The 55,787-nt window shown below is 64.5% G+C and carries 57 protein-coding genes, 1 tRNA gene and 1 riboswitch (1 of these 59 running past the window's edge); of the genes, 32 read left to right on the forward strand and 26 right to left on the reverse strand.

Features of this window, described 5'->3' with window-relative positions:
* Positions 1-1,489: 1,489 nt before the first annotated feature.
* Positions 1,490-1,774 (reverse strand): GNAT family N-acetyltransferase, encoded by a 285-nt coding sequence (locus tag ABZ677_RS21750; RefSeq protein WP_037193455.1) that lies wholly within the window; start codon positions 1,772-1,774, stop codon positions 1,490-1,492.
* A gap of 186 nt (positions 1,775-1,960) precedes the next feature.
* On the opposite strand from ABZ677_RS21750, the gene ABZ677_RS21755 reads away from it, so the two are divergent.
* Together ABZ677_RS21755 and ABZ677_RS21760 are read left to right on the forward strand one after the other, a co-directional pair.
* The gene (locus ABZ677_RS21755; protein ID WP_358373169.1) at positions 1,961-2,731 is read left to right on the forward strand and encodes a hypothetical protein; all 771 of its coding nucleotides are present in this window, start codon (positions 1,961-1,963) and stop codon (positions 2,729-2,731) included.
* Positions 2,732-2,961: 230 nt separating this feature from the next.
* Complete coding sequence (locus tag ABZ677_RS21760) at positions 2,962-3,282, forward strand: hypothetical protein (protein ID WP_037193733.1); 321 nt, start codon at positions 2,962-2,964, stop codon at positions 3,280-3,282.
* A 15-nt stretch (positions 3,283-3,297) separates the two neighbouring features.
* Here ABZ677_RS21760 and ABZ677_RS21765 read toward each other — a convergent pair whose 3' ends face one another.
* The gene (locus ABZ677_RS21765; protein WP_094633265.1) at positions 3,298-3,660 is read right to left on the reverse strand and encodes a helix-turn-helix domain-containing protein; all 363 of its coding nucleotides are present in this window, start codon (positions 3,658-3,660) and stop codon (positions 3,298-3,300) included.
* Between the two features lie 73 nt (positions 3,661-3,733).
* Here ABZ677_RS21765 and ABZ677_RS21770 point away from each other — a divergent pair, with 73 nt between their 5' ends.
* Positions 3,734-4,390 carry an NAD(P)H-dependent oxidoreductase gene (locus tag ABZ677_RS21770; RefSeq protein WP_082323750.1) on the forward strand — a complete coding sequence of 219 codons (657 nt, stop codon included), beginning with the start codon at positions 3,734-3,736 and terminating at the stop codon, positions 4,388-4,390.
* Positions 4,391-4,410: 20 nt separating this feature from the next.
* The gene (locus ABZ677_RS21775; RefSeq protein ID WP_358373174.1) at positions 4,411-5,688 is read left to right on the forward strand and encodes an LCP family protein; all 1,278 of its coding nucleotides are present in this window, start codon (positions 4,411-4,413) and stop codon (positions 5,686-5,688) included.
* A gap of 30 nt (positions 5,689-5,718) precedes the next feature.
* Here the strand turns inward: ABZ677_RS21775 and ABZ677_RS21780 are convergent, their stop codons facing one another.
* From ABZ677_RS21780 to ABZ677_RS21805, 6 genes are all read right to left on the reverse strand, one after another.
* Positions 5,719-6,456 (reverse strand): ABC transporter ATP-binding protein, encoded by a 738-nt coding sequence (locus ABZ677_RS21780; RefSeq protein ID WP_358373177.1) that lies wholly within the window; start codon positions 6,454-6,456, stop codon positions 5,719-5,721.
* Positions 6,449-7,285 (reverse strand): ABC transporter permease, encoded by an 837-nt coding sequence (locus ABZ677_RS21785; protein WP_358373180.1) that lies wholly within the window; start codon positions 7,283-7,285, stop codon positions 6,449-6,451. Before ABZ677_RS21785 ends, ABZ677_RS21780 begins: the two co-directional genes overlap by 8 nt.
* Positions 7,263-8,276 (reverse strand): ABC transporter substrate-binding protein, encoded by a 1,014-nt coding sequence (locus tag ABZ677_RS21790; protein WP_094741380.1) that lies wholly within the window; start codon positions 8,274-8,276, stop codon positions 7,263-7,265. Before ABZ677_RS21790 ends, ABZ677_RS21785 begins: the two co-directional genes overlap by 23 nt.
* Positions 8,273-8,995 (reverse strand): TenA family protein, encoded by a 723-nt coding sequence (locus tag ABZ677_RS21795; RefSeq protein ID WP_358373182.1) that lies wholly within the window; start codon positions 8,993-8,995, stop codon positions 8,273-8,275. The genes ABZ677_RS21790 and ABZ677_RS21795 overlap by 4 nt, the downstream gene beginning before the upstream one ends.
* Positions 8,989-9,088: riboswitch (TPP riboswitch) on the reverse strand. It overlaps the preceding gene by 7 nt.
* Positions 9,089-9,151: 63 nt before the next feature.
* Positions 9,152-10,549, reverse strand: coding sequence for a sugar porter family MFS transporter (locus ABZ677_RS21800; RefSeq protein ID WP_037193447.1), 1,398 nt, complete (start codon positions 10,547-10,549; stop codon positions 9,152-9,154).
* A 118-nt stretch (positions 10,550-10,667) separates the two neighbouring features.
* Positions 10,668-11,330, reverse strand: a complete 663-nt coding sequence (locus ABZ677_RS21805; protein WP_358373184.1) for a hypothetical protein — start codon at positions 11,328-11,330, stop codon at positions 10,668-10,670.
* Between the two features lie 98 nt (positions 11,331-11,428).
* Between ABZ677_RS21805 and ABZ677_RS21810 the strand changes: the two genes are divergently transcribed.
* From ABZ677_RS21810 to ABZ677_RS21855, 10 genes are all read left to right on the forward strand, one after another.
* On the forward strand, positions 11,429-13,021 hold the full coding sequence (locus ABZ677_RS21810) for a carboxylesterase/lipase family protein (protein ID WP_358373186.1): 1,593 nt from the start codon (positions 11,429-11,431) through the stop codon (positions 13,019-13,021).
* 137 nt (positions 13,022-13,158) lie between these two features.
* A complete protein-coding gene (locus ABZ677_RS21815) occupies positions 13,159-14,673 on the forward strand; it encodes an ATP-dependent DNA ligase (protein WP_358373188.1) in 1,515 nt (504 codons plus the stop codon).
* Positions 14,674-14,776: 103 nt separating this feature from the next.
* On the forward strand, positions 14,777-15,616 hold the full coding sequence (locus ABZ677_RS21820; protein WP_212556183.1) for a nitrilase-related carbon-nitrogen hydrolase: 840 nt from the start codon (positions 14,777-14,779) through the stop codon (positions 15,614-15,616).
* Complete coding sequence (hydA, locus tag ABZ677_RS21825) at positions 15,616-17,037, forward strand: dihydropyrimidinase (protein ID WP_037193440.1); 1,422 nt, start codon at positions 15,616-15,618, stop codon at positions 17,035-17,037. The genes ABZ677_RS21820 and hydA overlap by 1 nt, the downstream gene beginning before the upstream one ends.
* 3 nt (positions 17,038-17,040) lie before the next feature.
* Entirely contained in the window at positions 17,041-18,072 is a 1,032-nt protein-coding gene (locus tag ABZ677_RS21830; RefSeq protein ID WP_037193437.1) for a TIGR03842 family LLM class F420-dependent oxidoreductase, read from the forward strand.
* 26 nt (positions 18,073-18,098) lie between these two features.
* On the forward strand, positions 18,099-19,004 hold the full coding sequence (locus ABZ677_RS21835) for an ABC transporter permease subunit (RefSeq protein WP_358373193.1): 906 nt from the start codon (positions 18,099-18,101) through the stop codon (positions 19,002-19,004).
* Complete coding sequence (locus tag ABZ677_RS21840; protein ID WP_037193432.1) at positions 19,001-19,780, forward strand: ABC transporter ATP-binding protein; 780 nt, start codon at positions 19,001-19,003, stop codon at positions 19,778-19,780. Before ABZ677_RS21835 ends, ABZ677_RS21840 begins: the two co-directional genes overlap by 4 nt.
* Positions 19,777-20,535 carry an ABC transporter permease subunit gene (locus tag ABZ677_RS21845; RefSeq protein ID WP_358373196.1) on the forward strand — a complete coding sequence of 253 codons (759 nt, stop codon included), beginning with the start codon at positions 19,777-19,779 and terminating at the stop codon, positions 20,533-20,535. Before ABZ677_RS21840 ends, ABZ677_RS21845 begins: the two co-directional genes overlap by 4 nt.
* Positions 20,532-21,668: an ABC transporter substrate-binding protein gene (locus ABZ677_RS21850; protein ID WP_037193429.1), complete on the forward strand. Its 1,137-nt coding sequence runs from the start codon at positions 20,532-20,534 to the stop codon at positions 21,666-21,668. The genes ABZ677_RS21845 and ABZ677_RS21850 overlap by 4 nt, the downstream gene beginning before the upstream one ends.
* Positions 21,669-22,979: an aspartate aminotransferase family protein gene (locus ABZ677_RS21855; protein WP_094633247.1), complete on the forward strand. Its 1,311-nt coding sequence runs from the start codon at positions 21,669-21,671 to the stop codon at positions 22,977-22,979.
* Here ABZ677_RS21855 and ABZ677_RS21860 read toward each other — a convergent pair whose 3' ends face one another.
* From ABZ677_RS21860 to ABZ677_RS21870, 3 genes are all read right to left on the reverse strand, one after another.
* A complete protein-coding gene (locus ABZ677_RS21860; protein ID WP_358373199.1) occupies positions 22,980-24,362 on the reverse strand; it encodes an FAD-linked oxidase C-terminal domain-containing protein in 1,383 nt (460 codons plus the stop codon).
* Between the two features lie 90 nt (positions 24,363-24,452).
* Positions 24,453-24,989: a DUF3558 domain-containing protein gene (locus tag ABZ677_RS21865; protein WP_037193426.1), complete on the reverse strand. Its 537-nt coding sequence runs from the start codon at positions 24,987-24,989 to the stop codon at positions 24,453-24,455.
* 4 nt (positions 24,990-24,993) lie between these two features.
* A complete protein-coding gene (locus tag ABZ677_RS21870; RefSeq protein ID WP_358373202.1) occupies positions 24,994-25,509 on the reverse strand; it encodes a DUF3558 domain-containing protein in 516 nt (171 codons plus the stop codon).
* A gap of 192 nt (positions 25,510-25,701) precedes the next feature.
* Here ABZ677_RS21870 and ABZ677_RS21875 point away from each other — a divergent pair, with 192 nt between their 5' ends.
* Positions 25,702-26,013: a hypothetical protein gene (locus tag ABZ677_RS21875; protein WP_037193424.1), complete on the forward strand. Its 312-nt coding sequence runs from the start codon at positions 25,702-25,704 to the stop codon at positions 26,011-26,013.
* Positions 26,014-26,021: 8 nt separating this feature from the next.
* Here the strand turns inward: ABZ677_RS21875 and ABZ677_RS21880 are convergent, their stop codons facing one another.
* The gene (locus tag ABZ677_RS21880; protein WP_358373206.1) at positions 26,022-26,666 is read right to left on the reverse strand and encodes a Type 1 glutamine amidotransferase-like domain-containing protein; all 645 of its coding nucleotides are present in this window, start codon (positions 26,664-26,666) and stop codon (positions 26,022-26,024) included.
* Positions 26,663-27,103, reverse strand: coding sequence for an HIT family protein (locus ABZ677_RS21885; protein WP_037193422.1), 441 nt, complete (start codon positions 27,101-27,103; stop codon positions 26,663-26,665). Before ABZ677_RS21885 ends, ABZ677_RS21880 begins: the two co-directional genes overlap by 4 nt.
* Positions 27,104-27,357: 254 nt before the next feature.
* Between ABZ677_RS21885 and ABZ677_RS21890 the strand changes: the two genes are divergently transcribed.
* Genes ABZ677_RS21890 through ABZ677_RS21900 form a run of 3 tightly spaced genes read left to right on the forward strand, consistent with a single transcriptional unit; the run spans position 27,358 to position 30,220 of the window.
* Positions 27,358-28,476, forward strand: coding sequence for a Re/Si-specific NAD(P)(+) transhydrogenase subunit alpha (locus tag ABZ677_RS21890; protein WP_037193420.1), 1,119 nt, complete (start codon positions 27,358-27,360; stop codon positions 28,474-28,476).
* Positions 28,476-28,799 carry an NAD(P) transhydrogenase subunit alpha gene (locus tag ABZ677_RS21895; RefSeq protein WP_037193419.1) on the forward strand — a complete coding sequence of 108 codons (324 nt, stop codon included), beginning with the start codon at positions 28,476-28,478 and terminating at the stop codon, positions 28,797-28,799. The genes ABZ677_RS21890 and ABZ677_RS21895 overlap by 1 nt, the downstream gene beginning before the upstream one ends.
* Positions 28,799-30,220 carry an NAD(P)(+) transhydrogenase (Re/Si-specific) subunit beta gene (locus tag ABZ677_RS21900; protein WP_037193418.1) on the forward strand — a complete coding sequence of 474 codons (1,422 nt, stop codon included), beginning with the start codon at positions 28,799-28,801 and terminating at the stop codon, positions 30,218-30,220. The genes ABZ677_RS21895 and ABZ677_RS21900 overlap by 1 nt, the downstream gene beginning before the upstream one ends.
* A 43-nt stretch (positions 30,221-30,263) precedes the next feature.
* On the opposite strand, the gene ABZ677_RS21905 is transcribed toward ABZ677_RS21900, so the two are convergent.
* On the reverse strand, positions 30,264-30,977 hold the full coding sequence (locus ABZ677_RS21905; protein ID WP_358373211.1) for a hypothetical protein: 714 nt from the start codon (positions 30,975-30,977) through the stop codon (positions 30,264-30,266).
* Between the two features lie 591 nt (positions 30,978-31,568).
* On the opposite strand from ABZ677_RS21905, the gene ABZ677_RS21910 reads away from it, so the two are divergent.
* Positions 31,569-31,895 carry a hypothetical protein gene (locus ABZ677_RS21910; protein WP_358373214.1) on the forward strand — a complete coding sequence of 109 codons (327 nt, stop codon included), beginning with the start codon at positions 31,569-31,571 and terminating at the stop codon, positions 31,893-31,895.
* A gap of 114 nt (positions 31,896-32,009) precedes the next feature.
* Positions 32,010-33,035: a phosphotransferase family protein gene (locus ABZ677_RS21915; RefSeq protein ID WP_358373216.1), complete on the forward strand. Its 1,026-nt coding sequence runs from the start codon at positions 32,010-32,012 to the stop codon at positions 33,033-33,035.
* Between the two features lie 4 nt (positions 33,036-33,039).
* Here ABZ677_RS21915 and ABZ677_RS21920 read toward each other — a convergent pair whose 3' ends face one another.
* A complete protein-coding gene (locus ABZ677_RS21920) occupies positions 33,040-33,513 on the reverse strand; it encodes a thioesterase family protein (RefSeq protein ID WP_094633239.1) in 474 nt (157 codons plus the stop codon).
* Positions 33,514-33,523: 10 nt separating this feature from the next.
* Positions 33,524-34,741: a benzoate/H(+) symporter BenE family transporter gene (locus ABZ677_RS21925; RefSeq protein ID WP_358373219.1), complete on the reverse strand. Its 1,218-nt coding sequence runs from the start codon at positions 34,739-34,741 to the stop codon at positions 33,524-33,526.
* 179 nt (positions 34,742-34,920) lie between these two features.
* Here ABZ677_RS21925 and ABZ677_RS21930 point away from each other — a divergent pair, with 179 nt between their 5' ends.
* A complete protein-coding gene (locus ABZ677_RS21930; protein ID WP_037193713.1) occupies positions 34,921-35,667 on the forward strand; it encodes a GntR family transcriptional regulator in 747 nt (248 codons plus the stop codon).
* A gap of 2 nt (positions 35,668-35,669) precedes the next feature.
* Here ABZ677_RS21930 and ABZ677_RS21935 read toward each other — a convergent pair whose 3' ends face one another.
* Both ABZ677_RS21935 and ABZ677_RS21940 read right to left on the reverse strand, forming a co-directional pair.
* Complete coding sequence (locus tag ABZ677_RS21935; protein ID WP_358373222.1) at positions 35,670-36,131, reverse strand: PTS glucose transporter subunit IIA; 462 nt, start codon at positions 36,129-36,131, stop codon at positions 35,670-35,672.
* Complete coding sequence (locus ABZ677_RS21940; protein WP_032393491.1) at positions 36,128-36,358, reverse strand: PTS glucose/sucrose transporter subunit IIB; 231 nt, start codon at positions 36,356-36,358, stop codon at positions 36,128-36,130. The genes ABZ677_RS21935 and ABZ677_RS21940 overlap by 4 nt, the downstream gene beginning before the upstream one ends.
* A gap of 175 nt (positions 36,359-36,533) precedes the next feature.
* Between ABZ677_RS21940 and ABZ677_RS21945 the strand changes: the two genes are divergently transcribed.
* Genes ABZ677_RS21945 through nagB form a run of 3 tightly spaced genes read left to right on the forward strand, consistent with a single transcriptional unit; the run spans position 36,534 to position 39,742 of the window.
* Positions 36,534-37,781: a PTS transporter subunit EIIC gene (locus tag ABZ677_RS21945; RefSeq protein ID WP_052047888.1), complete on the forward strand. Its 1,248-nt coding sequence runs from the start codon at positions 36,534-36,536 to the stop codon at positions 37,779-37,781.
* The gene (locus ABZ677_RS21950) at positions 37,778-38,962 is read left to right on the forward strand and encodes an amidohydrolase family protein (protein ID WP_358373227.1); all 1,185 of its coding nucleotides are present in this window, start codon (positions 37,778-37,780) and stop codon (positions 38,960-38,962) included. Before ABZ677_RS21945 ends, ABZ677_RS21950 begins: the two co-directional genes overlap by 4 nt.
* Positions 38,963-39,742, forward strand: a complete 780-nt coding sequence (gene nagB, locus ABZ677_RS21955) for a glucosamine-6-phosphate deaminase (protein ID WP_094633236.1) — start codon at positions 38,963-38,965, stop codon at positions 39,740-39,742.
* Position 39,743: 1 nt separating this feature from the next.
* Here the strand turns inward: nagB and ABZ677_RS21960 are convergent, their stop codons facing one another.
* The 3 genes from ABZ677_RS21960 to ABZ677_RS21970 all read right to left on the reverse strand — a co-directional run bounded on the left by ABZ677_RS21960 (position 39,744) and on the right by ABZ677_RS21970 (position 42,307).
* Positions 39,744-40,571: a shikimate 5-dehydrogenase gene (locus tag ABZ677_RS21960; protein WP_358373230.1), complete on the reverse strand. Its 828-nt coding sequence runs from the start codon at positions 40,569-40,571 to the stop codon at positions 39,744-39,746.
* A gap of 10 nt (positions 40,572-40,581) precedes the next feature.
* Complete coding sequence (locus ABZ677_RS21965; RefSeq protein ID WP_082323766.1) at positions 40,582-41,256, reverse strand: HNH endonuclease family protein; 675 nt, start codon at positions 41,254-41,256, stop codon at positions 40,582-40,584.
* 145 nt (positions 41,257-41,401) lie between these two features.
* On the reverse strand, positions 41,402-42,307 hold the full coding sequence (locus ABZ677_RS21970) for an NADP-dependent oxidoreductase (protein ID WP_358373233.1): 906 nt from the start codon (positions 42,305-42,307) through the stop codon (positions 41,402-41,404).
* Between the two features lie 81 nt (positions 42,308-42,388).
* Between ABZ677_RS21970 and ABZ677_RS21975 the strand changes: the two genes are divergently transcribed.
* From ABZ677_RS21975 to ABZ677_RS22005, 7 genes are all read left to right on the forward strand, one after another.
* Positions 42,389-45,220 carry a DEAD/DEAH box helicase gene (locus tag ABZ677_RS21975; protein ID WP_358373236.1) on the forward strand — a complete coding sequence of 944 codons (2,832 nt, stop codon included), beginning with the start codon at positions 42,389-42,391 and terminating at the stop codon, positions 45,218-45,220.
* Complete coding sequence (locus ABZ677_RS21980; RefSeq protein ID WP_037193406.1) at positions 45,220-45,972, forward strand: SWIM zinc finger family protein; 753 nt, start codon at positions 45,220-45,222, stop codon at positions 45,970-45,972. The genes ABZ677_RS21975 and ABZ677_RS21980 overlap by 1 nt, the downstream gene beginning before the upstream one ends.
* A gap of 76 nt (positions 45,973-46,048) precedes the next feature.
* Positions 46,049-47,557: a CoA-acylating methylmalonate-semialdehyde dehydrogenase gene (locus ABZ677_RS21985; RefSeq protein WP_037193405.1), complete on the forward strand. Its 1,509-nt coding sequence runs from the start codon at positions 46,049-46,051 to the stop codon at positions 47,555-47,557.
* A 7-nt stretch (positions 47,558-47,564) separates the two neighbouring features.
* Positions 47,565-48,704, forward strand: a complete 1,140-nt coding sequence (locus ABZ677_RS21990; protein WP_094633232.1) for an isobutyryl-CoA dehydrogenase — start codon at positions 47,565-47,567, stop codon at positions 48,702-48,704.
* Positions 48,701-49,759 (forward strand): enoyl-CoA hydratase/isomerase family protein, encoded by a 1,059-nt coding sequence (locus tag ABZ677_RS21995; RefSeq protein ID WP_358373239.1) that lies wholly within the window; start codon positions 48,701-48,703, stop codon positions 49,757-49,759. The genes ABZ677_RS21990 and ABZ677_RS21995 overlap by 4 nt, the downstream gene beginning before the upstream one ends.
* The gene (gene mmsB, locus ABZ677_RS22000; protein ID WP_358373242.1) at positions 49,756-50,664 is read left to right on the forward strand and encodes a 3-hydroxyisobutyrate dehydrogenase; all 909 of its coding nucleotides are present in this window, start codon (positions 49,756-49,758) and stop codon (positions 50,662-50,664) included. The genes ABZ677_RS21995 and mmsB overlap by 4 nt, the downstream gene beginning before the upstream one ends.
* Positions 50,661-51,437, forward strand: coding sequence for an enoyl-CoA hydratase (locus ABZ677_RS22005; protein ID WP_037193401.1), 777 nt, complete (start codon positions 50,661-50,663; stop codon positions 51,435-51,437). The genes mmsB and ABZ677_RS22005 overlap by 4 nt, the downstream gene beginning before the upstream one ends.
* A gap of 143 nt (positions 51,438-51,580) precedes the next feature.
* On the opposite strand, the gene ABZ677_RS22010 is transcribed toward ABZ677_RS22005, so the two are convergent.
* The 3 genes from ABZ677_RS22010 to ABZ677_RS22020 form a co-directional block, all read right to left on the reverse strand.
* Entirely contained in the window at positions 51,581-52,405 is an 825-nt protein-coding gene (locus ABZ677_RS22010; RefSeq protein ID WP_358373245.1) for a hypothetical protein, read from the reverse strand.
* 102 nt (positions 52,406-52,507) lie between these two features.
* The gene (locus tag ABZ677_RS22015; protein WP_037193707.1) at positions 52,508-53,041 is read right to left on the reverse strand and encodes a MarR family transcriptional regulator; all 534 of its coding nucleotides are present in this window, start codon (positions 53,039-53,041) and stop codon (positions 52,508-52,510) included.
* 35 nt (positions 53,042-53,076) lie between these two features.
* The gene (locus ABZ677_RS22020; RefSeq protein ID WP_358373248.1) at positions 53,077-54,420 is read right to left on the reverse strand and encodes a DUF2254 domain-containing protein; all 1,344 of its coding nucleotides are present in this window, start codon (positions 54,418-54,420) and stop codon (positions 53,077-53,079) included.
* Positions 54,421-54,525: 105 nt separating this feature from the next.
* On the opposite strand from ABZ677_RS22020, the gene ABZ677_RS22025 reads away from it, so the two are divergent.
* Positions 54,526-54,596: transfer RNA gene (locus ABZ677_RS22025), tRNA-Cys, on the forward strand.
* Positions 54,597-54,643: 47 nt separating this feature from the next.
* Here the strand turns inward: ABZ677_RS22025 and ABZ677_RS22030 are convergent.
* The gene (locus ABZ677_RS22030) at positions 54,644-55,231 is read right to left on the reverse strand and encodes a class I SAM-dependent methyltransferase (protein WP_358373251.1); all 588 of its coding nucleotides are present in this window, start codon (positions 55,229-55,231) and stop codon (positions 54,644-54,646) included.
* A gap of 14 nt (positions 55,232-55,245) precedes the next feature.
* A protein-coding gene (locus tag ABZ677_RS22035) for a hypothetical protein (RefSeq protein ID WP_358373253.1) crosses the window boundary here: on the reverse strand, positions 55,246-55,787 show its 3' portion. The gene runs 346 nt beyond the window's last position; only the last 542 of its 888 coding nucleotides appear in the window; its start codon lies beyond the right edge, outside the window — the gene reads right to left on this strand; its stop codon occupies positions 55,246-55,248.

A 55,787-nucleotide genomic window follows, 5' to 3' on the forward strand; every position in this document is an offset into this window, starting at 1 on the left:
CCATTCCGAACCCGGAAGCTAAGCCCTCCAGCGCCGATGGTACTGCACTCGACAGGGTGTGGGAGAGTAGGACACCGCCGAACACAATTTGCCAGGACACCCTCAGACCACTGGTCTGGGGGTGTTCTGCATTTCGAAACCACCCACACACCCACACCGACACACGCGCGCGCATCCGCCATCCGCGCGCACACTCGCACCCCGACCAGCCCCTATTTCCCGCGCACCCGACACACGCACGCGCATGTGCGATGAGCGGGGGCTGCCTGAACTCGGGTGCCGGCAGGCCACGCGACTGCGAACCGCGAATACGAGGACAAACGCGCGCGCATTCGCCATCCGCGCGCACAATCGCATCCCAACCTGTACCTATTCCGCGCGCACCTGGCAGACGCGCGCGCATTCGCGACGAGCGGGGGCTGCCTGAACCCGGATGCCGGCAGACGACACGACTGCGGCCCCCCGAGTTGCCCGGCACCCCGACTGCCGCCCCCGAGCCCCCGGGCAAACGCGCGCGCATTCGCCATCCGCGCGCAGAGTCGCATCCCGACCTGTACCTATTCCCCGCGCACCTGACAAACGCGCGCGCATTTGCGGACACGAGGGACACAGGCCGGGCGTTGCCGTCACATCGACGGACCCTGGAGCTGCCGGCACCCCGACTGCCGCTCCAAGCCTCCCGAGCTGCCCGGCACCAATGCCGCCCCTCGGCAAACGCGCGCGCATTCGCGGACGTGAAGGCCAGAACCCGGGCAGGGCATGCGAGTCGACTGCTGAATGCGTACGCGTCGGCAAATGCGCGCGCGCATTCGCGGACTCAAAGTTTCGACTACGACTCAGGCGACGGTAGATATCAGTATCACCGCGCGGCTCACACTGTGCCGGCTCGGTGCGATGTCATCGTCTCCGCATCACGTCGTTCGAGATGCGATGTGGTCGCGAAATGTACTTTGCGACAAATTGATTGGTGGGTGACAGCTGTCGCGTCGTGCTCGCTGAATTAAATCGGTGGAGTTCGTCGCCGCGCCCGTGCATGATCGTGGCACAGGCACATCGCAGAGACCGTGGAGGTGGACAATGGCAGCAGGAACGAATCACGTGGGCCGTCGAGTCGTCTACTCGCGGATTGCCATGCTTGCCGATCATGCTCTCTGAGTGAGCCTTCGGCCGAATCGGTCGGTTCCGGCCGGCGATATGCAGCTGTCGATCCAATACTTCGCCGCACAGCAATGCTCTGTGTTCGGCGTCCATTCTTGTTGTAGGAGAACAGATGTACCAGTACGAACAGATCCTGAACGAACACCGACAACGCGTCGCGCGTGGCGCGCAGAACTACGAACGGCGTCGGGTCGCAGCGGAGAGAGCTGCCGAAACAACTGTCGCAGAATCGGATTCAAGTGAGAGTGATCCGACGGAGACAACAGCCCAGAACGATTGCGAATCGGAATCCGAGATCGAGTTTGCGGTGATGTCGTCCCGGCGCTGACAGTCAGGGCTCCATCAGATGTGAGTAGCGATCGCCCGCGGCGGCAATGAAGTCGCGAACGAACCAGCACGTAGGGACAACGCGCAGTCCCTGCGTGCTGGTGTCGTCGAGGGCGTATTCGGTGAGGGCAGCGGCAAGCCCTCGGCCGCGAAACTGCGGGAGCGTCACGGTGTGATGAAACGTTCGTGCGCCGTCCGATTCGATGTACTCCGAGTAGCCTGCCAGCTCGGAGTCGACATGGATCTCGAACCGTCGGTCGGCACTGTCGTGGGTGATCTTGACCGCCATGGTGGTACCTCCTGGCCGAGTTCGTTGTCACCACGGTAACCGGACCTCGTCCTGTGGGGTGTTCTGCGGTTACTCGAGCAGGCATCGACGCAGTAGGGTGAGGGAAACCGAGTCGTGCGAGCGCCACCCGTCGCAACACCGCTCTTCAGAAGTACGGGGCGCTCTCGAGGCTGAAGGTGGCAATCCGTGGAAGACACATCCGACCGGGGAATCAAGGCATTCATCCGAACCGTCGCTCAGCGCGGTGGACGTGCGGAACGGCTGACGACGTCGCGTCGCAATCCCGTGCAGGTCTGGTCGATGGACGGCACCTCGTCGTGCATCGTTCGCGTGCGATCGAAGGTGACCGGAGATTGGAAGGCCCGCAGGCAGGACGAATCGCTCGAGAGTGACGACACCGGTTCCTCGTATTGGGTGTTCGTCGATCTGGCGAACGACGAGCCGCGCTTCTACATGGTCTCGTCCGAAGAGATGGCCACCGACATACGAGGAGAAGTCGACTTGTGGGTCCAGGATTCGCCACTGCGTACCAGGACCGGACATCACGCGATAGCGGTGGACCGAGTGCTGCACGGCAGCGAGCGTTGGGACCTGCTGGGTCTGAGTTCGACGTTGGACACATCGGTCGATCTCGGCCCCGAACAGACGTGGGTTCGTACTCCACGGGTGAAGGCACCTCGAAAGTCGTCCAAGGCGGCCGTGGAGGAAGAAGTGATCGACAACCGGGTACGGGTGGTCGCCGATTGCGAAGGCTATCGGCTGAGTGGTCGCTACGATCCCGAGACAAAGCGACTCGAGATCACCGCTGGGCCGATGGAGGGCCGTCGATTCGACAATCCCTCCGTCGCTGCCAGTGCGGTGGCCACGCATATCAGTGGGGATGTCGAGGAGCGCGACGGTTGGCAGTTCTGGCAACTGGACACTCCGGATCGTGCTCCGCTGGGATCTTTTCAGTAGAGAACTACAGCTCCCGACCCCTTTGTTGTGACTCCTCACCAAATCGGCTTTTCCGGTAAAAACGGGACAAAGGTCCGATTAATCTTGCGCTGGTAGGACGAGCTCCCTGTTTTAGCCTCTGGGTCGAATCGATGTTCGAGAGTTCGTCCGTGCATCGAAATTCGGGTATCAGCGAGCTCAACGGTCGACAGTGCGAGGGGTGCTGTCGACCGTGGGGAGAGGTCTTCACCATGGAACATTCCTTCCGGACGGGCTCCGCCCACGCGTCCCGCTTCCTGTTCCTCATCGCCCAGTTCGTCGATCGTAGAATCCCGGCCGAGTTCTTCTCGGCTCAGTTCCGCGAGCTGCAGAACACCCAATCCACGTATCTCGATGCCGACGTCTCTTCTGTCATCGGAATGTTGTCGGTCGACGTCGGCGCGTACCTGGGTGATGTCGATATCCGAGGGGTGGACTACATCGACTCCGAACAACTCTGGCTGGCTGCCGGGCAGGCGTTCCGAGATCTCATGACCGTCCAGTCCGAGCACTTCGAACGCGAGGCCGGGTGACGGGCAAAGCGCACATCACCGGAATCGATCACGGTGTCGCAGAAGGTCTTCGAGCCGAAATCGTCTGTGAGTGCCGCGCATTTCGATCGGTAGATCGCCCGCATCGGCCAACCGTCTGACATAGGTGTCGGATACCCCGAGCACCTCGGCAGCCTGCGAGGTGGTCAGCAACTCGTCCACGGTGCCGATGGCCACCGCCCGCCCGGTCGCGAGCTGGGTGAGAAGTTCCAACACCGCGCCGCGTGCCGCGTCGTCGATCCGAACCTCCGAACCGCCGATACTGATGTCGAGGTCTGCTCCGGTCCGCTCGTGAACGACCGCCGCCAGCGAGGTGGCCGATCGCGACTCGAGGGCAGGCATGACGAATCGGAAGTCCATTCTTCCAGGATAGGGGCGGGCAACGGCCTCGGTGCGCATAGGCTCGAAGCACCCAGCATGTGAGGAGTGTTCAGTGCCGCAGTTGTTGCACCTCGATTCGTCCGCCGACCCGGTCGGCTCGATCAGCCGCCGGGTGACGGCCCGCTTCTCGGACGCCTGGCACGGCATCGGCACCGACCACTCGGTGATCCCTCGAGACCTGCATTCGAGTCCGCTGCCGCACCTACCCACGTCTGCGCTGCACTGGGCACCTCATCTGCGAACCGCCGACGAAACCGTCGATCCATCCGCCGAGGCGTTGCAGGTCGAACTGATCGAGGAACTGATCTCGGCGGACGTGGTGTTGATCGGTGCGCCGATGTACAACTGGTCGATCCCGTCGACCCTGAAGGCATGGATCGACTACGTACACGTTCCGGGCATCACCGTGCCGTTCGACAGCGACACGGCACCTCTCGTCGGCAAGCCCGTGGTCGTGGTGACCAGTCGGGGAAACGACTACACCCCCGGTACCGACAACGCGTCCACCGACCACACCACCGCACAACTGCGACAGGTGCTCGGAGTCGCGCTGGGAATGGACGTCCACTTCGTCCCGGTCGATCTGACTCTCGCCGAGCGGGTGCCGGCACTCGCGCCGCAGATTCCGCAGGCGCGAGCCAATCTCGAGGCTGCGTTCTCCGCCGTCGACGATCTCGCGCGGCGATTGGGTGGAGCTACCACCAGGTGAGAGCCGAGTAGCCTGGCGAGGTGCTCTCGAACGGCCCAGGCAACGACACCACCCGCGGTGAACGTGGATCGGGGCGTCATCGCATCAGGAAGCCGTCGCGCGATCGAGGCCTCGCGCTCCGAATCGGCCGGGTTTTCGTCGCCACTGCGGCAGTGGGCTCGATCGTGGTCAGCGGAATCGGGTTCGCGGTGTACCGCGAAGCCACCACGGGACTGACCACCTCGAACGCGCTCGACGGCATCGCGAACAACGATCCGAGTGGCAACGGCGAGGACACCGACATCCTGTTGATCGGCCTCGACAGCCGCAAGGACATGGACGGCAACGACCTACCTGCCGAGTTCGTCACCGACGCGCTGCATGCAGGCGACAGCGACGTGGGGGGATACAACACCAACACCCTGTTGCTGGTGCACCTTCCGGCCGACGGCGGGCGCGCGACGGCGCTGTCGATACCTCGCGACGACTACGTCGACGTTCCCGGATACGGCAAGCGAAAGATCAAGGAAGCGTACGGACTTGCGAAAGCCGACGCCGATACACAGTTGCTCGACGAGGGCGTCACCGATCCGGCCGAACGGGAGCGACGAGCGCGCGACGCGGGACGACGGTCGACGTTGACCGCGGTTCGTGATCTGCTCGACGTGCCGATCGATCATTTTGCCGAAGTGAATCTTCTGGGCTTCTACGACGTCGCGGCAGCTGTCGGACCCATTCAGGTGTGCCTGAACAATCCGGTACACGACAACTACTCGGGGGCGGACTTCGCTGCGGGCACGCAAGAACTGAGCGCCTCGCAGGCACTGTCCTTCGTCCGGCAACGCCACGGCCTCGACAACGGCGATCTCGATCGAACCAAGCGACAGCAGGCCTTCGTAGCCGGAGTGATGGCCAAGCTCAGCTCATCCGGTGTCATGGCGAACATCGGCGAACTCCGGGCGCTCGTAGCGGGCACCAAGGACGACGTCGTGATCGACGCATCCCTGGATCCGGTGAAGCTCGCAGGGGGAGCCGGTGCAGTCATGCAGGGCGACATCGATTTCTACACGCTCCCGATCACGGGCTACGACACGATCGACGGGCAGGACGTCAACCTCGTCGACGTCGACGCCATCAGGGCCGAGGCAGCGCGGTTGATCGATGACGCGCCGCCGCCCGCACCGCCGATCACCGCGGCACCCGATCCGGGAACGGAGCTGCCCCCGCTCGAGGTCGCTGCGCCGGATCCGTCCCTGCATCCGATAGCAGCCCCCGACGAGGGTGTGCACAGCGACGGCGGCATTCCCTGTGTCGACTGAGCCCTGTCGACCGAACTCGCGCGGTACCGGTCAGAGGGTCGGTGTGCTGAGCAGAACGTCCATCAGCTGTTTCTCCACGGCCGCGAACTGCGGCGTCGTGACGATCTCGAGCCCGCGCGGGCGGGGCAGCGTCACCTCGATCTGCCGTCGGACGTGGGCGGGTCTGGGGGAGAGGACGATCACGCGATCGGAGAGATAGACCGCTTCTCGGATGTCGTGCGTGACCATCAGCACGGTCCACCGAAACTCCGACCAGACCTGCTGCAACCAGGCCTGCATGTCGCTCCTGGTCAACGAGTCCAGCGCTCCGAACGGTTCGTCGAGCAGCAGTACCGATCGTCCCTGCACCACCGTGCGCAGCAGCGCCGCTCGCTGGCGCATGCCGCCGGAGAGTTCGGACGGTCTGGCCGACTCGTACCCGTCCAGACCGAATACCGGGAACAGCTCGCGTGCCCGCGCCCGCGCCTCCTTCTTGGCAATGCCCTGCACTTCGAGCCCGAGGGTGGTGTTGTCCAACACCGAACGCCACGGAAACAGCAGGTCTTTCTGCGGCATGTAGGCGCACGGTGGTACTCGCACCGTGCCGGAGTCGGGCCTGTCGAGTCCGGCCAGCACGTTGAACACCGTGCTCTTACCGGAACCGCTCGGGCCGATGATCGACACGAACTCGCCGGGCCGAACACCGAACGACATGCCGTCGAGTACGGGCTTGTCGCCGAATGATTTGGTGAGATCGCGAACATCGATGCAGGTGTCGGAGTCAGACATGAAGACCCGCCGAACCGTGGCGCGCCCAAGGAGCGACGAACCGCTCCACCAGGAAGGTGGAGACGAACAGGACCACGCTGATCACGGCAGTCACGGCAACCGCGGCGAGAACCAGATCGGTACGAAAAGAGTTCTTCTGTTGGCTCATGTAGATGCCGAGTCCCGCACTGGCCCCGGCATATTCGGCAAAGATCGCACCGACCACCGCGTAGGTGATTCCGATGCGAAGTGAGGTGAAGAATCGGGGGAGCGCCGACGGTAGCCGTACGTATCGAAACTGTTGCCAGCGCGAGGCGCCCATGCTGGCCAGCAGTGATCTCGCGTCTCGATCGGCCGCCGCGAAACCCTCGATGAGCCCGATGGCCATCGGGAAGAACGTGGCCAACGCGATGACCAGGATCTTCGGAAGCAGCCCGAAGCCGAACCAGATGATCAACAGCGGCGCGATCGCGATGATCGGAAGCGTCTGCGATACGACGAAGAGGGGTACGAACGCGCGCCGCAGCCACGGCGAGAAATCCACCGCGATGGCCAGCAGCCATGCCAGGGCCAGGGAGACCGCGAACCCGACCAGGGTCACCTGCAGAGTCGCCGCCGCGTTCTCGGCGATCGCATCGCGTTGCGCCCAACCCTGGACCACCACTCGGCCGGGGGACGGCAGCACCTGCGGCCGGATGCCGCTGATCTGGACGTAGATCTGCCAGGCGGCGATGAGCAGTACGACGACGGTCAGCGCGGGCCACGCCCAACGAAGCGAGGCTCGGATACCGCTGAACGAGTAAAAACCTCGGTCAGCGGCTACCGACTCATCGATTGCCGAGGTAGTCATTGGTGAAGTAGGTCGACCAGTCCGGCTCCGCGGTCAGAGGCGCGCCGTTCTGATCGGCCAGCACACCGCTGTCGTAGAGGAATTTCGAGTACGCGGTCCACTTGTCGAGACTCTGTCGTCCTACCTCGCCAGTGGAGTCCTTCATGTACTTCGCTGCGAGCATCTCCTGGCTCTCGAAGACGAGAGACTCGTCGGTGAAGGTTCCCGGATTGGCGTCGATCAGATCCTGTGCGGCCTTGTCCGGATCGTCAGCGGCGAGTTGGTAGCCGCGCTGAAGTGCCTGGACGAACTTCTCGGCCTGGTCCGGATGGGCTGCGAGCCAGGGCTCGTTGCCGCTGATCGTGATGGCGTAGGCGTCCGGAAACCCATAGTCGGTGTAGTCGAAGTATTTCATCGGCGTTCCGCTGTGCTCGGCTTCGATGCCTTCCCACGCGAAGTAGGAGACGGTGAAGTCGGCGGTACCGGAGTACACCGCCTCGTACGCCGAGGTACCCAGTACCACCGTTTCGTATTCGCCTGTGCCGCCGTCGTTCTGAATGACCTTCTCGAGTCCGGCCTGCTCACCGGACTCGCCGAACCCGGCGTAGACCTTCCCGTCGAGTGCCTTCGGGCTCGGGATGTCGTCTCGATCGGCGCGAACTCCGATGCCGGTAGCCCAATGCTGCAGCGGCGCAAGGACGGACACTGTCTGCGCGCCTGCGGAGGTCGCGAATACGCCCGAACTCTGTGTGCTGATGCCGAACTCGGCGTTTCCGGCATCGACGAGAGTGTCCGCCGCGGTGTTGTTGTACGGCAGAATCTCCACGTCCAGGCCGGCGTCGGCGAAATAGCCCTCCTGCAGGGCGACATACAGGCCGGTGTGGTTCGTGTTCGGCGTCCAGTCCAACGCGAACCGAATGGTGTCGGAGTCCGTCGAGTCGGAGCAGCCCGCCAGTCCGGTCGTGGCAACGACTGCCGCCGCCAACGCCGCGAGGATTCGAGTGGTTCTCATGCGTACACCGCACTCTCGGCCAGGGGCCATGGGGTGGGATGTAATGCGCTGTCCCAGAACATCAATTCGTACCGCGACGCGACGACGAAGGCGTCGATCATCTGCTCGCGCTGCGCCGGCGTCGCGGCCGCTGCGGCGTCATCGACGAAGGTCTTGGCAGCGTCGACGATGGCATGGAATTCGGGTGCGTCGTACGCGGCCACCCACTGCGCGTACGGGTGGTCGGGATCGCGATCGAGAACCGCCCTCGCTGCACCGGCGAGTGAGCGGCCGACGTCTGCGTAGATCCAGAAGCACGGCAGAACAGCTGCTGCTGCAACAGGATACGGTTCGGTTGCCGCCGTCGCGGTCAGGTAGGACGTGTAACCGAGGCATGCCGGTGAGGGCTCGGGCGTCCGGGTCGACGGGGGCAGCGCTCCACCGGTCAGCATCGCCTCGTGCGACGCGGCCTCGTCCATCGCGCTCGCAGCAGCGCTTGCCCAGAATGCTCCGGTGAACGGGTTCGGTGCATGTGCTGCCAGCAGTGACAGCGACTTCACGTACCCACCGAGATAGAGTGAGTCCTGTTCGAGGTACCTACGGAACGCGTCGAGCGGAAGCGTCCCGGCCCCGAGTAGTCGAAGAAATTCGAGGTCGTCGATCGCGCGTCGAATGTCCTCGGAGGCATTCCACAGTCGATCGGTGAAGCGGACCGGGTCCGCAGATACAACAGGCGTCATCGCCTTGACATCCCTTCGTCAGTATTACCTGCATCAGGTTCGGCGGGTTTGATCTCAGCATCCGCATCGGCGGACACACCCCGTGTCAGAACGACAGTGACAGTAACACCGGTCACCCGGTGGCACTGCTGCCGCCCCTGTATCTGCGGTCCGGGTTCAGCCCAGCATGTCTTCGAGCTCCATACCCTTGGTCTCCCGGATCTTGGCCTTGACGAAGAAGAACGAGAGTGCGGCGAACACAGCGAATCCTGCGTAGATCACCCACAGTCCCACAGACGACGTCAGCGGCGGGAAGGCAAGCGTGACAGCGAAGTTGGCCATCCAGTTGGCTGCAGTGCCGATGCCGAGTGCCATGGCCCGCATGCGGTTGGGGAACATCTCACCGAGCATGACCCACATGATCGGACCCCAGGTGGATGCGAAGAATATGACGAAAAGATTGGCGCCGATCAGCGCGATCGCACCCCACGGAGCAGGCAACGTGACGTCGTCGCCGCTGCCGGTCGCCTGCGAGAACGCCACCGACGCCATGACGAGTCCGCCGAACATGCCGATCGAGCCCGCCATCAGCAGCTTGCGCCTACCGATTCGGTCAACGAACAGAATCGCCACGAACGTCATGACCACGTTGATCACGGCGGTGATGACCGACGTCGTGAACGACTGATCCTCACTGAAGCCGACCGAGCGCCACAGCGTCGTCGAGTAGTAGAAGATCGCGTTGATGCCGACCAACTGCTGCAGCACGGCCATCGTGATGCCCACCCAGACGATGGGTTGCAGGCCGAACTTCGGACCGCGAATGTCGGCGAACGACGAGCGTGACTCCTTGCGCAGTGTCAGCCTGATCTCGTGGACACGCTCGTCCGGATGCAGTTCGCCGGTGATCTCGGCGAGGACTCTGGCGGCTTCCTCGTCGAGATGCTGACCGACGAGGTAGCGCGGAGACTCCGGGATCAGGGTTGCCAACAACCCGTACACCAGCGCCGGTACGACGCCGACCAGGAACATCCAGCGCCAGGCCTCGATGCCGAACCACAGGTCGTTGGACGCCCCGTCCGCGGCACCCGCGAGGAGGGCGTCGGACAGCAGAGCGGCGAAAATACCGATGGTGATGGCCAACTGCTGGAGCGAGGCCAAGGAACCGCGCCACTTGGCCGGAGCGATCTCGGCGATGTACGCCGGTGCGATCACCGAGGCGATGCCGATTCCCAGTCCACCGAGCACTCGCCAGAGCATGAGGTCGGGGACGCTGAACGCCAGTCCCGAACCGATCGACGAAACGACGAACAGGGCCGAGCCGAGCAGCATGACCTTCTTGCGTCCCCAACGGTCTGCGAGGCTGCCGGCGAACCAGGCACCCACTGCGCACCCGATGAGGGCGATCGCGACCACGAAGCCGGTGGTGAACGAGCCGAGGAGGAAGTGATCTTCGATCGAGTCGACAGCGCCGTTGATGACGGAACTGTCGAAGCCGAACAGGAATCCGCCCACAGCAGCGGCGATGCTGACGCCGATGACCTTCGCTGTGTGGCGGTCCGAGGTCTGATTCATGAGTGATGCACCTTCCGGCCGCGCGCACGGGCGTCGGCCGCTGGGGAGACCGTACGGCAGGAATTGTCGTACCGTCCCCGGACATTACGCCTGGTAATTTGCTGAGCGAACGAGACCGTCAACGAAGGTCGAAATCATCGTCCGAGACGGTGAAACCGTGGCCGACCTGATCGGTGCACGTGACTCCGGTCTGCTCGTCGACGCTGCACCGAAGGCCGTTGGTGGAGCCGCTTCCGGGGACGGTGAGCTCCTCGCCGTACGGCAAGGCTGCCGCAGGACCGTCGAAACGGTGGAACTTGGGATCGCCGAGGCTCTCGAACTTCGCCGGTGATCCAGCGATCAGCTGCACGGCATTGGGTTTCACCGCCGTTTCCGACGCCCCGCTGCCGGGAACCTCGGGTGCCGAAGAAGGGAGCGACCCGTGGCATCCGGCGATCGAGGATTCGAGGACGGCGATACCGCACTCGAACTTTCCGCTGGGGCTCGAGAAGTAGTACCAGCCGGGTGCGTTGCCTGCGTAGTCCTGCGGTTTCGCCTGGGGTGCAGCAGGACTCGTCGGTGTTGCCGTGGTGGACGTCGGCGTGGTGGACGTCGGCGTGGTGGTCGCTGCGGTGGACGGTGATGCCGGCGCGGCAGAGGGGGCGGAGGGAGCCGTGGTGATCGGGGTGGGGCGGTCGGTGATCACGGTCGCCATCGGTCCGTCGCCTCCGCCGCTCGAACCGCAGGCTCCGAGCAGACATGCCCCGACGACTGCCACTGCGGCACATCCGATTCTCTTCATCGACGGTTCCTTCGCTCGCGGGCGTCGACGCTGCGCGTATCGTCGCCGAGGGGATGGTTGATGTTGGTACGTTGGGCAACGACCGAACGGGAGGTTCCATGGCCATCGCCTCTGACTCCGGCGCGTCCGATGCCACCGAGCCCGATTCCACCGTGCTCGTGAGCACGCCCTACGGCGACGTTCTCGGCTATCCGGTCGCTGCCGATGCGTCGCCGATCCTGGCCTGGCGGGGTATTCCCTACGCGACGCCTCCGGTGGGGAAGCTCAGGTTCCGAGCGCCGCGTCCGTTGCAGCCCTGGTCGGGAGTGCTCGACGGCCTCGAATTCGGTGCGATGGCTCCGCAGGGTCGTGACAGTCCGGTGCCGATTGATCCGTCGCTGTCGATTTCCGAGGACTGCCTCACGCTCAACGTCTGGGCTCCCCGTCCCGATGCAGAACTGCGGCCGGTGTTGGTCTGGATCCATGGCGGTGCGTACTCGCTCGGATCGTCCGCCCAGCGGGTCTACGACGGGAGAAACCTCAGCGAGAACGGCGACGTGGTGGTGGTGACCATCAATTTTCGTCTCGGCCCGTTCGGGTTCCTCGACCTGTCCTCGTTCTCCACCGACGAGCACACGTTCGAGACCAATCTGGGGCTGCGAGATCAGATTGCCGCACTGCAGTGGGTCCGTGAGTGCATCTCTGCGTTCGGCGGCGATCCCGATCAGGTGACGGTGTTCGGTGAATCCTCCGGGGGAGCGTCGGTCACCACGTTGATGACCTCTCCCAAGGCCGAGGGTCTGTTCCAGCGAGCGATCGTGCAGAGCGCGCCTGCGACCTCGGTGTACGGCCCCGACCGCGGAGCCGCGGTGGCGTCGAGGTTCCTGGAGTTGGTGGGCGTCGACCGGGAAGACATCGGTGAACTGTTCGATATGCATTTCACCAGGCTGGTCACCGCCGGTGACACGCTCTGCTACGAGATCCCGACGACAGTTCCTGGGACACTTGGCCTTTCGCCGGTCGTCGACGGAGACATCGTGCCGCGCTATCCAGTGGCAGCCTTCCAGAAGGGGCTCTCGCACAAGATCCCGTTGATCATCGGCACCAACCACGACGAGCCCTCGATCTTTCGATTCATGAAGTCTCCGTTGATGCCGATCACCTCCGACACCGTCTCCGAGATGTTCCGCGCCATCGCTCACGACCACGCGGATCTGCCCGCCTATCGGGTCGCCGAGATCATGGCCGCATATCCGGACCGGGACAAACCCGCTGGGGCACAGGCCATATCGCGCGACGCGGGTTTCCTCATGCCGAGCGTCTGGATCGCCGACGGGCACAGCAGGCATTCGCCGACATGGATGTACCGATTCGATCATGCGACGCCGATGCTCAAGGCCGCACGGGTGGGAGCGGGACACGCGACCGAACTGCCGTATGTGTTCGGTAATTTCGGAACACTCAGCCGAGACCCCACCTTCTGGCTCGGTGGCCGGAAGCCGGCGATGGCGGTGTCCGCGCGGATGCAGAGACGCTGGCTCGCTTTCGCGCGGTACGGCGTACCCGCAGCGTTGGATGCGTCCAAGCATTGGGCCCCGTACACCGAGCAGGCGCGCTGGACGCTGGTGATCGATGCTTCCGACACTCTCGTCGACGACCCCGACGGCGAGATGCGCGCTGCATGGGGCGACCGCGTTCTCGGGTTCAGCTGACACATCGCTCATGCGTTCTGTCGCACGGCGTTGCTGACATGAATCGAACGTAACAGCAAGAACACCGGCCGCTCGAGTCACACCGGTAACAATTGGATGTCAGCGACCTGTCGGTAGGTGCGGTTAAGTTCGATGGTGTGTTGATGTCGAGGATCGTCGAAACGTCCAGTGCCGTGGCAGCGACGCGCTCGCGAAAGGTCAAGATCGAGCAACTCGGTGCCCTGCTCGCCGAGGCCGAGGCCGGTGACATCGGGCCCGCCGTGTCGTGGCTGTCGGGGGAGTTGCCGCAGGGGCGGATAGGGGTCGGCTGGCGCACTCTCGCCGATGTCGACGTGACGTCCGCCGCGGACTCGACACTGACGGTTGCCGCGGTGGACGAGGCGATATCTTCGGTCGCGGCGACCTCGGGGGCGGGTTCTGCTGCGCGGCGGGTAGCGATATTGACCGACCTGTTCTCCCGAAGTACGGCCGAGGAGCGTCGGTTTCTGATCCGGCTCGTCACCGGCGAGCTGCGCCAGGGCGCGCTCGAAGGAATCATGGTCGACGCCGTTGCCGCGGCCACGAACCTGCCGCAAGCGCCGGTGCGTCGGGCATTCATGCTCTCGGGTCGTTTGCCTGCCACGGCCGTAGCCGCCATGACCGGTGGCGTCGACGCGCTGGATGCATTCCGGCTCGAGGTCGGTCGTCCGGTCCGGCCGATGCTGGCGTCGCCGGCGGAATCCCTGCGCGGCGCCTGGGAACAGATGTCCGGCGATGTCACCGTCGAATACAAACTCGACGGCGCGCGAATTCAGGTGCACCGCTCCGGAAACAACGTGAGCATCTACACGCGGACTCTGCGCGACATCACTGCCGGCGTGCCCGAGCTGGTGGACCTGGTTCTCGAGCTGCCGTGCGATTCGGTGGTCCTGGACGGGGAGACCCTCGCGCTCGACGACAGCGGACGGCCCAGGCCTTTCCAGGAAACGATGAGCCGGTTCGGTGCCGAGAGCGCGCACGAGCTCCTGCTGCAGCCCTACTTCTTCGACTGCCTGCACCTCGACGGTGTCGATCTGCTCGATTCCCCGCTGGAGCAACGGCTGGCGGCACTGGACCGGGTGGCACCGGGGCACCGAATTCCCAGTGCCGTTCGGCCCGATGCGGACCAAGCAGCAGCCCACTTCGACGCTGCACTCGACGCCGGGCACGAGGGAGTCATGCTCAAAGCTCTCGGTGCACCGTACGCCGCAGGCCGTCGCGGAAAGAGCTGGCAGAAGGTCAAACCCGAACACACCCTCGACCTCGTCGTCCTCGGAGCCGAGTGGGGGTACGGGCGGCGCACCGGCTACCTGTCCAACCTGCACCTGGGAGCTCGCGATCCCGACGGCGGTGACCCGATCATGGTGGGGAAGACCTTCAAAGGCCTGACCGACGTGTTGTTGCAGTGGCAGACCGACGAATTCCCGAAACACGAGCGAGAGCGCGACGAGCACACCGTGTACCTGCGCCCCGAACTGATCGTCGAAATCGAACTCGACGGCGTGCAGGTCAGCCCACGTTATCCGGGCGGCGTTGCCCTGCGATTCGCGCGAGTACTGCGATACCGACCCGACAAGAACCTCGCCACCGCGGACTCCATCGACGCCGTGCGCGCACTCCTTCCACATTCGTGAAAACAGTTCCGACGATTAATACATACGAAACCGGCCGAACGATCCCGTAACACGGCGCAAAATATCTTGAGGGTGCAAGCCAGCGAGAGATGGAGTGCCAATGATGTCCACAGTTCGAGCTGCTCTGGTCCAAAGCAAGTGGACCGGTGACAAAGAATCGATGATCGCGGCACACGAGGGGTTTGCTCGGTCCGCCGCCGAGCAGGGCGCGAAAGTTGTCTGCTTCCAAGAACTTTTCTACGGTCCGTACTTCTGTCAGCTACAGGACGCGAAGTTCTACGAATACGCAGAATCGGTACCAGGGCCCACCGTCGACCGTTTCGCCGCGCTGGCGAAGGAACTCGGCATCGTGATGATTCTGCCCGTGTACGAGCAGGAACAACCCGGACTTCTGTACAACACCGCTGCCGTCGTCGACGCCGACGGGACCTATCTCGGCAAGTACAGAAAACACCACATCCCCCACGTGAACGGATTCTGGGAGAAGTTCTACTTTCGCCCCGGCAATCTGGGGTGGCCGGTGTTCGACACCGCGGTCGGGCGTATCGGTGTCTACATCTGCTACGACAGACATTTCCCGGAAGGTTGGCGCGCACTCGGTCTTGCCGGTGCCGAAATCGTCTTCAATCCGTCGGCCACCTCGCGGGGCCTGTCGAACTACCTGTGGAAGCTCGAACAACCCGCCTCGGCCGTCGCAAACGAGTACTACGTGGGCGCGATCAATCGAGTCGGAATCGAATCCGAATACGGTGACGACGATTTCTACGGGACCAGCTATTTCGTGGATCCCGAAGGCAAATTCGTCGGCGAGGTGGCGTCGGATTCGGAACCCGAAATAATCGTGCGTGACCTCGACATGGACCTGCTCAAGGTGGTCCGCGACCGATGGGCCTTCTATCGTGACCGCAGACCCGACGCATACGGCCCGCTGGTGCAACCCTGATGGCCACCACCTTCGTGCACGGTGGGACCGTGGTATCCACCACCGGCGCACAGGAATTGGATGTGCTCATCGACGGTGAGAGCATCGTCGCAGTGCTTGCACCCGGATCGGTCTCCCTGGCCGCGGACCTGAAGACCTCGGCGGACGTCGTCGTCGACGCGACCGGCAAATACGTCATTCCTGGTGGGGTCGACGGACACACGCACATGGAGATGCCGTTCGGCGGTACGTTCGCCTCCGATACCTTCGAAACCGGAACGCGCGCAGCGGCCTGGGGTGGCACGACGACGATCGTGGACTTCGCGATTCAGACCCCCGGTCAGCGCGTCCAGGACACTCTGGCGCAGTGGCACGAGAAGGCCGCGGGGCAGTGCGCCATCGATTACGGCTTCCATCAGATCATCGGCGACGTCACCGACGATTCCCTGAAAGCCATGAGCGAGTTGGTGTCCGAGGGCGTCACCAGCTTCAAACTCTTCATGGCCTATCCGGGTGTGTTCTACTCCGACGACGGCAAGATCCTGCGCGCCATGCAGTCAGCCGCCGAAACGGGTGCACTGCTGATGATGCACGCGGAGAACGGCATCGCGATCGATGTACTCGTTGCTCAATCGATCGCGCGTGGAGACACGGCCCCGTACTTCCACGGCACGTCACGGCCGTGGCAGCTCGAGGAGGAGGCGACGCATCGAGCGATCATGCTCGCTCACGTCACCGGCGCACCGCTCTACGTCGTACACGTCTCTGCCAAGCAGGCCCTGGAACAGATTGCGCAGGCCCGTGGCAACGGGCAGAACGTGTTTGCCGAGACGTGTCCGCAGTACCTCTATCTGTCTCTCGAAGAACAACTCGGTGCACCGGGCTTCGAGGGTGCCAAGTGGGTCTGCTCGACGCCACTGCGGTCGCGAGCCGAGGGGCATCAGGACGAGTTGTGGCGGTACCTGCGCACCGGAGACGTGGCGACCGTCAGTACCGATCACTGCCCGTTCTGCATGAAGGACCAGAAGGAGATGGGTATCGGCGATTTCTCCAGGATTCCCAACGGGATCGGCTCGGTGGAACATCGCATCGATCTGATGTTCCAGGGCGTCAAGAGCGGCAGGATCACGCTGGAGAAGTGGGTCGACGTCTGCTGCACCACTCCGGCCAGGATGTTCGGAATGTATCCGAGGAAAGGTGTCATCACCCCGGGTGCCGACGCGGACATCGTGATCTACGACCCGAACGGACACACCAGCATCGGCGTCGACAAGACCCACCACATGAACATGGACTACTCGGCGTACGAAGGTTTCGAGATCGACGGGCATGTCGACACCGTGATCTCTCGCGGCCGGATCATCGTCGACGGTGGATCCTATTCCGGCACTGCGGGACACGGACGATTCGTCCGTCGCGACCTGTCTCAGAATCTGATCTGAGTCATGGACATCGGGGTAGTGCTCCAGTGCAATCCGCCGGCGTCCCGTGTGATCGATCTGGCCAGACAGGCAGAGACACATGGGTTCTCGCACGTGTGGACGTTCGATTCGCACCTGCTGTGGCAGGAACCGTACGTCATCTACAGCCAAATTCTGGCGGCGACGAGGCGGGTGACCGTCGGTCCGATGGTCACCAATCCTGCCACCCGCGACTGGACGGTGACGGCATCGACGTTCGCGACGCTCAACGACATGTTCGGCAATCGGACGGTCTGTGGCATCGGCCGCGGCGACTCCGCGGTCCGGGCTCTGGGCGGTAAGCCGACAACGCTTGCCTCACTGCGAGAGTCGATCGAGGTGATCCGTAATCTGGCCAATGGGCGGAGCGCTCGGGTCGGTGAGACAACCGTGCAGTTCCCGTGGGCAGAACACTCGAGCCTGGAGGTATGGGTCGCGGCGTACGGGCCGAAAGCACTCGAGCTCACCGGCCAGGTGGCGGACGGGTTCATTCTGCAGCTGGCCGATCCCGATATCGCGGCGTGGACGATCGGCCGGGTCCGCGCCGCGGCCGAGCAGGCCGGTCGCGACCCCGATTCGATCTCGATCTGCGTTGCCGCTCCCGCCTACGTCACCGACGGCACCGATGCCGGGCTCGAACACGCCCGAGATCAGTGTCGTTGGTTCGGCGGGATGGTCGGCAACCACGTCGCCGATATCGTCTCGCGCTACGGCGGCGATGGCGGCGGTGTTCCACAGGCACTCACCGACTACATCGCGGCGCGCAAAGGGTACGACTACAACGAGCACGGTCGAGCCGGAAACTCTCACGCAGAGTTCGTTCCGGACGAGGTGATCGACAGGTTCTGCCTACTGGGCACCCCGGCCGATCACATCGCCAAGCTGAAAGAGCTGGAGACACTCGGCGTCGACCAGTTCTCGGTGTACCTGCAGCACGACGCCAAGGCAGCGACACTCGAAGCCTACGGAGAGAGCATCATTCCGCAGATTCGGCCGAGCGTGACGGCAACGTCGTGACGGGTGTTCTCGATCAGGCTTCGGTGGTGGCAGCTACTCCAGCCGGTGCGAATCGAGGAGTGCGGCGTCCGTTGATGGCAGTGGTGGCCGTCGGCGTGTTGCTGGTGTTCTGGGAGCTGGTGAAAGTGCTCGTCCCCGCGAACGGGGTGAGTGTCGCCGGAGTGCGGGTGCTCCCGCGCACCGACGACGGCGCGTTACCCCACGTGTGGTCGGTGTTGGCGGCGCTGACCGTGCCCGAGGTGAACGTCGCCGGGGCTCGCAGTGTCGGTGCCGCGATCGTGTCCAGTGGCCTGTTCACGTTCGGGCTCGCGGTACTCGGGTTCGCGCTGGGGACGGTGGTCGGGCTGGTGCTGGCGGTGGCGATGCAGCGGTTCGTGTGGGTCGAGCGGTCCTTGTCGCCGTATGTGATCGTCTCGCAGACGGTTCCGTTGATCGCGTTGGCACCGCTCGTCGCCGGCTGGGGCGGGAAGATCGCCATCGGCGGGTACGCGTGGCAGCCCTGGATGAGCATCACCGTCATCGCGTCGTATCTCGCGTTCTTCCCAGTGGCAGTGGGGATGCTGCGCGGCCTGCGTGCACCCGATCGAGCAGCACTCGATCTGATGCACAGCTACGCGTCCGGATGGTGGACCACCCTGGTTCGACTACGCCTGCCCGCCTCTGTGCCGCATCTGATTCCGGCACTGCGTCTGGCTGCTGCGGCCGCCGTGATCGGTGCCGTGGTCGCCGAAATCTCCACCGGTACGACCGGCGGTATCGGTAGGCAGATCATCGTGTTCTCGCAGCAGGCAACAGGAGACGCATCCCGCTTGTACGCAGCCGTTCTGGGCGCTGCGGTGCTCGGACTCGTGGTGACCGCACTGGTGTCGCTGCTCGATATCGCACTGGGCCGCTACGCGGGCCGTGCATCAGCGCGAAGGGCACAGACATGACCGAGCATGCGGTACTCGTCGAGGGCGTCGGCAAGACGTTCGACGGGGGAGTGACTGCGCTGGAGGATGTATCGCTCGCGATCGCCCCCGGTGAATTCGTCTCGCTCATCGGGCCTTCGGGTTGCGGCAAGTCGACGTTGCTCCGCATCGTGGCCGATCTCGAGCAACCGACGTCCGGTTCGGTATCGGTGTTCGGCCTGTCGGCACGCCGAGCCCGCGTCGAACAGAAGTACGGCATCGCCTTTCAACAGGCAGGGCTGCTCGATTGGCGCACAGTGCAATCGAACGTCGCATTGCCGCTGGAACTGCACAAGGTGCCCAAACGCGCTCGGGCAGAACGAGTTCGCGAACTGCTGGACCTCGTCGGACTCACCGATTTCGCAGAGAGATTTCCCAGCCAGCTATCCGGTGGGATGCAGCAACGAGTGGCGATCGCGCGGGCGCTCGCCCGAACACCGGGACTGTTGTTGATGGACGAACCGTTCGGGGCCCTGGACGAGATGACCCGAGAGAAGATGCAGAACGACCTACTGCGCATCGCCGAGGAGTCCGGCGCAGCAGTGGTGTTCGTGACCCACTCGATTCCCGAAGCGGTGTACCTGTCCGATCGGGTGGTTGTCATGTCCCCACGCCCGGGACGGATCGTCGACACACTCACGATCGACAGATTCGACACGAACGGGGATCCGCGCGAATCGGCGGAGTTCTTCTCGTCCATCACCGCGGTTCGTGACGCATTGCACGGCCGTACGGTTCGCAGTGCGGAACTGCGATGAAGGTCTGGTTGCCGCCGGTGGTGTTCGGTGCGGCGGCGCTCGCACTGTGGCAGTTGCTCACGGTCGTCGCCGGGGTTCCGTCGTTCCTGCTGCCGTCGCCGAGCGTCATCGCCGAGCAATTCGTGCGGAACCTCGGTAACATCGGATCGGCAAGTCTGGCAACGGGAACCAACGCTCTCGTGGGGTTGATCGCAGGGTCGGTGCTCGGTCTCCTCGCGGCAATGGCAGCGGTTCGCCTGCGGATCGTCGACGAGCTGCTCACCCCGTTGGCAGCGGGTGCCGCAGCCGTTCCGATCGTCGCTCTTGCGCCGGTGTTCAACTCGATGTTCTCCTCGACCACCGATCTACCGCGGCGACTCGTGGTGACCATCGTCGTGTTCTTCCCGGTATTCGTCAGTGCGGCAAAAGGACTGCGTCAGGTCTCGGCTGTGCACCACGACCTGATGACGTCGTATGCCGTGGGTGGTTGGCAGTTCACCCGAATCGTTCGCCTCCCGTCCGCCGTTCCGCACATCTTCACCGGCTTGCGGGTTGCGGCTCCCAATGCTGTCATTGCTGCCATCATCTGCGAGTACTTCGGTGGACTGCAGAACGGTTTGGGGTCGCGGATCACCTCCGCCGCGGCGAACACGGCCTACCCCCGGGCGTGGGCCTACGTGATGGGTGCCATCGCAGTCGGTTTGCTGTTCTTCGTGGTTGTTCTGTTGCTCGAGAAACTCGTGTCCCGGCGTCGTCCCCAGGAAAGATGGATATGAACATCACTCGAACCCCCCGACCTCTTTTCGCCGTCGTCATGGCTCTGGCGGTGGTCGCCTCGGCCTGCAGTACCACCACGACCGACACCGACACCACCGCCGACGGGGACACCACGATCAAGCTGCAACTGCAGTGGTTCAAACAGGGCCAGTTCGCGGGCTACCTCGCCGCCGTCGATCAGGGTTTCTATGCGGAACAGGGGCTGGACGTCGAAATCCTCGACGGTGGAACGGATATCGTCCCGCAAACTGTGCTCGCACAGGGGCAGGCCGATTATGCCGTCGCGTGGGTGCCGAAGGCGCTCGCATCCCGTGAAGCCGGCGCCGGCATCACCGACGTGGCCCAGATCTACCAGAAGTCGGGCACATTGCAGGTCTCGTTCAAGGATCAGAACATTGCCTCACCGGCCGACCTCCAGGGCAAGACCGTCGGAAACTGGGGCTACGGCAACGAATTCGAGCTGTTCGCCGGTATGACCAAGGCCGGGGTCAGTCCCTCCGACGTGACGTTGGTGCAGCAGCAGTTCGACATGAACGGACTGCTGTCCGGTGATATCGCCGCCGCCCAGGCGATGTCGTACAACGAGTACGCGCAGTTGCTCGAGACCGTGAACCCCGCAACCGGTGCGCTCTACACCGCAGACGATTTCGCGTCGCTGAACTGGAACGACGACGGCGTCGCGATGCTGCAGGACGCGATCTGGGCCAACACCGACAAGCTCTCCGACGAGGCCTACCAGGAGCAGACGGTCAAATTCTTGGCGGCCTCGCTGAAGGGCTGGATCTTCTGCCGAGACAACGTCGAGAAGTGCCGCGACATCACCGTCGCCGCGGGGTCCACACTGGGCGCGAGCCATCAGCTCTGGCAGGTCAACGAAGTCAACAAGCTGATCTGGCCGTCGGCGGACGGCATCGGGATGATCGACGAGGCGGCATGGCAGCAGACCGTCGACATCGCCAAGACGACGAAGAACGCCGAGGGCTCGACGGTGCTGACCGCCGATCCCGACGCCGAGGCCTACACCAACGAGTACGTGAGCCAGGCGCTGGATTTGTTGAAGGCCGACGGTGTGGATGTCACCGGGGAGTCGTACGCTCCGATGGAGGTCACACTGGAGGAAGGCGGCAAGTAGATGGATCACGTGTTCTACTCCTGGTCGGCGCAGGCCGAACTGAATCCGATCACCGTCGAGGGTGCGGAGGGGTCGTGGTTCTGGGACGACAAGGGCAAGCGGTACCTGGACTTCTCGTCGCAGCTGGTCAACGTCAATCTCGGGCATCAACACCCCGACGTCGTCGCCGCCATCGTCGAACAGGCCCAGGTTCTGACGACCATTTCTCCCACCGTGGCCAACAACAAGCGCAGTGAACTCGCCGCGTTGATCGCCGAACGTGCGCCGGGTGATCTGGACCGAGTGTTCTTCACGACCGGTGGCGCAGAAGCCGTCGAGCATGCGGTGCGGCTGGCGCGACAGCACACCGGGCGTACGAAGATGCTCGCCGCGTACCGCTCGTACCACGGTGGAACCGGAGTTGCGATCGGTCTCACCGGCGAGCCGAGGCGTTGGGGCACCGAACCGACCAACGTCGACGTCGTACGCTTCTTCGGGCCGTATCCGTACCGGTCACCCTGGGGCACAACGACTCCCGAGGACGAGACGGCCGCAGCACTGGCGCACCTGGAACAGGTCATCGTGCTCGAGGGTGCGCAGAACATCGCCGGACTGATCCTGGAATCGGTCATCGGCACCAACGGTGTGCTGATCCCGCCGCCCGGATATCTGGCCGGGGTTCGGGCGCTGTGCGACAAGTACGGGATCGTCTACATTGCCGACGAAGTGATGGTCGGGTTCGGGCGAATCGGCGAATGGTTCGCATGCCAGGCCTGGGATGTGACACCGGATCTGATCACGTTCGCCAAGGGCGTCAACTCCGGGTACATCCCCCTCGGCGGAGTGGTCATCTCGGAGAAGATCGCCTCGCAGTTCGACCACAAAGCCTATCCGGGAGGGTTGACCTACTCCGGCCACGTGCTCGGGTGCGCCGCCGGCGTGGCATCCATCGGAGTGTTCGAGCGCGACAAGATCCTTCCGCACGTGCGTCACGTCGGGGAGGACGTACTCGGTGCGGGCCTGTCGAAGCTGGCCGAATCTCATCCGAGCGTGGGTGAGGTGCGCGGCAAGGGATTCTTCTGGGCCGTCGAATTGGTCAAGGACGGCGAGACGAAGGAACCGCTGGTGCCGTTCGCCGCGTCGGGCAAGGACGCAGCGGCCATGGGCACGGTGACCGCCGCGGCGAAGTCACGTGGGCTGTGGCCGTTCGTGGCAGGCAACCGCCTTCAGATCGCGCCCCCGCTGACGACCTCGGAGGACGAGATTCGTCAGGGACTGGAAATCCTCGACGAGGTGCTGACGGTGGCGGACGGGTTCACCGTCGACGGGTGATCACAGCACCGCACCGGGATTGAGGATGCCTGCCGGATCGAGTGCGGTCTTGATCCGGCGGGTCAGTTCCATGACGTCCTCACCCACCTGATCGGGCAGCCAAGCCTTCTTGAGGCGACCGACGCCGTGTTCGCCGGTGATGGTGCCGCCCAAGGAAATTGCCAGATCCATGATCGCGCCGAATGCGATGTTGGCGCGCCGTGTCATGTCGGCGTCCTCGGGGTCGAAGACGATCAGAGGGTGGGTGTTGCCGTCGCCGGCGTGGGCGATGACCGCCACCAGCACGTCGTATTTCGTGGACAGCTCGGCGATTCCGTCGACCAGGGCCGGTAGTGCGGGCAGTGGAACCCCGACGTCCTCGAGCAGCAGGCTGCCGAGTCGTTCGACCGCGGGAATGGCGAATCGCCTTGCGGCAGCGAAGGCCTCACCCTCATCGGGGTCGTCGGTGGTGAAGACATCCGAGGCCCCGGCCTCGGTGCACGCGGCCGCCATGATCTCGATCTCGCGACCTCGGTCGGCACCGGGGGAGTCGGACCGAGCAATGAGCATCGCGGCCGCCTCGCGATCGAGCCCCATGTTCATGGCATCCTCGACGGCACCGATGGACGCGCGGTCCATGAATTCGAGCATCGACGGCCGCAAGTTCCGGGTGATGGCCAGAATGGCGGCGGTCGCGTCGTGCACCGACGCGAACGAGGCGACCACCGTACTGGCGGGAGGTTGCGCCGGAATCAATCGAAGAGTGATCTCGGTGATGATGCCCAGCGTGCCCTCGGAGCCGACGAACAGCTTCGCAAGGGACAGGCCTGCAACGTCTTTCAGGCGTGGCCCGCCCAGTCGGACGGCGGTACCGTCGGCCAGGACGACCTCGAGACCGAGAACGTAATCGGTGGTGACTCCGTACTTCACACAGCACAGGCCGCCCGCATTGGTGGCCGCATTGCCTCCGATGGAACACATCTCGAACGAGGACGGATCCGGTGGGTACCAGAGGCCGTGTTCCGCGACGGCCTTCTTGACCTCGACGTTGAGCAGCCCGGGTTGTACGACGGCGATGCGGGTCACCGGATCGACGGTGATCTCTCGCATCAACTCGGTGGTGAGCACGATTCCGCCGTCCACGGCGGTGGCTCCGCCGGACAAACCCGATCCGGCACCGCGCGGGACGACCGCCACGTTGTGCTCGGTGGCCCACCGCATCACGGCACGAACGTCCTCGGTGGACTGTGCGCGCACGACGGCCAGCGGGGTTCCGGCGTCGGGATCCTTCGCCCAGTCGCGTCGGTAGCCCTCGGTGATGTCCGGGTCGGTGACCACCGCGCCGGGCGAAAGAAGGGATTCGAGCTCGCTCAGGCGGGCATCTGCATCGGTCGTCACCGACATCTCGGTCTCCTCACGTCGAAAATGTGACCGTCGACACCCGAGTCTGTCACGGCCGCGCGTGCGGCGGAGTCGGGGTCGGTCGACGCTCGATCACTGATTGCGTTGCAGCGTCAGTTCTGCGAGTTCGGTGGCGGCGGCGCACGGGTCGGCCGGACTGCCGCCTCGGTACTGCACCCACCAGGTGATGACGCCCGAGTACGCCGCGCTGATTCCGCACGACGACGGGTCGGCCGGTCGTCGCGACAGGAACGCTGTGGTGCCGCCAACGGCAACGTCTTCGGTGGTGTAGCCGAGTCGATCGGCCAGCTCTCGCTCACGCGAGAGTGCATCGTTCTCGAACCAGGCGAAGGTCACGTCGATGAGTCCGCCTGCACCGATCCCGGTCCACATGCACACCGCACCGTAGAAGTACTGATCGACGAGGTCTGCTCCCACCGTTTCGGCGATGGTGGGATCCGGGACGGCGATGCACTCCTCGAGCAGCTTGTCGAACTGTCCGCTGCCGCCCGATCGAGCGGGTACCGCCGTACCGGTCACGGTGGTGGTGCATCCGGTACCGACGGCCGCAGTCACGAGGACAGCGGCGAGGACGCGACGGGTGGAATCGGTGGAAGGGAACGTCGTCATCGGGCTACTTCGCCTTCGAGATCGTGGATCTGGCCAGATCTTCGACGACGTCGCAGGAGTCACGGGGGCAGTCGACCACGTAGTTGACGGACCAGTGCACGAAGCCGTCCCCGTTCTCGACCCCGGCCTCGCACGACGCGCCCGACGCTGCTGCGGTGAATCCCGGGTGTCCGTCCACATCGATGCGCTCGATGGTGCGGCCGACGGCTTCGGCCACGGAACTCTCTCGGTCGATGGGGCTGCCGCGGTACCAGGTGAACATCGCGTACGCGCCGCTCGCGGATTCCCATCGGCATCGAACAGCGTTCTCGGACACCACCGTCAGATCGGGAACGGCCGTGAGTGTCTGCACTTCCGTGTTGTCCATCGACCCGCATTCACCGACGAAGAGCTCTTCGGTCACGGGCTGGTCGGCCGTCTCGGACGGATCCGGATCGGCTTCGGTGCCCGGTGTGTCGGAGCATCCGACCAGTACACACCCGACCGCCGCGATCAACGCTGTAACGGCCCTGGTGCGCACGAATGCGGACTTTACCCACCCTGCACGGCAGAGGGGGAGCGTTTGATAGAAGTGAGTCACATCAGTAACACCAGCCTCAGGCGTTACCAGATCGATGCGTCGCCGACACGCAAATTTGTAGTTCGCCACGCTAGCGTCCAGCGCAGCGAACCTCGCACCCCACGCGGTGCGAGTCGACAAGGAGGCTGCACCATGATCGATCCCGGAAGTGACTCCTGGAACTACGTGGCCGCGATGTTCTCGTACGAATTCCTCGGGGGCGGAATCGAATACGACACCATCGAGCGCATTCACCGAGGCGAGATCGACGAATGGGTTCAGGCGTTGACGCAGTCAGGGCTGTTCGATCGAGCAACCATCGCGCGCATTGCCGACTCGTGGCATCAGGCCCCTCGGCAGTTGTTCGACATGCTGGTGCTCGACGCGGACGAGATGACCGCCAGGCGGTGCTCGCTGGCATGGTCCTCGCTGGACCGGCTCGCACCACTTGCCCGCCTGGGCTGAAGTAAGGGTCAAGTACCGAGCAACCGCGTCCCCGACGCATCGACGACGATGGCCTGTTCGTCGGTCAACCCATGACAGTCGACACCGTCCCTGCGTAGGCGCTGCACCGTAGCGTGCCCCGAATCATTGTCGTCCAGAACAGAATTCAGATGCGGGACAATCGAGTAATCGACCAGGCCCAGTCCGATCCACACCGGATCGACACCGGTGGCGGGCCGAACCTCGCCAGGGTCGTCCGCGTCCTCGACTCCGATCAACGATGGTGCGGCCACACACGCGCCCGCACTGTATCCGCCGTACACGATCGATCCCCGCCGAACATGCTCGGTGAGGATCTCGTCTGCACCCGAGCGGGCGAGTTGAGCGCGCAGGACGAAGGTGTTGCCCCCGCGCACCCACACTGCACCGAAGCCGTCGAGTGCGCGCTCGAATGCGGCGGGCCGACCCACGTAATCGCGCAGATCCAGCTCGGCAGGCCGGTACCCGAGCGCCCGCAGCGGACCGAACTCGCTTCGGAGCGAGGACGTGCGAGCGGCGAGGGGCCACGCGTCCGATGCGTTCGCGATGATCGCGATATCGGACGGCGGCCCGGTGAGCTCGACGAAAGCGTCCGAGTGGCCGCCGAATCGATAGGACGACAGGAACAGCTTCATGCTGTCGATTCGCCGTTCAGCCGGGCCAACCCGACGCGAACGGCGTCCGCGACACGCTCGGGCTCACTCAGGCGACGTGTCACGAACCCGGCCGCGAACCGGAAGCGATCCCGGTGCCACCGGGGCACCACGTGCAGATGCAGGTGGAAGACCGTCTGAAACGCGGCCTTGCCGTCGTTGATGACGAGATTGGCTCCGTCGGCGCGCAGGTCCGAGTGGCGCACTGCGCGCGACAGGGTGTGTCCGACGCGAAACACGTCGGCGGCCGCGTCCGGATGGGTCGAGTTCAGATCGGTGGCGTGCTCGCGCGGGACGACGAGCAGGTGTCCGCGACTGACCGGCCGGATGTCGAGAAAGGCGATCGCGTGGTCGTTCTCGAACACACGGTGCGCGGGGGCGTCGCCGGCGACGATGGCACAGAAGATGCAAGATTCCACGGTTGTCACTGTAGGGTCCGATCATCACCGATAGACCTGTATGGCGTGCATCACAATTGCTCGTCCTGTAACCGCGGAATGCCGAACGGACTCGATTCAGAACGAATCGGACTGTGTTCCGGGTTACCCGCGGTCTGTCTCCTCTGGCTACTATCAGGGACCTTGTGCCTTTGTCGCATGGGTTCGTCCACTCGTCGCACGTTCGGGACCATCGGCCGATCAGTGGACACCATTCAACGCAGGAAGACGGAGATTTGGATACATCGCAGAGCACTGAGAAGGGTTCGGGATCCACGACTGTCGTCGGTGTGGTTCGGGAATCGGGGGAGGGCGAACGTCGCGTCGCCCTGGTGCCCAAGATCGTTGCCTCCCTGACGGGTAAGGGCGTGGAGATCGTCGTCGAATCGGGTGCCGGTCTCGGCGCACTGATTCCCGACGAGCTGTACGTCGCCGCCGGAGCGACCATCGGTGATCCATGGTCGGCGGACGTCGTGGTGAAGGTTGCGCCGCCGTCCGATGCCGAGATCGCCAAGCTGAAGTCGGGCTCGACGCTCATCGGATTCCTGGCACCGCGCAACGCGGAGAACAGCATCGGGGCGTTGAAGGCGGCCGGAGTACAGGCCTTCGCCGTCGAAGCGATCCCGCGGATCTCGCGGGCGCAGGTGATGGACGCACTGTCCTCTCAGGCCAACGTCGCCGGCTACAAGGCCGTGCTGCTGGCCGCGTCGGAGTCCACCCGGTTCTTCCCGATGCTCACCACCGCCGCTGGCACCGTCAAGCCCGCTACCGTGCTGGTACTGGGCGTCGGTGTGGCAGGTCTGCAGGCGCTCGCCACCGCGAAGCGTCTCGGCGGCCGCCCCACCGGGTACGACGTGCGACCGGAGGTGGCGGATCAGGTTCGCTCCGTCGGCGCGCAGTGGCTCGACCTGGGGATCGACGCCGCAGGCGAGGGCGGATACGCGCGTGAGCTGACCGAAGACGAGCGGGTGCAACAGCAGAAGGCTCTCGAAGAGGCCATCAAGGGATTCGACGTGGTCATCACCACCGCGTTGGTTCCCGGACGCCCCGCCCCGCGACTGGTCACGGCCGCAGCCGTCGAGGGCATGAAGCCCGGCAGCGTCGTGATCGACCTCGCAGGGGAAACCGGAGGCAACTGCGAACTCACCGAGCCCGGCGAGACGGTCGTCAAGCACGATGTCACCATCTGCTCGCCGTTGAACCTGCCGGCCTCGATGCCCGAGCACGCCAGCGAGCTGTACTCGAAGAACATCTCGGCATTGCTCGAACTCATGTTGGTCGACGGCAAGCTCGCCCCCGATTTCTCGGACGAGGTTCTCGCCGGTGCCTGCGTGACACGTGAGAAGGAGAACTGATGTACACCCCGCTGCTCGCGAACATCGCGATCCTGGTGTTGTCCGGGTTCGTCGGCTTCGCCGTGATCTCCAAGGTGCCCAACACCTTGCACACCCCGTTGATGTCGGGAACCAATGCCATCCACGGCATCGTCGTGCTCGGTGCCCTGGTGGTGCTCGGCAAGGTCGACGATCCGTCCATCGGCCTGCAGGTCATCCTGTTCGTCGCTCTCGTGTTCGGAACCGTCAACGTCATCGGTGGATTCGTGGTCACCGACCGCATGCTCGGCATGTTCAAGTCCAAGCCCGTTCCTGCCGAGGCCAAGAAGGGTGCTGACTCCTGATGGACAATCTCGTCAACATTCTCTACATCGTCGCCTTCGGCATGTTCATCTACGGCCTGATGGGTCTGACCGGACCGAAGACGGCCGTGCGTGGCAACCAGATCGCCGCGGTCGGCATGTTCCTCGCTGTCGTGGCGACGCTGATCTCCATCCGAGACACCGGCAACTGGATTCTGATCGTCGTCGGTCTGGTCGTCGGCGTTGCGCTCGGTATCCCGCCTGCTCGCCGGGTCAAGATGACCGCGATGCCACAGCTGGTGGCTCTGTTCAACGGCGTCGGCGGTGGAACCGTCGCGTTGATCGCCTGGGCCGAGTTCCTCGACACGTCGGGATTCTCGAACTTCAAGCACGGTGAATCACCGACTGTCCACATCGTCATCGGGTCGCTGTTCGCGGCGATCATCGGGTCGATCTCGTTCTGGGGATCACTGATCGCGTTTCTCAAGCTGCAGGAGACCCTGCCCGGTTCGCCCATCACCATCGGCAAATTGCAGCAGCCGCTCAACGCTCTGCTGCTGATCGGCGCTGTGGCCGCTGCAGTGGTCATCGGCATCAACGCCACTCCGGGCGGCGGGGTGTCGCAGTGGTGGATCGTTGCGGTTCTGGTACTCGCCGGAATTCTCGGTCTGACGGTGGTGCTGCCCATCGGCGGCGCAGACATGCCGGTCGTCATTTCGCTGCTCAACGCTCTGACCGGTTTGTCTGCTGCGGCGGCAGGTCTGGCGCTCAACAACACCGCGATGATCGTTGCAGGCATGATCGTCGGCGCGTCCGGCACGATCCTGACCAACCTCATGGCCAAGGCCATGAACCGATCCATTCCGGCAATCGTCGCCGGTGGATTCGGCGGCGGTGACGCAGCTGCAGGTCCCGCCGGCGCAGGTGGGGGAACGGCGAAGGCCACGTCCGCAGCCGACGCTGCCATCCAGATGGCGTACGCCAACCAGGTCATCGTCGTTCCCGGATACGGCCTCGCCGTTGCGCAGGCACAGCATGCGGTCAAGGACATGGCCAAGCTGCTCGAGTCGAAGGGTGTCGAGGTCAAATACGCCATTCACCCCGTCGCCGGTCGCATGCCCGGGCACATGAACGTGCTCCTTGCAGAGGCCGACGTCGCATACGACGCGATGAAGGAGATGGACGACATAAACGACGAGTTCGCCCGTACCGATGTCACGTTGGTCATCGGCGCGAACGACGTGACCAATCCGGCTGCGCGCAACGATCCGTCGAGCCCGATTCACGGCATGCCGATCCTGAACGTCGATCAATCGAAGTCGGTCATCGTTCTCAAGCGGTCGATGTCGTCCGGATTCGCAGGTATCGAGAACCCGTTGTTCTTCGCCGAGGGCACCTCGATGCTGTTCGGTGACGCGAAGAAATCGGTTTCCGAGGTGACCGAGGAGCTCAAGGCTCTCTAGTCGCGAGCAGTCAGCAGCCTCGATGGGGCGCTCCCGTTGTTCATCACCGGGAGCGCCCCGTCTTGCGTCGAACCGCCAGCGCGGCCGTGTCGAGCGGGTTGCGGGCTTCACGGGCAGCTGCATCGGGTGAGAAGAGCATGACGATCGAGCACGCCGGCCACCACACGAACACGATCGATGCTGCGCTCACGATCCCGGTGATGGACGCGGATCCGACGATCAGGGCGGCCGCCGCCACCGCGAGCGTCGCGACAGTTCCCAGACCGAGGATCACGGGCCGCCACGCCGCGGACGCCACCATGGATGCAGCTCCGAGCAGCGAGGCCACGGCGACGAGTTGACCGCTCGGAAGGTCTGCGGACGCCGTCGTGGCTCCCATGATCTCGCGAGCGAGCGCACTGGTCACGACGGCACCGATGGTGCAGGCGATCACCACCCCGATGCCGAACGGCAGCTTGCGTATCAGCGCCACGACCGCGAGCGCGGCCACGGCGATCAAGACGGCGGTCACATCGATCGCATCGAGTACGTGAGCGGCCAGTGCCGAGCCGGGGATGGATTCCCCGAACGTCGAGGGTGCGGCGTGCGGCGCCAACATCAGGAAGATCAGCAGCAGGACTGCGGAGGCACCTGACACGGCCGACCGCACGACGACCGCTCGCCGGCGTGGACGGCTCGAGGTGGTGGACGGCACGGCAGGCGTCTCGGCGTCGGGGGATGCGCGGATCGGTCCGGAATCCAGGCTCGGTGGAGGCATGAGTGCCACGGTGCCCGAACCGGCTGAACGCAGGATGTGAGGAACATGGGAAGCGGCTGATTCTTGCCGTGGTAACGATTCGATCACACCGCACGGTCTGAGCGGAATCATGCAGTTTCGAGTAGCGGTGGCCGCCAGTCAAATTCTCCGAGTCGGTTTGGCCGATCCATTCGGGGGCGGAAACTGGTTTGTGGGGGCCAAGCGGGCCACTGACCTGGAATAGAATCGAGTGGATTCGATCGGCGATGCTCGCATTCCTGCCGCCGAATCGCGCCCTCTGGTGGTCCTCGGTCCGCTCAGCTGGGCGTTTGTCCTTCGATTGTTCAGCGTCACAGCATTTCGCAATGCGAGCTATGACTTCGTTGCAAGGCGTTGATTGGATGGGTCCATGTGTGTGACGATACTCACATAGTCCAGTTCACCCTGGGCGAGACCGTCCGAAAGGGCGTAGTTTCAGCCGCATCGGAAACCCGGATTCGGCCGTTACACCCAAATCGATAACGATCTGGAAACGGACCGTGGTGCCCGTCACAGCCCGCCGGAATCGGGTACTCGACAGCTACGGACGCCGGAAACTCGAAGGAGAAGAACATGACCGCAATGTCTCAGGGACAGCTCGACATGGTCCGCGCGTTCTTTTGCAACGAGTTCGAAGCGGATTCCCTCGACCGATCAATCGTGCCGGAGCCCACCGCCGAGGCAGTCGCCGAGTGGATCGATGCACTGACCAACAGCGGCCTCTTCGCTCCCGCCGAGGTACGCAACATCTCCTCGGTGTGGGCGGCCGAGCCGGAGACGCTGGTAGCAATGCTGATCGGCGAAGTGGACGAAATCGCCGTCAAGCGTCACGGAGCAGCGGTGCCGGCCGCAGCAGTTGCCACACCGGCTCTGATCCCCGCCTTCGTGCGCGCCAGCTGACTCGCCCCGGGCCCGGAGTCTTTCGCACCAGGGCAGGTTCCGCTTCGCTACTATCGGTCGAATTCCGATGACGGCAGTCGACAACGGTGTCGCGCGGCGAAGTGAGGGTTCTGTATGGGCGCAGTGGGACTGGACGAGGACGCAGTATCGACCTGGATCGCAGGATTGGGGATCGGCGCAACCTCGCCTCTCACCTTCCAGCGAATCGGCAACGGTCAGTCCAATCTCACCTATGCCGTGCGCGACGCCGGTGGCAGCAGCTGGGTACTTCGGCGTCCACCACTGGGGCATCTGCTGGCGTCCGCACACGACGTGGTGCGCGAACATCGAATTCTTTCCGGACTGCAGAACACGGCGGTGCCGGTTCCGAAGATGATCGCGATCACCGAGGATCCTTCGGTGTCCGAGGTCCCGCTCGTGCTGATGAGTTTCGTCGACGGGATCGTCGTCGACTCGGTGGCGGCAGCCGAACAACTCGACCCCGATCACCGACGCCGCGTCGGGCTCGGCCTCACGGTGGCACTGTCCGACATCCACCGCGTCGATCTCGACTCCTCGGGTCTGGCAGATCTGGCCAGTCACAAGCCGTACGCCGCTCGCCAACTCGCCCGGTGGACCAAGCAGTGGGAATCCTCGCGCACTCGCGACGTACCCGGTATCGATTCGCTGGCAACTCGATTGGCAGCGGGGATTCCTCCGCAGCACGAAGTGACCCTGGTACACGGAGACTTCCACCTCAGCAACGTCATCACGGCCCGCGACGACGGTCGTGTCGCGGCGGTCGTCGACTGGGAGCTGTGCACACTCGGAGATCCGTTGGCGGACCTCGGCGGCCTGCTGGCCTACTGGCCGCAAGCCGACGACGGGGTCGCCGGTCCGTTCATGGCGTCGACTCTGCCGGGCTTTCCCACTCGGGCCGAGCTCGTCGAGTCGTATGCGCAACACACCGGGCGCGACGTCTCCGATGTCGGATTCTGGCAGGTGCTGGCGTTGTGGAAGCTCTCGATCATCGCCGAAGGTGTCATGCGCCGTATGGAAGCCGACTCGCGAAACCGGGCCGTGGCAGGCGGGCCGACCACGACGCTCATCGACGACATCGTCACCAGGGCGTTGCGTACAGCCGACGAGATCGGCCTGTAGTCGGTCAGATCGACCCGGTCCCGATCACCAGAGTCCGCGCTGCGCTCTCGATTTCGGGCGGAATCGCCACCGGTCTACGCGTTGTCCCGTCGACGTACACGTGTACGAATCGACCCCTCGCCGCCAGCTCCAACGCATCGTTGCCTGCCTCGCGGAACAACCCGAGCGAGTACACGATGCTACGGGTGCCCAGCTTCTCGACGGCCAAGCCCACCTGAAGGCGATCCGGAAAGCTCAACTCGGACAGGTAGCGGCACGAGGTTTCGGCGACGACACCGATCGCCGGCAGTGTGCGGATGTCGAGTCCGGTCGTCTCCATCAACCAACCGTTGACGGCGGTATCGAAATACGCGTAGTAGGTGACGTTGTTGACATGGCCGTAGTGGTCGTTGTCGTCCCATCGCGTTGTCACGGGCCACAGAGCCGGATAGTCCGATGCGTGCGACAACTCCGGCCCTGGGTTCACCTGATCGGTCATGAACGTGACCCTAACCAGTGGCGTCGGCAGCGGGCGTCGCAGGGGACTGCCGACGCAGGATCGCTCGGACCACCAGACCGACGACCAAGGCCCAGAATGCGGAGCCGATTCCTGCGAACGTCAGGCCGGAAGCGGCGACGAGGAACGTCAGAACGGTCGCCTCTCTGTCCGATGCATGTTCGAGTGCACTGAACAGTGATGCCGCGAGAGTTCCCAACAAAGCAAGTCCGGCAACGGTTTCGACCACGCCTGCCGGGGCTGCGGCAACCAGGGTTGCCAATGCCGCGGACAGCAGCGCCAACACCAGATACGAGGAACCCGCGGAGAAGGCCGCGACCCAACGCCGCTTCGGGTCCGGATGGGCACTGGGATTCGCCGCGAGCGCAGCGCTGATCGCGGCGAGGTTGATCGTGTGCCCACCCGCGAATGCGCCCAGGACAGTTCCGGTTCCGGTGACCGTCATCGACGCCCGCCAAGGAATTCGGAAGCCGAACGACGCCATGACGGTGGTGCCCGGGATGTTCTGCGACGCCATGGTGACGATGTACAGCGGCACCGCTATACCGATCGTCGCCTGCCAGGTCCAGTGCGGAACCGTCCAGTCGATTCGAGGGATCAGATCGGACGCCGCGATGGGTGTGCCGCCGCCGATCAAGTCCGCTGCGATGACTGCAGCCGCCGCGAGGAACGCAGCGGGCACCGCCCAGCGCGCACTGAATCGAAGTACCACGAGCCAGACGAGTACCACCGGCGCTATCCGAGCAGGTGAGTCGGCAAACGCACCGACCGGTGCCGCGCACAGCGGTAGCAGCACTCCGGCCAACATCGCCTGAGCGAGTGGTACCGGAATCTTCGACACCGCAGCGCCGAGTCTGGGCCACAGGCCCGTCAGGACGATCAGCACCCCGACAGTGACGAAGGCACCCACAGCGGCGGGCCACCCTCCGACGACCACACCGGTTCCGGCGAGCAGCGCAGCGCCCGGCGTCGACCACGCCAGGGTGATGGGCTGTCGATATCTGCGTGCGAGCCACATCATGCCCACCGCCTGCGTGACACAGAGCGCCAGCAATCCCGAGGCCGCCTCGGTCGGGCTGGCACCTACTGCCCGCAGGCCCGTCAGCACGACAGCGAACGAGCTGGTGAAGCCGACCAGTGAGGCCACGATTCCAGCGCTGACAGGGGTCGAGAGTGGCGTCGGTCTGTCGGCGGCGTCGGCTGTGGTCACGACTGACGATGATGCACTGTGGGCCGTCGCCTGTCGCGTCGTTTCCCCTCGAGCCGAGTCGGCGCCACCAGTCCGTGGCCGAATGCTGTCGGGGCACCGTCGACGTGACGTAGTCTCTTGGTTGGACCGGACCAGTCCGTACCGCTGGTTCGGCGAGTGACGGAAAGGCCGGCGCAGTGGTGATGCCCGTACATCTGAGGGACAGTCAAGTCCCGAAGCACGAACAGCTTCGCGCAATTCTGTTGCACCGCTGCACCAAGGAGCTGCAACCCGGCGATCTGATGCCCAGCGAGCGAAAACTGATGGAGGACTACGGCGTCAGCCGCATCACCGTCCGCGAGGCCATCGGCCAGCTCGTCAACGACGGACACCTGGTTCGGGTCCGTGGCAAGGGCACGTTCGTGGCCAGTCGCACCGTGCAGTCTCGTTTGCACCTGGCATCGTTCTCCGAGGAGATGCGCGCGCAGGGGCTGACGCCTACCACGGTGGTGCTGTTCGCGCGGCTCGAAAGCCCCTCGGCGGCAACGACTCGTGCTCTCGGCCTGGCCGACGGAGAACAGACCTACCACGTCAAGCGTCTACGGCTGGCCGACGCCGAACCGGTCAGCGTCGACGACGCGTGGTACCGGGCTTCCCTGCTACCCGGCCTGATCGAGCACGATCTGAGCAAGTCTGTGTACGAGGCCGTCCAGATCCACTACGGGTTGACCATCGACCGGGCCGAGCAGACCGTCAAAGCCACTGCGGCAGACAGTGATACCGCCACCCTGCTCGGCACCAAGCGCGGCGCCCCCGTGCTGTATTTCGACCGAGTCTCCTTCAGTGGCGACGAGCCGCTCGAACATACCGAGAGCTGGTACCGCTGCGATCGGTACCAATTGTCGATGGAAGTCGAAGGCGGGCGACGCACCCCGCAGCGTCGGTGAGATCAGGGCAGCTCGAACAGTAGGTCGCCCACTGCCACGGAGTTGTCGATGCTCGCACTCGTGACCGAATCCGGCTTCGAATCCATCAACACCACCGGAACGACATCCGAGTAGCCCGCCGCCGCGATCGCTGCGGGATCGTAGGTGACGACGAGGTCGCCGGCCTCGACTCGATCGCCCTCTGCTGCAACGAGTTCGAAGCCCGCGCCCCTCATCTTCACGGTGTCGATGCCGATGTGCACCAACACGCCCGCCTTGTCCTCGGTGAAGACGACGAACGCGTGCGGGTGAAGTTTGAGGATCGTGCCCGCGACCGGTGAACGAACCTCGACGGACCCGTCGTTCGGAGCCGGGCGTAGTGCGACACCGGAGCCGACCATCTGCGCCGAGAACACCGGGTCGGGCACGTCGGCGAGCGAGATGACCTGCCCGGCAACCGGGCTGAGGATCGCCCTTGCGCTCACAGGATGTCGCCGATGTCTTCTGCGAGCGTGTCCGCTTCGGGACCGACGATGACCTGAACGGCGGTTCCCTTGTGAAATACGCCGTGGGCACCTGCTGCCTTGAGCGCCGCCTCGTTCACCAACGACCCGTCCTTCACCTCGGTGCGCAGCCGAGTGATGCACGCTTCGATCTCGACGATGTTGTCGGCACCGCCGAGGCCTTCGACGATCGCGTCCGCTTTGGACATGTGGATTCTCGCTTTCTGTCGGCTTGTATCTGTCGGGTGGATCACACGGCCGGGTTGACACGAGCCTGCCACCTGGCCAAACTACAACTGGTAATGACCGGACAGTACCCCTGATGGCATCCGGTCACAACAGCGAAATTGCCCTCGAAGGACCAGCCTCGAAGAGAAGGTCGCCATGACCCCGAAGAAGACGGACTCGATCGATACCGAGCCGAAGAAGGAATCACGATCATTGGCCGGGCTGCAGCGGTTCGGTCGCAGCCTCATGCTGCCGATCGCTGTTCTGCCCGCAGCCGGAATTCTCCTGCGGCTCGGTCAGGACGACCTGCTGGGGAGGTTCAGCGCACTGAAGACCACTGCTGCGGTCATCTCCGCGGCAGGCCAGTCGGTTTTCACCTGGCTTCCCCTCATCTTCGCGGTCGGTATCGCCATCGGCTGGGCCAAGAAGTCCGATGGTTCGACCGCGCTCGCAGCTGTGGTCGGCTACATGGTGATGAACGGAGTCTTCACGGCAATGTCGCCGGTCGTGCTCGACGGAGAGGTCGATGCCAACGGTGACCCGGCAGTGATCGACTACGGCGTGTTGGCAGGCATCGTCATCGGACTGCTCTCGGCAATTCTCTGGCAGCGTTTCTATCGACAGAAGCTGCCTGATTATCTCGGCTTCTTCAGCGGCCGTCGTCTGGTGCCGATCATGACGGCGATCACCGGTCTCGTCGTCGCCGTGATCATGTCGTTCGTGTACCCACTCTTCTACAGCGCTCTCCAGTGGGTGGGCAACACCGTCGCCGACCACAGCGTGGTGGGTAGCGGAATCTACGGCTTCGCCAACCGCATGCTCATTCCCACAGGGCTGCACCACATTCTGAACTCCGTCGTCTGGTTCCTGGTGGGGGACTACCAGGATGCAAGCGGTCAATTGGTCCGCGGCGATCTGAACCGGTTCTTCGCCGGCGACCCGTCCGCCGGAGTGTTCATGACCGGATTCTTCCCGATCATGATGTTCGCACTTCCCGCTGCGGCATTCGCGATCTACCGCAACGCCAAGCCGTCGCAGAAGAAGATCGTCGGCGGAATCATGTTGTCCACCGGCCTGACTGCCTTCGTCACCGGGATCACCGAGCCGCTCGAATACTCGTTCATGTTCGTGGCCTGGCCGCTCTACATCATCCACGCGGTGTTGACCGGAACCTCTATGGCGCTGACCAATGCCCTCGGAATCCATGACGGATTCTTCTTCTCCGCCGGTGGCATCGACTACCTGCTGAACTACGGAATCGCCACCAAGGCATGGCTGCTCATTCCAATCGGCCTGGTGTACGCGGTGATCTACTACTTCCTGTTCAGCTTCGTCATCAAGAAGTGGAACCTGCGCACCCCCGGACGTGAGGACGACGCTGTGCTCGAACCCGACCGGGCATGACCGCATCCACTGCAACGACGCTCCGAGGGCGTGTCGTCACGCGCGACCAGGTGATCGAGGACGGCGTCGTCGCGTCGACGGGAGACCGGATCTCCTGGGTCGGACCGGCATCGGCATGGACCGGTGATCGAGCACCGCACACGAATTCGACGATCCTCCCCGGGTTGATCGATCTGCACTGCCACGGTGGAGCGGGGGCTTCGTTTCCCGATTCACCGGCCGTCGATCTCATGACGGCGGTGCGGCATCACCGCTCCCGCGGGACCACGACGATGCTCGCCTCACTGGTGTCGGCACCGCCGGAACGACTGATCGAGCAGACGTCGCTGTTGGCCGATCTGTACGAGTCCGGTGACATCGCAGGCGTCCACATCGAGGGGCCGTTTCTCTCGGTCGCCCGCTGCGGCGCACAGGACCCGGCCTCGCTGCGCAGCGGAGATCCCGGACTGCTGCACGACATACTGGCCGCGGGCCGGGGAGCCGTGCGGTCGATGACCCTTGCGCCCGAGATCGACGGTTTCGCTGCCGTAGCAGAGATGTTGCGGGAGAACGGCATACTGCCGAGCATCGGGCACACGGACGCCGATGCGCTCACCACCCGACGCGCTGTCGAGTCGCTGGGAGACGGTCCGATGACGGCCACGCACCTGTTCAACGGAATGCCGACCTGGCATCATCGATCGCCGGGCCCAGTGAGCGAGTGCCTGGCGGCCGCGGCCCGCAGCGTGATGGTGCTCGAATTGATAGGCGACGGAGTGCATCTCGCCGACGAGACCGTGCGCGCGGTGTTCGATCTCGTCGGTGGCGCACAGATCGCGCTGGTGTCCGACGCGATGGCCGCGGCCGGAATGCCGGACGGTCGCTACCGACTCGGACCACTGGATGTGACCGTCCAGCACTCGGTCGCACGGTTGTCCCGCGACGCAGACTCCGAGACCGCTCCGATCGCGGGCGGAACCGCGACCGTGCTGGACCTGGTGCGCCGCGCCGTGCTGGACGCCGGCGTGCCCATTGTCGAAGCGGTCCGGGCCGCATCGTCGACTCCGGCGGCATCGATCGGACTCGGCTCCGACATCGGGTGCCTCGAACAGGGCATGAGAGCCGACGTGCTGGTGGTCGACGCGGCGTTCGAGCCACTACAGGTGATCAGAAGCGGAACTGCACTCAGAGAGGACAGCTAGATGGAGGTCGTGATCCTCGAGGGGGTCGACGCAGTGGATCGAACGGCCGCCGACATCGTCGAACGAGTGGTGCGAGCCGGTCCGGCTGTACTGGGACTGGCGACCGGGTCGACCCCGGTGGGCACCTATCGCGAGTTGGCGCGACGGCATCGGGACGACGGCCTGTCGTTCGCGCGATGCCGAGCCTTTCTCCTCGACGAATACATCGGACTGGCGAAAGCAGCCGAGCAGTCCTACTTCTCGTTCATTCGAGACAACTTCGTCGACCACGTCGACCTGGACGACGCCGCAGTGTTCTCGCCCGACGGCGAAGCGGACGACATCGCGGCGGAGGCGCAGCGGTACGACGCGGCGATCGCGGCGGCAGGCGGCATCGATGTTCAGATCCTCGGAATCGGCACCGACGGACACATCGGCTTCAACGAGCCCGGATCTTCACTGCGATCGCGGACGCGGGTCAAGACGCTGACCGAACAGACTCGCGCCGACAATGCCCGTTTCTTCGATTCGCCCGAGGACGTGCCGCATCACGTACTGACGCAGGGTCTCGGCACCATCGACGAGGCCCGTCACCTGGTGTTGATCGCAACGGGGGAGTCGAAAGCGGACGCGGTGGCGGCGGCCGTCGAAGGACCGCTGTCGGCGCACTGTCCGGCGTCGGCGATCCAATGGCACCCGCACGCAACGGTGCTGTTGGACGAGGCCGCGGCGGCGTCGCTCGCACTCGCGGACTACTACCGGTACGCCTATGCAAACAAGCCCCGGTGGCAGCACCTGTGAGTCAGCTGCGCGAGAACTCCGATGCGCGCGCGATCTGGTCGTCCGACGGCCGCACTCCGGTGTAGAGGACGAACTGTTCTGCCGCCTGCAGGGCGATGACCTGAGCGCCGGTGATCACGGGCTTGTTCGCCGCTCGGGCAGCAACGATCAGCGGCGTCTCCGACGGCATGGCGACGACGTCGAACACGGCCTTCGCTGCGTCGATCTGCTCGACGGTGAACGGTGCCGAATCAGCGTCCGGTCCGCCGGCCATACCCACCGGAGTCACGTTCACCAGCAGGTCTGCGCCCACTGCGTCTCCAGACCAGTCGTAGCCGTAGGACTCGGCGAGCACCGGGCCGGTGTTCGTGTTGCGGGCGACGACGGTGCCCCGGGTGAAACCCGAATCCCGCAGTGCGGCAACGACAGCCTTGGCCATACCGCCGCTGCCGGTGACGGCCACCGAGTAGTCGGTCGAGAAGCCGCTCGCGGCGAGTAGGTTCGCGACGGCCTGGTAGTCGGTGTTGTACGCGTGCAGGACGCCGTTCTCGTTGACGATCGTGTTGACGGATTCGATCGCGCTCGCCGACTCGTGCATCACGTCGACCAGTTCGATCACATCTTCCTTGAACGGCATCGACACGGCGCAGCCTCGGATGCCCAGCGCGCGAACACCCCCCACCGCGGCGGCGAGGTCGGTGGTGGTGAACGCCTTGTAGACGAAATTCAGGTTCAATTCGTCGTAGAGATAGTTGTGGAAGCGAGTTCCGATATTGCTCGGTCGGCCGGACAGGGACATACAGAGCTGTGTCTCACGGTCGAGGAAGCTGCGCGGGTGTGCTGTTGCCATCGCTGAGACGTTACGCCGCGCACGTCGAGGCGACCGAAGCGAGAACACTCCGATCGTCCTGGGTGATCGGCAACTCGTACTGCGCAGCGACCGAGAGGTACTTGCCCGCGTAGAAGCAGTGGTAGGCCGCGTTCGGCGGCAACCATTGCGAGGGTGTCTTGTCGCTCTTGCTCTGATTGTCTGCTCCGTTGACCGCGAGCAGATTGAACGCCACGTCGTTGGCGAACCGAACGCGTTTGTCGGGCGACCACATGTTCGCGCCCATATCCCACGCAGCGGACAGCGGGTAGACGTGATCGATCTGAATCTTTCCGGCGTCGGACTTGGTGAACTGCATCGGCTCACCGGAGTACGGGTCTGCGAGCGAACCCGACAGCACGACGCAGTCGCGGGTGCCCGCCCGGAACTCGACCCCGGTCATCGACAGCGCCAGGACGTTGTCGCGGGTACCGCAACCGTCGTGGCCGCCCGGCCCGTCGTAGTCGTCCGTCCATGCCGGGCCGAACACACACCCTTCGCCGCTCTTGCACCCGCGCTCGTAGCCGAGAGCATCGGGTCGGTCGGCGACCACACGAACCTGGGCAAGCAACTGCTCGATCTGGGTGCGAGTGGGGCTACCGGGAGCCGGTTCGGCGGGGGAGAAGCCGGGGACGACGGGCCGGTCGCACGAGCCGAACACAGCCATCACGGCCGCGGCGATCGCCAGCAGTACCGCCACCCACAGCTTTCTCACGCACGCCCCATCGTCGATCTTGTTGTTCGGTCATCGGTCCTCGCGACAGCAGTGTGCCGGAAGGTCCCGACAGTTCTCCGCCGACACGAGTCCGGCATCAGCGAACCTCGACGACGACCTTGCCGAGCACGTGCCCGTCCTCGACGAGGGCGAGAGCCTCACCCGCACGTTCGAGCGGGAACACATGGTCGATTCGCGGACGAATGACGCCCGACGCGGTCAGGTCCGCCAGCCGCGCAAATGCCGCGGTGGTGCGGTCGCGATCGACTCCGGAACCGCCCCACTGCGCTGCGAGCACCGGGTCTGCGACGCTGACGATCGGCACCCCCGCGGTCACTGCGGTCGCGGCGGCGCGCAAGCTGTCGCCTCCGACGAGATCGATGATGCCGTTCACCGGTCGTGACATCGAGTCGACGAAATCGGGGCCGGAGGCGAGAAATTCTGCGTCGAGGCTCTCGATCCACTCCCGCTTGCCAGCGCTCGCGACCGCGAGAACGTCGATACCGTCGGCTCGCGCGAGTTGCAGAACGGTCGAACCCACGCCGCCACCCGCGCCCAGCACCAGGATGGAATCACCCGCGCCGACGGCGAGTCGGCGCAGCGCGTCGTACGCGGTTCCGGCAGCCACCGGCAGCGTGGCCGCGGCTGCCCACGAGACGGCTTCCGGCTTGTGGGCACTGCTCGACGCGTTGAGCACGGTGTACTGCGCATAGCCTCCGTATCCCGACGCGGTGGCTCCGAACACGTGGTCGCCCACCGCGAAGTCGGCCACATCGCCGCTGACCGACACGATCGTGCCCGATACTTCCCGACCCAGAACCGCGGGCAAGGTGATCTGCACGGTGTCCTTGCGGTTGCCCGCCCGCACCTTCCAATCCGCGGGATTGACCCCGGCGGCGTGGACCGCGACGAGAATCTGCCCCGGTCCCGGCTCGGGGACAGGGAGGTCGAGAAGGTATTCGGTGTCGGGTCCGCCGTATTCACTGAAGCCGTACGCGATCATGTACATACTGTGCCTCACCCAGCGACCCGCTCGGGAGCGCCTCACCTGAAGTGTGTCGGTGCTTGCTGATTGGATGGACCGATGCTGCACGGTCTCTGGTCTCCCGGTGCCGGGCTGATGCTGTGGGACGACGAGATCACCACCGGCGACGAACCCGATCTGCCGCCGACCCACGCGCACGTGCTCACCAGAACGTTCCGGCACCGTGCCGCGGTGTCGTTTCCGTCATCCGGACGCACCTCCACCGCGCAGGCCCCGGTACAGGTTCCGGCCATCGCACTCGCCCCGCACGACGGTGCCGACCTGCTGTTGCGGACGCCGTCCGACCACCCGTCGATCTCCGGTGACCTCCGCTACCTGGCGCACGTCGCCCGCGGAATCGAACGCTGGGTCCGCGGCGGTCGCGTCGTTCCGGCCCTGAAGTTGATGGACGGGCAGTGGTGGCCGCGGTGGCGTCTGGTCGGGGGCGAACGTCAACGTGCCTGGCTCAGCGAACTCGCCGTCGCGATGCCCTCGGTGCAGCGTGCGGGTGAGCGGCCCAAGAAGATCCTCGACGACATGGTGGAGGAGCTCACCGATCCGATCGTCAGATCGGTTCTGGGCAGACCCGACTCGGAGCATCCGCTGTTGTCGGCTCTGATTCGCGACGACCCGTATGCCGATGGCACCCAACAGATGTCGACGTTGCTCGAGAACTGGCGTGGAAGCCTCACCGTCGACGAGCCGTCCCTGGTGCTCCGCCTGCTCGAACCCGATGACGATGACGCCGTCGACAGTTCCTCCGAGGACGCAGTGGAGTCCTACTGGACGCTGCAGGTGTGTCTGCGAGCCGATGGCGAAGCGCCGCGACCGGTTCCGATGAGCCGCAAGGTCGATGCCACTCTGCTCTCCATCGCCGTGCGCAAGCTCGGCGACGCCGTGGCGGCGTACCCGAGACTGCGCGATCTGCCGTCTCAGGAAGGCACCCTCGATCTGTTGCTTCCGACGTCGGTGGTCATCGACCTCGTCGAACACGGTGCGACGGCACTGCAGGCCACCGGGACGACGGTTCTGTTGCCTCGGGCCTGGACGAGGCTGGATCCGTCGATGAGGCTGCGCGTCGAGTCACCGGCGGTGACGAAAGCGGCAGCCGATCGGGCGGTCGGCATGGACGAACTGGTGTCCTACGACTGGCAGCTCCAACTCGGCGACATGGTGCTCACCGAGGCGGAGATGAACAGGCTCGCCGTCTCGAAGGGCGATCTCGTACGGCTCCGCGGTCAGTGGGTGTTGGCCGACGGCGGTCAGCTCGCGCGGGCTGCCAAGTACGTCGCCGAGCATCACGGTGACGGGACTGCGCTGAGCACGCTGATGCGCGAGATGACTCTGGCCGATCCACCGCCGGCTCCGGTCCAGGACATTCGTGCCTCGGGATGGGCGGCCACGTTGCTCGAGCCCGGTGTGGTGCCGGAGACGATCCCCGTACCGGCCGGTGTGAACGCGACTCTGCGGCCGTATCAGCAGCGTGGGCTCGATTGGCTCGCGTTCATGAGTCGGCTCGGTCTCGGGGCGGTACTCGCCGACGACATGGGGCTGGGCAAGACGCTGCAGGTGCTGACACTGCTCGCGCACGAGAAGAGTTCGACGCCGACGCTGCTGGTGGCACCGATGTCGGTGGTCGGCAACTGGCAGCGTGAGGCGGCGAAATTCACTCCGGCACTGCGAGTTCTGGTGCATCACGGTCCGACGCGACTACGCGACGAGGAGCTCGACCGGGCGATCGCCGAGCACGATCTGATCGTCACCACGTACGCGCTGATGGCCAAGGATCGCGCGCAGCTGGCGGAGCAGACGTGGCGTCGTGTGGTCCTCGACGAGGCGCAACACATCAAGAACTCGGGGACCGTGCAGGCCAAGGCGGCGCTCGCGATCCCCGCGGATCACAAGCTGGCGCTCACCGGAACGCCGGTCGAGAATCGTCTCGACGAGCTGAGGTCCATTCTCGACTTCGCCAATCCGGGAATGCTCGGTAGGCCGTCGGACTTTCGAAAGCGATTCTCGGTTCCGATCGAGCGAGAGAACGACGAGAGCGCAGTCTCGCGTCTGCGCGCCATCACCTCGCCGTTCATTCTGCGTCGCGTCAAGACCGATCCGACGGTCATCTCGGATCTGCCCGAGAAGAACGAGATGACCGTGCGCGCCAACCTGACGGCCGAGCAGGCTGCGCTGTACAAGGCCGTCGTCGACGAGATGATGGCGCAGATCGCCGACGCGAAGGGTATGAAGCGCAAGGGTGCGGTGCTGTCCGCGCTCACTCGTCTCAAACAGGTGTGCAATCACCCCGCTCATTTCCTGTCCGACGGCTCGCCGGTGCTCAAGAGGGGGCAGCATCGTTCCGGCAAGATCGGTCTGGTGGAGGACATGCTCGACTCGATTCTGGGTGACAACGAGAAAGCGTTGTTGTTCACGCAGTTCCGGGAGTTCGGTGAGCTCGTGGCACCCTACTTCGCCGAACGATTCGGCACCGAGGTGCCGTTCCTGCACGGCGGCGTGAGCAAGACCAAGCGCGACGAGATGGTGGAGAAGTTCCAGACCGACGACGGTCCGCCGATCATGATGCTCTCGCTCAAGGCCGGCGGCACCGGGTTGAATCTCACGGCCGCCAATCATGTCGTTCATCTGGATCGATGGTGGAATCCGGCGGTGGAGAATCAGGCGACGGACCGGGCCTTTCGCATCGGGCAGCGCAAGAACGTCGAGGTGCGCAAACTGCTGTGCGTCGGCACCGTGGAGGAACGGATCGACTCGATGCTCGTCTCCAAGCAAGACCTGGCGAATCTGGCGGTGGGCACCGGCGAGAACTGGGTGACCGAGATGGACACCGCGGAGCTGCAGGAACTGTTCCGCCTCAGCGAGGATGCGGTGGGGGAGTGATGGTCGACTTCTCGCAGTACGGCAAGCGGCGAAAAGCCAAGGGCGGCATCGAGTCCAGAAACAAGCGCGGCGCGTTCGGGCAGACGTGGTGGGGCAGGCATTTCGTGGCGGCCATGGAAGACCTCGCGGATCCGGGTCGGATTGCTCGGGGCAGAACGTATGCGCGCCAAGGGCAGGTGCTCACTCTCGGTGTCGAGCGCGGGCAGATATACGGCGAGGTGCAGGGCAGTCAGCTCGAGCCGTTCTCGGCCTCGGTCACCGTCGACCCGCTCACGCAGGGTGAAGTAGCCGCGCTGGTCGGCAGGGTGCGATCGAACCCCGGCATGCTGGCCGAGCTGGCTTCCAATGCCATTCCGCAGGCACTGGCGTCGGTGTTGCTGCCGCACGACAAGGGGCAGCTCGATTTCGACTGCACATGCCCCGACGACGGGTGGCCCTGCAAACACGCGGCGGCTCTGATGTACATCGCCGCCGAGCACATCGACGCGTCCGCCGCGACCATCCTGACGTTGCGTGGAGTCGATCTCGATCAACTGATCGAAGGTGTCGGTGACGGGGACGACGAGTTCGACCCCGATGACTGGTTCGCCGATCGCGCGTCTTTCCCCGAACTTCCCCAGGTGTCGTTCGCCCCCGCGGTGGACGATCTCGATCCGTTGATCCTGCGCCGAATCTTCCGCGCCGACGGCTCGACCGAGGCCGAGGTCAGTCGCGCCGGCGCCGATCTGAGGCAGTTCTACGACCGGATGTGACCACTCCTGGACTTACATGGACATCCGACTATAGGATGGGCGTACTTCACTTCCACGCTCGAGGACGGACACTCCCATGGCTCGCGAACTCACTCACTTCATCGGCGGCAAGCACGTCGCAGGCACCTCCGGAAACTTCGGGGACGTCTTCGACCCCAACACCGGCGAGGTTCAGGCCCGTGTGCCGCTGGCCGACGTATCCGAGGTCGAGGCCGTCATCGCCGATGCCGAACAGGCCCAACGTGAATGGGCCAAGTGGAACCCGCAGCGTCGGGCCCGCGTCCTGATGAAGTTCCTGGCGCTCGTCACCCGCGACACCGAGGAACTGGCCCGCTTGCTCTCGTCCGAGCACGGCAAGACGATCGCCGACGCCAAGGGCGACATCCAGCGTGGCGTCGAGGTCGTGGAGTTCGCCGTCGGCGTCCCGCATCTGCTCAAAGGTGAGTACACCGAAGGCGCAGGAGGCGGAATCGACGTCTACTCGATGCGTCAGCCGCTCGGCGTCGTAGCAGGAATCACCCCGTTCAACTTCCCCGCGATGATTCCCCTGTGGAAGGCCGGCCCGGCCATCGCCTGCGGAAACGCGTTCATCCTCAAGCCCTCCGAGCGTGACCCGTCCGTCCCGCTCAAGCTCGCCGAGCTCTTCCTCGAAGCGGGACTGCCGCCGGGTGTGTTCAACGTCGTCAACGGCGGCAAGGATGCTGTCGACGTGCTCCTCACCGACGACCGCGTCAAGGCGATCGGCTTCGTGGGCTCGACTCCCATCGCGCAGTACATCTACGAGACCGCAGCGCAGCACGGCAAGCGCGCGCAGTGCTTCGGTGGAGCCAAGAACCATGCCCTGGTGATGCCCGACGCCGATCTCGACGAGGTTGCGGACGCTCTTCTCGGTGCCGCCTACGGTTCGGCAGGCGAGCGCTGCATGGCCATCTCCGTCGCGGTACCGGTCGGTGAGGAGACCGCCGACGCCCTCGTTGCCAAACTGACCGAGCGAGTGGCGAAGCTGAAGATCGGCCGCAGCGACGACGAGGACGCGGACTTCGGACCGCTCGTGGGCAGCGATGCTTTGAAGCGAGTCAACGATTACACCCAGATCGGTGTGGACGAGGGGGCCGAACTCGTCGTCGACGGACGCGGATTCAGCCTCGAAGGCCACGAGGGTGGATTCTTCGCCGGCGCAACGTTGTTCGACAAGGTGACCACCGACATGCGCATCTACAAGGAAGAAATCTTCGGACCGGTCCTGATCGTCGTGCGCGCGAAGGACTACGAGGACGCGCTGCGCCTGCCCACCGAACACGAATACGGCAACGGCGTCTCCATCTTCACCCGTGACGGTGATACCGCCCGCGACTTCTGCTCCCGCGTCCAGGTGGGCATGGTCGGCGTCAACGTGCCGATTCCGGTCCCGATCGCGTACCACACGTTCGGTGGTTGGAAGCGTTCGGGATTCGGCGATCTGAACCAGCACGGACCCGATTCGATCCGCTTCTACACCAAGACCAAGACCGTCACGCAGCGCTGGCCGTCGGGCACCAAAGAGGCGGCAGCACAGAATCACTTCGTCATTCCGAACATGGACTGATCCGGCGATGTTCACCTTGAACGAGGACGAGCGCGCGATCAACGACACCGCTCGCGAATTCGCCGATGAGTTCCTGGCACCTAATGCCATCGAATGGGACCAGCAGAAGCACTTCCCGGTCGACGTGCTGCGCAAGGCGGCGGGACTGGGAATGGGCGGCATCTACATTCGCGAGGATGTGGGTGGATCGGGACTGACCAGAGTCGACTCGGTGCGGATCTTCGAGCAACTGGCCACCGGTGACCCGTCCATCGCGGCATACATCTCCATCCACAACATGGTCGCCTGGATGATCGACACCTACGGAAACGACGAGCAACGGCAGCGTTGGCTCCCGGGCCTGTGCGCGATGGATCAGCTGGGGAGCTACTGCCTCACCGAGCCCGGCGCGGGATCCGATGCCGCGATGCTCGGCACCAAGGCAGTGCGCGACGGCGACGAATACGTGTTGAACGGCGTCAAGCAATTCATTTCCGGCGCAGGCACATCCGAGGTCTACGTGGTGATGGCGCGCACCGGCGCGTCGGGTCCGCGTGGCATCTCGGCGTTCATCGTGCCGAAGGACTCCGCGGGACTCTCCTTCGGGGCCAACGAGAAGAAGATGGGGTGGAACGCTCAGCCCACTCGTCAGGTCGTTCTCGAAGGAGTCCGCATTCCGGCCGAGAACATGCTCGGCAGCGAGGGCGACGGGTTCCGTATCGCGATGAACGGACTCAACGGCGGACGCATCAACATCGCCGCGTGTTCGGTCGGCGGAGCGCAGTCCGCTCTCGACAAGGCCGTTGCCTACCTCGCCGAACGCAAGGCGTTCGGGGCACGGTTGCTCGATGCGCAGGCGCTTCAGTTCCGACTGGCCGATTTCAAGACCGAACTCGAGGCCGCCCGCACACTGCTGTGGCGGGCCGCGGACGCGTTGCAGAACGACGCTCCCGACAAGGTCGAAATGTGCGCTATGGCAAAGCGTTTCGGAACCGATACCGGATTCGAGGTCGCCAACGGAGCGCTGCAACTGCTGGGCGGGTACGGGTACCTCAGTGAATACGGTGTCGAGAAGATCGTTCGCGACCTTCGGGTGCACCAGATTCTCGAAGGCACCAACGAGATCATGCGGGTGGTCGTGGCTCGATCGATCGTGGGTGCCGCATGAGCGACGTGATCCTCGAGGTCTCCGGTGGTATCGGTCGGATCACCCTGAACCGCCCCAAAGCCATCAATGCGCTCGATCATGCGATGGTTCGCGAGATCGCACCGGCGTTGGCGCAGTGGGCAACCGACGACGCTGTCGACGTCGTGCTGCTGACCGGGGCCGGTGAGCGCGGACTGTGTGCCGGTGGCGACATCGTCTCGATCTACCACGACGCGAAAGACGGCGGCAACGGTAGCAAGGACTTCTGGCGCGAGGAGTACATCCTCAACGCCGCGATCGCTCGGTTCCCCAAGCCGTTCGTTGCCATCATGGACGGCATCGTCATGGGCGGAGGCGTCGGGCTCTCGGCACATGCCAACACTCGCATCGTCACCGAGCGATCGAAGATTGCGATGCCCGAGGTCGGAATCGGTTTCGTTCCGGATGTGGGCGGCACGTACCTACTTTCGCGTGCACCGGGCGAGATCGGCACCCACTTCGCGCTCACCACGGCGCGAATGAATGCCGCCGACGCGATCGCGGTCGGCTTCGCCGATCACTACATCCCGTCCGACAAGCTGGACGACTTCTACTCGGCACTCGAGAGCGTCAGTGTCGGCGAGGCCGTCGCGACATGCAGTGAGCCGGCACCGGAGTCCACCGTTGCCGAACAGCAGGGATGGATCGACGAGTGCTACGCCGGCGACGACGTCCAGGGCATCGTCGACGCTCTGGCCGCCAGCACGGTGCCGGAGGCGCAGAAGTCTGCAGAGGACATCGCGTCCAAATCGCCTGTGTCGCTGGCCGTGACACTGAGGTCGCTGCGTCGGGCAGCGACGCTGCCGACGCTCGAGGCAGTGCTCGACGAGGAGTACCGCGTGTCGGTCGCGTCGTTGTCCAGCCACGATCTCGTCGAAGGAATCCGAGCACAGGTGGTCGAGAAGGACCGCAACCCGCAATGGCAACCGCGTACGTTGGCAGACGTCACGCCCGAGGACGTCGACCGGTACTTCGCGCCTCTCGGGGACGCGGAACTGGGCCTGTCGAAAGCACACACAGAAGGTGAGCAGTCATGAGCGAGAAGACGATCGGCTTCATCGGCCTCGGCCACATGGGTGGACCGATGGCCGCCAATCTGGCTGCGGCTGGCTACACCGTGCAGGGCTTCGATCTGGTGCCTGCCGCGCTCGAGCAGGCCACGAAGGACGGCGTCACCGTGGTGGAGTCGGCTGTGGCCGCCGTTGCCGATGCCGACATCGTCATCACGATGCTGCCCAACGGCAGACTGGTACTCGGGTTGTACGCGGACCTACTGCCTGCCGCCGCACCGGGCACATTGTTCATCGACTCCTCGACCATCGACGTGGCCGACGCGCACACCGCGCACAAGCTGGTGCACGAGGCAGGCCACCGCAGTCTGGACGCGCCGGTCTCCGGTGGTGTCGGGGGAGCGGCCGCGGGAACGTTGACCTTCATGGTCGGTGGTTCCGAAGAGGATTTTGCCTCTGCGGAAGCAGTTCTCGACGTCATGGGGCGCAAGGTGGTGCACTGCGGCGCAGCGGGCAACGGCCAGGCCGCCAAGATCTGCAACAACATGATCCTCGGGGTGTCGATGATCGCCATCAGCGAGGCGTTCGTGTTGGGGGAGAAGCTCGGTCTGAGCAATCAGGCGTTGTTCGATGTGGCGTCGACTGCGTCCGGTCAGTGCTGGGCACTGACGACCAATTGCCCGGTACCCGGACCGGTCCCGACGAGCCCCGCCAACAACGAGTACAAGCCGGGCTTCGCGGCGGCGCTCATGGACAAGGACCTGGGTCTGGCTGCCAATGCACTGCGCGACAACGGTGTCGAGGGTGTCCTCGGCCTACGGGCAGCCGAGTTGTACGCTCGGTTCAAGGAAACATCCGGGGGCGGCACCGATGTCGACTTCTCCGGCATCATCAACGACATCCGCGAGCGCTCGAACGGAGCAGGCCTGTGAGTGACTACGAGACAATTCTGCTCGAACGTCGGGGACGCGTCGGCATCATCACGCTCAACCGGCCCAAGGCATTGAACGCGCTCAATTCTCAACTGATGCGCGAGGTCGTCTCGGTGGTCGAAGAACTCGACGCGGACTCCGGCATCGGCGCGATCCTGATCACCGGTTCCGAGCGGGCCTTCGCTGCTGGGGCCGACATCAAGGAGATGCAGCCCAAGTCCTACATGGACGTGTACCTCGACGATTTCTTCGCGGCCTGGGATCGACTGGCAGCGGCTCGAACACCTCTGATCGCAGCGGTCTCCGGCTACGCACTCGGCGGCGGGTGTGAACTCGCGATGCTGTGCGACGTTCTGATCGCCTCGGACACCGCGGTATTCGGACAACCCGAGATCAAACTGGGCGTCATTCCGGGAATCGGCGGGTCGCAGCGTCTGACCCGCGCGGTGGGCAAGGCCAAGGCCATGGAGATGTGTTTGACCGGGCGCAACATGAAGGTCGAGGAAGCCGAGCGGGCAGGATTGGTCTCGCGCATCGTGCCGGTCGCGGATCTCCTCGACGACGCCATCGCGACCGCCACCACCATCGCCGAGATGTCGCTACCGGTCGTCATGATGGCGAAGGAAGCAGTCAACCGATCGTTCGAGTCGAGCCTTCGCGAGGGTGTTCTGTTCGAGCGCCGCGTGTTTCACTCCACGTTCGCCACCGAGGACCAGAAGGAAGGAATGTCGGCCTTCATCGAGAAGCGGACGCCGAACTTCCAGCACCGCTAACTGCTCTTCTGGGTCGTTCCGCAGGCTCCACTCCTACCCCGACCGGTCGTTCCGCAGGCTCCACTCCTACCCCGACCGGTCGTTCCGCAGGCTCCACTCCTACCCCGACCGGTCGTTCCGCAGGCTCCACTCCCGGGTCCGCCCTACCTGTCGGGGGACAGGAGGGCGGCACCGCGGGCCGAGACCAGCTCCGGCATCGACGGCACCAGAGTCGTCAGGCCGGTCCGCAGCTCGAGTGACTGCGCAATCGAGGTGATGTTCGCGCCGCCGCCGACCACGACGATGGACTGCGGTCTGGCACCGGACAATTGGATGGTCTGCTCCACCAGCATGCCCGCGTACCGCACCGGTCCGGCGATCAGATCGTCGAAATCGCGGCGGGTCAGCACATGCCGCGCAGTACCGGATGAATTCGTGGTGCTGACAACGGAGTCGATGCTCAGTTGCTCCTTGATGGACCGGCTGGCATCGATTCCGACGCGAACGCCCTTGGACGAGAGCAGCCTGCGCACCGAGTGATCGAGATCGTCGCCGCAGAACGTCGCGGTACGCCGCGTCATGAGTGTGCGCGTGGACGCGAGATCGATGACGGTCACCGTGGTTCCGGTGCTACCGATATCGCACAACACGGTGACGCCGTGGTTGGGTACCAGCCCGATGAAACGCAGATAGCGCACTTGTGCAGCGGTTTCCGGAACGAGCGAGGCCGTGCGGGCCGTACCTCGGGTGGCGACCGTGCCGGGATCGGTGGCAACCCGATAGGCGATGGCGGAGAACTGTACCGGGAGCGACATCGTCGCGGCGATCGAGTTGATGGCGTCGACACCGGTGGCGATCGTGGTGGACAGCGACTGACCGGGAGCGCGGCGAACCGTCCGCGACACGATGGGTGTGCGGTGGGGGCTGTCCAGATACGTCAGAATTGCGCGTGCACCGTGCGCACCCGCCCCGACCCCCAACACCAGCACCCCGCCCCGCCCTTCAGCAGATCGACTCCGCCCTGTCTCCACGGTAATTGGACCACGAACGGTACGGGTGTGCCATTGTCTTGTGACGAGTCACCATCGAACTCAGAACGACGTGGTGATGTCATCACTGTCGAAATCGCCTGCATCCGAACGCAGTTCCGCCAAGATACGAACGAGCGCCATCAGCTTGTCACGCGCCAGTCCGGGGCGTGCGAACACCAGCGAGTTCAGGCGCTCGGTGGCCTCGACTGCCAACGTGCGTCCCTGCTCGGTGATTTCGACCAGCGTGGTGCGCCGATCACTCGGATGCGGGATGCGCCGAACGTATCCCACGGACTCGAGGCGGTCGACAGCGTTGGTCACGCTCGTGGGATGCACCTGCAGACGTGCACTCGCCTTCGCCATCGGCAGAGCCCCGTTCTTGGTGAAGGTCAACAACGTCAGCAATTCGTAGCGCGAAAACGTCAGTCCCGTCGGCTTCAACGCTTCCTCGACACGGGCGAGCATGATCTGCTGCGCACGCATCAACGACGTCACTGCGGCCATACCGTCGGCGGCGTCGGACCACCCGTGCTTGGTCCACTGGCGGTGTGCCTCTGCAATGGGGTCGAGGGGAAGCGGAGACGGTGCTGGCATACCGACCATCCTCCCACGGTGGCCGGTTCCGGCGTCTACCGAATCACGACGCGAGGTACTGCGAGGGATACGCGATCCGTGATCGCTGCGCGGGCCAGCGAGATCTGCTCTCGGGCTTCGGCTGTGCGGGCGGTATCGGTGTCGCCTGCGGCCAACGCGCGGTCCAGCAGGTCCAATTGGGTCAGAACGGCGTCGACGTTCTCGGAATGCTGTGCCGCACGACCGACTCGCTCGGCGAGACGTATGCCGGCCTGCACCACCATGGGGCTGCCGGTGCCGTAGATCCGTACGGCGTCGAGGGCATGGTCGATCAGTGACGGAACGCCGACGCGACGGGTGATCACCCGTACGGTGCCGTCGGAGCCGCACCGAGCGCGAGAGGGCTTGGGACGCTGGACGACCGCGACGAGTCCGACCGTGAGATCGTCGATGGCGTTGCGTGCCGTGTAGGGGTCGTTGACGCCTGTCGACAGGGCCCGTACTGCCATCTCGGTCATCTGTTCGACGGCGAAGGCGATGTCGTGTCGGGGTGTTCGACTGGTGCCGATGTCGAACGACCCTCGAACTCGTTCGATCGCGTCCGCGGAGATGTCCGTCGATCGATCGGCCAGAATGTCGGCGAGCGGTTCGCCGGCAACGACATGGTCACCGGGTACTCGGTGAATGTCGATCACGGTGTCGGTGTCGGTCGCGATGTTCAGTACGGCGCTCTCGTCGATGTCGATGATCACCCCGGACTCCTCGGCCAGCACCGTGGTGTAGACGGGCGGCTTGACGATGCCCTCCGCCGACGCCGCATCGGCGGGTTGCTCGGGCGGGTACAGCGCGTCCACGGACTCCGACAGTTCGTCTCGGACGCGGGCAGACAGAGTTGCCACCTGGATCGACTGCGCGATGTGATGAATGAAGTAGACGAGCACCCCCACGTCGACCACCGCGAGTGCGACGGCAACGTTGACGGCGATGTCCGGCACGAAGACAGATCCGTCGGATTCGATCGAGCGAATCGACCGCAGCACCATCAGTGAGTACAGGAATGTGGCGCCGAAGATGCCGAGCACCACCTGGTTGCCGCGATCGGCCATGAAGTTGCGCACCAGGCGGGGGCCGTACGAGGAACTGGCGGTGGCGAGGACCGAGATGGTGATGGAGAACGACGTCGCGGCCACACCGAGCATGGACCCGCCAATGGCGCCGAGGATGTCTCGGCTGCCACTGGCACCCACGTGATAGAGCAGCGAGCCCGTCAGATCCACCCGGGTATCGAGCAGATAGCGATCGAGACTCACCAGAGCCTGCGCGAGCACGAGTGCGACAACTCCGAGGACGGCAGGAATGAACCAGAACGATTCCCGCAGCTTCGCCATGTGTTCCTTCATGACGCACAGTCTTCCCCGGGGTATCCGAATCAACCCTCGAGGTTCGAATCACGATGATCGAAAGGGTGGATCTCGGACAGCGAACACGGCATCGTCATCGGCGATGCGGGTGTGGCCGAGTGGCTAGGCACCGGTCTGCAAAGCCGTTCACACGGGTTCGAATCCCGTCGCTCGCTCGAAGATCGGGACCGGCCGACAACGGCCGGTCCCGATCGATGTCGTGTCAGGCCAGTAGCGCGGGCTTTCGAGCCACGGTCACAGCCCAGTCCGCGTCGCCGCGCCAGGGCCGGAGATCCCACGTCGCGAATCGGTGCTCGAGGACGAAGCCGACCGCCGCCAGATCCTCGTCGAGCAGGTCGACCGTGTACTCCCGATCGGTGGCGAATCCGGTGACGAACACCCCGCCGTCGGTCAGGTGGGCCCAGATACGTTGGAGCGCTGCGCGTTCGGTACCGGGCTTCATGAAGACCAGTACGTTGCCCGCTGCCACGGCCGCGTCGAACGTCCGTCCCAGATCCAGTGTCGTCAGATCGGCGACATGCACGTCGAGTTCGGGGTGCGCTCGCGCGGCCTCGGCCAGAACCGGATCGAGATCCACTGCGGTCACACGGTGTCCGCGTCGTGCCAATTCCACACCGAGTCGGCCGGTCCCGCATCCGGCATCGAGAATGCTCGACGCGGGGGAGACCACCGCGTCGACCATCCGGGCTTCACCGTGCAGATCCACGCCGCGTTCGGCCAGGCGGTCGAATCGCTCGATGTACCGCGCGGAATCGTCTGCGGAGTTCTCTGCTTGCCAGCGTGTGGTCACCCCGCCAGGGTAGGTCAGGTCAGGGAGTCGAGGGCCGACCGGGCTTCGACGACCCGGGCGCGGGCTGCCTCGAGTGCCTCCGCCGTCGACTCCGCCTGCACGACACCGGCCTCGTGTGCTTCTCGTGCGGCCTGCGCCCTGGCTCTGGCGGCCTCCAGCTCGGCCTCGATCTGCTCTACTTCCGTTGCAGCGCTGCGCAGTTCGGACGCTTTTCGTTCGGTGTCCGCTTGGGCTGCGTCGACTTCGGTTCGCGCGGTATCGAGATCGGATTCGGCCGACTCGAGTTCGGCGAGCAGTCGGTTCCGTTCGGCTTCGTCGGTGTTCTCCCGGTCGTCCTCGACCTCAGGAGATGCCGGGTCCGACTCTTCGTCGTCATCATCATCGTCGGACGAGTTCGGAACGATCGAGAGCAGCGCAGGTCCGAAGCCGCTGTACGTTTCGGCCACCACGGTTCTGCCCGCGCGGACACGGTCGCGTATTTCGGCATCGGCCATCGCCGCGTTCAGGGTGCTGGAGATCTCGCGGGCTGCGTTGTCTCCGACGGTCGCCCCGAGGT

Source organism: Rhodococcus sp. NPDC006774 (genome assembly GCF_040636045.1).
GTDB lineage: Bacteria > Actinomycetota > Actinomycetes > Mycobacteriales > Mycobacteriaceae > Rhodococcoides.

What these genes read in the sequence shown, in the direction of transcription:
- ABZ677_RS21750 (WP_037193455.1), bottom strand. Translation starts at nt 1,774, where the DNA reads ATGGCGGTCAAGATCACCCACGACAGTGCCGACCGACGGTTCGAGATC.
- ABZ677_RS21760 (WP_037193733.1), top strand. Translation starts at nt 2,962, where the DNA reads ATGGAACATTCCTTCCGGACGGGCTCCGCCCACGCGTCCCGCTTCCTG.
- ABZ677_RS21765 (WP_094633265.1), bottom strand. Translation starts at nt 3,660, where the DNA reads ATGGACTTCCGATTCGTCATGCCTGCCCTCGAGTCGCGATCGGCCACC.
- ABZ677_RS21780 (WP_358373177.1), bottom strand. Translation starts at nt 6,456, where the DNA reads ATGTCTGACTCCGACACCTGCATCGATGTTCGCGATCTCACCAAATCA.
- ABZ677_RS21785 (WP_358373180.1), bottom strand. Translation starts at nt 7,285, where the DNA reads ATGACTACCTCGGCAATCGATGAGTCGGTAGCCGCTGACCGAGGTTTT.
- ABZ677_RS21790 (WP_094741380.1), bottom strand. Translation starts at nt 8,276, where the DNA reads ATGAGAACCACTCGAATCCTCGCGGCGTTGGCGGCGGCAGTCGTTGCC.
- ABZ677_RS21795 (WP_358373182.1), bottom strand. Translation starts at nt 8,995, where the DNA reads ATGACGCCTGTTGTATCTGCGGACCCGGTCCGCTTCACCGATCGACTG.
- ABZ677_RS21800 (WP_037193447.1), bottom strand. Translation starts at nt 10,549, where the DNA reads ATGAATCAGACCTCGGACCGCCACACAGCGAAGGTCATCGGCGTCAGC.
- ABZ677_RS21805 (WP_358373184.1), bottom strand. Translation starts at nt 11,330, where the DNA reads ATGAAGAGAATCGGATGTGCCGCAGTGGCAGTCGTCGGGGCATGTCTG.
- ABZ677_RS21810 (WP_358373186.1), top strand. Translation starts at nt 11,429, where the DNA reads ATGGCCATCGCCTCTGACTCCGGCGCGTCCGATGCCACCGAGCCCGAT.
- ABZ677_RS21820 (WP_212556183.1), top strand. Translation starts at nt 14,777, where the DNA reads ATGTCCACAGTTCGAGCTGCTCTGGTCCAAAGCAAGTGGACCGGTGAC.
- hydA (WP_037193440.1), top strand. Translation starts at nt 15,616, where the DNA reads ATGGCCACCACCTTCGTGCACGGTGGGACCGTGGTATCCACCACCGGC.
- ABZ677_RS21830 (WP_037193437.1), top strand. Translation starts at nt 17,041, where the DNA reads ATGGACATCGGGGTAGTGCTCCAGTGCAATCCGCCGGCGTCCCGTGTG.
- ABZ677_RS21840 (WP_037193432.1), top strand. Translation starts at nt 19,001, where the DNA reads ATGACCGAGCATGCGGTACTCGTCGAGGGCGTCGGCAAGACGTTCGAC.
- ABZ677_RS21845 (WP_358373196.1), top strand. Translation starts at nt 19,777, where the DNA reads ATGAAGGTCTGGTTGCCGCCGGTGGTGTTCGGTGCGGCGGCGCTCGCA.
- ABZ677_RS21850 (WP_037193429.1), top strand. Translation starts at nt 20,532, where the DNA reads ATGAACATCACTCGAACCCCCCGACCTCTTTTCGCCGTCGTCATGGCT.
- ABZ677_RS21855 (WP_094633247.1), top strand. Translation starts at nt 21,669, where the DNA reads ATGGATCACGTGTTCTACTCCTGGTCGGCGCAGGCCGAACTGAATCCG.
- ABZ677_RS21860 (WP_358373199.1), bottom strand. Translation starts at nt 24,362, where the DNA reads ATGTCGGTGACGACCGATGCAGATGCCCGCCTGAGCGAGCTCGAATCC.
- ABZ677_RS21865 (WP_037193426.1), bottom strand. Translation starts at nt 24,989, where the DNA reads ATGACGACGTTCCCTTCCACCGATTCCACCCGTCGCGTCCTCGCCGCT.
- ABZ677_RS21875 (WP_037193424.1), top strand. Translation starts at nt 25,702, where the DNA reads ATGATCGATCCCGGAAGTGACTCCTGGAACTACGTGGCCGCGATGTTC.
- ABZ677_RS21880 (WP_358373206.1), bottom strand. Translation starts at nt 26,666, where the DNA reads ATGAAGCTGTTCCTGTCGTCCTATCGATTCGGCGGCCACTCGGACGCT.
- ABZ677_RS21895 (WP_037193419.1), top strand. Translation starts at nt 28,476, where the DNA reads ATGTACACCCCGCTGCTCGCGAACATCGCGATCCTGGTGTTGTCCGGG.
- ABZ677_RS21900 (WP_037193418.1), top strand. Translation starts at nt 28,799, where the DNA reads ATGGACAATCTCGTCAACATTCTCTACATCGTCGCCTTCGGCATGTTC.
- ABZ677_RS21905 (WP_358373211.1), bottom strand. Translation starts at nt 30,977, where the DNA reads ATGCCTCCACCGAGCCTGGATTCCGGACCGATCCGCGCATCCCCCGAC.
- ABZ677_RS21910 (WP_358373214.1), top strand. Translation starts at nt 31,569, where the DNA reads ATGACCGCAATGTCTCAGGGACAGCTCGACATGGTCCGCGCGTTCTTT.
- ABZ677_RS21915 (WP_358373216.1), top strand. Translation starts at nt 32,010, where the DNA reads ATGGGCGCAGTGGGACTGGACGAGGACGCAGTATCGACCTGGATCGCA.
- ABZ677_RS21920 (WP_094633239.1), bottom strand. Translation starts at nt 33,513, where the DNA reads ATGACCGATCAGGTGAACCCAGGGCCGGAGTTGTCGCACGCATCGGAC.
- ABZ677_RS21940 (WP_032393491.1), bottom strand. Translation starts at nt 36,358, where the DNA reads ATGTCCAAAGCGGACGCGATCGTCGAAGGCCTCGGCGGTGCCGACAAC.
- ABZ677_RS21945 (WP_052047888.1), top strand. Translation starts at nt 36,534, where the DNA reads ATGACCCCGAAGAAGACGGACTCGATCGATACCGAGCCGAAGAAGGAA.
- ABZ677_RS21950 (WP_358373227.1), top strand. Translation starts at nt 37,778, where the DNA reads ATGACCGCATCCACTGCAACGACGCTCCGAGGGCGTGTCGTCACGCGC.
- nagB (WP_094633236.1), top strand. Translation starts at nt 38,963, where the DNA reads ATGGAGGTCGTGATCCTCGAGGGGGTCGACGCAGTGGATCGAACGGCC.
- ABZ677_RS21960 (WP_358373230.1), bottom strand. Translation starts at nt 40,571, where the DNA reads ATGGCAACAGCACACCCGCGCAGCTTCCTCGACCGTGAGACACAGCTC.
- ABZ677_RS21965 (WP_082323766.1), bottom strand. Translation starts at nt 41,256, where the DNA reads ATGGCTGTGTTCGGCTCGTGCGACCGGCCCGTCGTCCCCGGCTTCTCC.
- ABZ677_RS21970 (WP_358373233.1), bottom strand. Translation starts at nt 42,307, where the DNA reads ATGATCGCGTACGGCTTCAGTGAATACGGCGGACCCGACACCGAATAC.
- ABZ677_RS21975 (WP_358373236.1), top strand. Translation starts at nt 42,389, where the DNA reads ATGCTGCACGGTCTCTGGTCTCCCGGTGCCGGGCTGATGCTGTGGGAC.
- ABZ677_RS21980 (WP_037193406.1), top strand. Translation starts at nt 45,220, where the DNA reads ATGGTCGACTTCTCGCAGTACGGCAAGCGGCGAAAAGCCAAGGGCGGC.
- ABZ677_RS21985 (WP_037193405.1), top strand. Translation starts at nt 46,049, where the DNA reads ATGGCTCGCGAACTCACTCACTTCATCGGCGGCAAGCACGTCGCAGGC.
- ABZ677_RS21990 (WP_094633232.1), top strand. Translation starts at nt 47,565, where the DNA reads ATGTTCACCTTGAACGAGGACGAGCGCGCGATCAACGACACCGCTCGC.
- ABZ677_RS21995 (WP_358373239.1), top strand. Translation starts at nt 48,701, where the DNA reads ATGAGCGACGTGATCCTCGAGGTCTCCGGTGGTATCGGTCGGATCACC.
- mmsB (WP_358373242.1), top strand. Translation starts at nt 49,756, where the DNA reads ATGAGCGAGAAGACGATCGGCTTCATCGGCCTCGGCCACATGGGTGGA.
- ABZ677_RS22015 (WP_037193707.1), bottom strand. Translation starts at nt 53,041, where the DNA reads ATGCCAGCACCGTCTCCGCTTCCCCTCGACCCCATTGCAGAGGCACAC.
- ABZ677_RS22020 (WP_358373248.1), bottom strand. Translation starts at nt 54,420, where the DNA reads ATGAAGGAACACATGGCGAAGCTGCGGGAATCGTTCTGGTTCATTCCT.